At 71.0% G+C, this 55899-nt stretch carries 57 protein-coding genes; 21 read left to right on the plus strand and 36 right to left on the minus strand.

Annotated features, from left to right (window positions below; genetic code table 11):
- From CUT44_RS22340 to CUT44_RS22355, 4 genes are all read left to right on the plus strand, one after another.
- Window positions 1–622: sensor histidine kinase (locus tag CUT44_RS22340; protein ID WP_233221573.1), on the plus strand; the 622-nt coding region annotated here is incomplete at its 5' end.
- A 157-nt stretch (window positions 623–779) separates the two neighbouring features.
- Window positions 780–1439, plus strand: coding sequence for a response regulator transcription factor (locus CUT44_RS22345; protein WP_100203803.1), 660 nt, complete (start codon window positions 780–782; stop codon window positions 1437–1439).
- A gap of 192 nt (window positions 1440–1631) precedes the next feature.
- Window positions 1632–3542: a 2-oxoacid:acceptor oxidoreductase subunit alpha gene (locus tag CUT44_RS22350; protein WP_233221574.1), complete on the plus strand. Its 1911-nt coding sequence runs from the start codon at window positions 1632–1634 to the stop codon at window positions 3540–3542.
- A complete protein-coding gene (locus tag CUT44_RS22355) occupies window positions 3535–4644 on the plus strand; it encodes a 2-oxoacid:ferredoxin oxidoreductase subunit beta (protein WP_100203727.1) in 1110 nt (369 codons plus the stop codon). Before CUT44_RS22350 ends, CUT44_RS22355 begins: the two co-directional genes overlap by 8 nt.
- A gap of 28 nt (window positions 4645–4672) precedes the next feature.
- On the opposite strand, the gene CUT44_RS22360 is transcribed toward CUT44_RS22355, so the two are convergent.
- Window positions 4673–5236, minus strand: a complete 564-nt coding sequence (locus tag CUT44_RS22360; RefSeq protein ID WP_100203728.1) for an ATP-binding protein — start codon at window positions 5234–5236, stop codon at window positions 4673–4675.
- A 275-nt stretch (window positions 5237–5511) separates the two neighbouring features.
- Here CUT44_RS22360 and rarD point away from each other — a divergent pair, with 275 nt between their 5' ends.
- Entirely contained in the window at window positions 5512–6531 is a 1020-nt protein-coding gene (rarD, locus tag CUT44_RS22365; protein WP_100203729.1) for an EamA family transporter RarD, read from the plus strand.
- A 166-nt stretch (window positions 6532–6697) separates the two neighbouring features.
- The gene (locus CUT44_RS22370) at window positions 6698–8101 is read left to right on the plus strand and encodes a M20/M25/M40 family metallo-hydrolase (RefSeq protein ID WP_100203730.1); all 1404 of its coding nucleotides are present in this window, start codon (window positions 6698–6700) and stop codon (window positions 8099–8101) included.
- Between the two features lie 218 nt (window positions 8102–8319).
- Here the strand turns inward: CUT44_RS22370 and CUT44_RS22375 are convergent, their stop codons facing one another.
- Window positions 8320–8949 carry a CGNR zinc finger domain-containing protein gene (locus CUT44_RS22375; protein WP_100203731.1) on the minus strand — a complete coding sequence of 210 codons (630 nt, stop codon included), beginning with the start codon at window positions 8947–8949 and terminating at the stop codon, window positions 8320–8322.
- A gap of 91 nt (window positions 8950–9040) precedes the next feature.
- Here CUT44_RS22375 and CUT44_RS22380 point away from each other — a divergent pair, with 91 nt between their 5' ends.
- A complete protein-coding gene (locus CUT44_RS22380; protein WP_158239647.1) occupies window positions 9041–9562 on the plus strand; it encodes a VOC family protein in 522 nt (173 codons plus the stop codon).
- 58 nt (window positions 9563–9620) lie between these two features.
- Here CUT44_RS22380 and CUT44_RS22385 read toward each other — a convergent pair whose 3' ends face one another.
- The 4 genes from CUT44_RS22385 to CUT44_RS22400 all read right to left on the minus strand — a co-directional run bounded on the left by CUT44_RS22385 (window position 9621) and on the right by CUT44_RS22400 (window position 14344).
- A complete protein-coding gene (locus tag CUT44_RS22385; RefSeq protein ID WP_100203732.1) occupies window positions 9621–10529 on the minus strand; it encodes an ABC transporter permease in 909 nt (302 codons plus the stop codon).
- Window positions 10530–10602: 73 nt separating this feature from the next.
- On the minus strand, window positions 10603–11607 hold the full coding sequence (locus CUT44_RS22390; protein ID WP_100203805.1) for an ABC transporter ATP-binding protein: 1005 nt from the start codon (window positions 11605–11607) through the stop codon (window positions 10603–10605).
- Window positions 11608–11719: 112 nt separating this feature from the next.
- Window positions 11720–12979, minus strand: coding sequence for a LolA family protein (locus tag CUT44_RS22395; RefSeq protein WP_100203733.1), 1260 nt, complete (start codon window positions 12977–12979; stop codon window positions 11720–11722).
- Between the two features lie 354 nt (window positions 12980–13333).
- Entirely contained in the window at window positions 13334–14344 is a 1011-nt protein-coding gene (locus CUT44_RS22400) for a polyprenyl synthetase family protein (protein WP_100203734.1), read from the minus strand.
- 275 nt (window positions 14345–14619) lie between these two features.
- On the opposite strand from CUT44_RS22400, the gene fahA reads away from it, so the two are divergent.
- Both fahA and CUT44_RS22410 read left to right on the plus strand, forming a co-directional pair.
- Window positions 14620–15858: a fumarylacetoacetase gene (gene fahA, locus CUT44_RS22405; RefSeq protein WP_100203735.1), complete on the plus strand. Its 1239-nt coding sequence runs from the start codon at window positions 14620–14622 to the stop codon at window positions 15856–15858.
- Between the two features lie 150 nt (window positions 15859–16008).
- On the plus strand, window positions 16009–16527 hold the full coding sequence (locus CUT44_RS22410) for a hypothetical protein (protein WP_100203736.1): 519 nt from the start codon (window positions 16009–16011) through the stop codon (window positions 16525–16527).
- A gap of 120 nt (window positions 16528–16647) precedes the next feature.
- On the opposite strand, the gene nuoN is transcribed toward CUT44_RS22410, so the two are convergent.
- Genes nuoN through CUT44_RS22480 form a run of 14 tightly spaced genes read right to left on the minus strand, consistent with a single transcriptional unit; the run spans window position 16648 to window position 33034 of the window.
- A complete protein-coding gene (gene nuoN, locus CUT44_RS22415) occupies window positions 16648–18294 on the minus strand; it encodes an NADH-quinone oxidoreductase subunit NuoN (RefSeq protein ID WP_100203737.1) in 1647 nt (548 codons plus the stop codon).
- Window positions 18291–19901 carry an NADH-quinone oxidoreductase subunit M gene (locus CUT44_RS22420; protein WP_100203738.1) on the minus strand — a complete coding sequence of 537 codons (1611 nt, stop codon included), beginning with the start codon at window positions 19899–19901 and terminating at the stop codon, window positions 18291–18293. Before CUT44_RS22420 ends, nuoN begins: the two co-directional genes overlap by 4 nt.
- 4 nt (window positions 19902–19905) lie before the next feature.
- Complete coding sequence (gene nuoL, locus CUT44_RS22425) at window positions 19906–21852, minus strand: NADH-quinone oxidoreductase subunit L (RefSeq protein ID WP_100203739.1); 1947 nt, start codon at window positions 21850–21852, stop codon at window positions 19906–19908.
- A gap of 13 nt (window positions 21853–21865) precedes the next feature.
- Window positions 21866–22165, minus strand: a complete 300-nt coding sequence (nuoK, locus tag CUT44_RS22430) for an NADH-quinone oxidoreductase subunit NuoK (RefSeq protein WP_100203740.1) — start codon at window positions 22163–22165, stop codon at window positions 21866–21868.
- Window positions 22162–23139 carry an NADH-quinone oxidoreductase subunit J gene (locus CUT44_RS22435; RefSeq protein ID WP_408646775.1) on the minus strand — a complete coding sequence of 326 codons (978 nt, stop codon included), beginning with the start codon at window positions 23137–23139 and terminating at the stop codon, window positions 22162–22164. Before CUT44_RS22435 ends, nuoK begins: the two co-directional genes overlap by 4 nt.
- Before the next feature lie 14 nt (window positions 23140–23153).
- Window positions 23154–23786, minus strand: coding sequence for an NADH-quinone oxidoreductase subunit NuoI (gene nuoI, locus CUT44_RS22440; RefSeq protein WP_100203742.1), 633 nt, complete (start codon window positions 23784–23786; stop codon window positions 23154–23156).
- Window positions 23779–25191, minus strand: a complete 1413-nt coding sequence (nuoH, locus tag CUT44_RS22445) for an NADH-quinone oxidoreductase subunit NuoH (RefSeq protein WP_100203743.1) — start codon at window positions 25189–25191, stop codon at window positions 23779–23781. The genes nuoI and nuoH overlap by 8 nt, the downstream gene beginning before the upstream one ends.
- Entirely contained in the window at window positions 25188–27794 is a 2607-nt protein-coding gene (locus CUT44_RS22450) for an NADH-quinone oxidoreductase subunit G (protein ID WP_100203744.1), read from the minus strand. The genes nuoH and CUT44_RS22450 overlap by 4 nt, the downstream gene beginning before the upstream one ends.
- Window positions 27791–29164: an NADH-quinone oxidoreductase subunit NuoF gene (nuoF, locus tag CUT44_RS22455; RefSeq protein WP_100203745.1), complete on the minus strand. Its 1374-nt coding sequence runs from the start codon at window positions 29162–29164 to the stop codon at window positions 27791–27793. The genes CUT44_RS22450 and nuoF overlap by 4 nt, the downstream gene beginning before the upstream one ends.
- Window positions 29161–30051, minus strand: coding sequence for an NADH-quinone oxidoreductase subunit NuoE (gene nuoE / locus CUT44_RS22460; RefSeq protein WP_100203746.1), 891 nt, complete (start codon window positions 30049–30051; stop codon window positions 29161–29163). The genes nuoF and nuoE overlap by 4 nt, the downstream gene beginning before the upstream one ends.
- Window positions 30048–31397 carry an NADH-quinone oxidoreductase subunit D gene (locus CUT44_RS22465; RefSeq protein ID WP_100203747.1) on the minus strand — a complete coding sequence of 450 codons (1350 nt, stop codon included), beginning with the start codon at window positions 31395–31397 and terminating at the stop codon, window positions 30048–30050. Before CUT44_RS22465 ends, nuoE begins: the two co-directional genes overlap by 4 nt.
- The gene (locus tag CUT44_RS22470) at window positions 31397–32113 is read right to left on the minus strand and encodes an NADH-quinone oxidoreductase subunit C (RefSeq protein ID WP_100203748.1); all 717 of its coding nucleotides are present in this window, start codon (window positions 32111–32113) and stop codon (window positions 31397–31399) included. Before CUT44_RS22470 ends, CUT44_RS22465 begins: the two co-directional genes overlap by 1 nt.
- Complete coding sequence (locus CUT44_RS22475; RefSeq protein ID WP_100203749.1) at window positions 32110–32664, minus strand: NuoB/complex I 20 kDa subunit family protein; 555 nt, start codon at window positions 32662–32664, stop codon at window positions 32110–32112. The genes CUT44_RS22470 and CUT44_RS22475 overlap by 4 nt, the downstream gene beginning before the upstream one ends.
- A 10-nt stretch (window positions 32665–32674) precedes the next feature.
- A complete protein-coding gene (locus CUT44_RS22480) occupies window positions 32675–33034 on the minus strand; it encodes an NADH-quinone oxidoreductase subunit A (RefSeq protein ID WP_100203750.1) in 360 nt (119 codons plus the stop codon).
- A 752-nt stretch (window positions 33035–33786) separates the two neighbouring features.
- Here CUT44_RS22480 and CUT44_RS22485 point away from each other — a divergent pair.
- Complete coding sequence (locus CUT44_RS22485) at window positions 33787–34653, plus strand: C40 family peptidase (RefSeq protein ID WP_100203751.1); 867 nt, start codon at window positions 33787–33789, stop codon at window positions 34651–34653.
- Window positions 34654–34984: 331 nt separating this feature from the next.
- On the opposite strand, the gene CUT44_RS22490 is transcribed toward CUT44_RS22485, so the two are convergent.
- Complete coding sequence (locus CUT44_RS22490; protein WP_100203752.1) at window positions 34985–36289, minus strand: geranylgeranyl reductase family protein; 1305 nt, start codon at window positions 36287–36289, stop codon at window positions 34985–34987.
- 106 nt (window positions 36290–36395) lie between these two features.
- Between CUT44_RS22490 and CUT44_RS22495 the strand changes: the two genes are divergently transcribed.
- Window positions 36396–36908 carry a GNAT family N-acetyltransferase gene (locus CUT44_RS22495; RefSeq protein ID WP_100203753.1) on the plus strand — a complete coding sequence of 171 codons (513 nt, stop codon included), beginning with the start codon at window positions 36396–36398 and terminating at the stop codon, window positions 36906–36908.
- Between the two features lie 37 nt (window positions 36909–36945).
- Here the strand turns inward: CUT44_RS22495 and CUT44_RS22500 are convergent, their stop codons facing one another.
- Entirely contained in the window at window positions 36946–37638 is a 693-nt protein-coding gene (locus CUT44_RS22500; protein WP_100203754.1) for a demethylmenaquinone methyltransferase, read from the minus strand.
- A gap of 175 nt (window positions 37639–37813) precedes the next feature.
- Between CUT44_RS22500 and CUT44_RS22505 the strand changes: the two genes are divergently transcribed.
- Window positions 37814–38263: a helix-turn-helix domain-containing protein gene (locus tag CUT44_RS22505; RefSeq protein ID WP_100203755.1), complete on the plus strand. Its 450-nt coding sequence runs from the start codon at window positions 37814–37816 to the stop codon at window positions 38261–38263.
- Between the two features lie 43 nt (window positions 38264–38306).
- Window positions 38307–38873, plus strand: coding sequence for a PIN domain-containing protein (locus tag CUT44_RS22510; RefSeq protein WP_199185799.1), 567 nt, complete (start codon window positions 38307–38309; stop codon window positions 38871–38873).
- A gap of 63 nt (window positions 38874–38936) precedes the next feature.
- On the opposite strand, the gene CUT44_RS22515 is transcribed toward CUT44_RS22510, so the two are convergent.
- The 3 genes from CUT44_RS22515 to CUT44_RS22525 form a co-directional block, all read right to left on the minus strand.
- On the minus strand, window positions 38937–39353 hold the full coding sequence (locus CUT44_RS22515; protein WP_408646776.1) for a GNAT family N-acetyltransferase: 417 nt from the start codon (window positions 39351–39353) through the stop codon (window positions 38937–38939).
- 229 nt (window positions 39354–39582) lie between these two features.
- Window positions 39583–39843: a GntR family transcriptional regulator gene (locus CUT44_RS22520; protein ID WP_100203806.1), complete on the minus strand. Its 261-nt coding sequence runs from the start codon at window positions 39841–39843 to the stop codon at window positions 39583–39585.
- Window positions 39844–39913: 70 nt separating this feature from the next.
- Complete coding sequence (locus tag CUT44_RS22525; RefSeq protein ID WP_100203758.1) at window positions 39914–40678, minus strand: GntR family transcriptional regulator; 765 nt, start codon at window positions 40676–40678, stop codon at window positions 39914–39916.
- A gap of 184 nt (window positions 40679–40862) precedes the next feature.
- Here CUT44_RS22525 and CUT44_RS22530 point away from each other — a divergent pair, with 184 nt between their 5' ends.
- Window positions 40863–41072, plus strand: a complete 210-nt coding sequence (locus tag CUT44_RS22530; protein ID WP_146252283.1) for a hypothetical protein — start codon at window positions 40863–40865, stop codon at window positions 41070–41072.
- Between the two features lie 120 nt (window positions 41073–41192).
- Here CUT44_RS22530 and CUT44_RS22535 read toward each other — a convergent pair whose 3' ends face one another.
- Window positions 41193–41438 (minus strand): GntR family transcriptional regulator, encoded by a 246-nt coding sequence (locus CUT44_RS22535; protein WP_100203760.1) that lies wholly within the window; start codon window positions 41436–41438, stop codon window positions 41193–41195.
- 142 nt (window positions 41439–41580) lie between these two features.
- On the opposite strand from CUT44_RS22535, the gene CUT44_RS22540 reads away from it, so the two are divergent.
- The 6 genes from CUT44_RS22540 to CUT44_RS32850 all read left to right on the plus strand — a co-directional run bounded on the left by CUT44_RS22540 (window position 41581) and on the right by CUT44_RS32850 (window position 46820).
- A complete protein-coding gene (locus CUT44_RS22540; RefSeq protein ID WP_100203761.1) occupies window positions 41581–41925 on the plus strand; it encodes a hypothetical protein in 345 nt (114 codons plus the stop codon).
- Between the two features lie 200 nt (window positions 41926–42125).
- Window positions 42126–42317: a hypothetical protein gene (locus CUT44_RS32840; protein ID WP_146252284.1), complete on the plus strand. Its 192-nt coding sequence runs from the start codon at window positions 42126–42128 to the stop codon at window positions 42315–42317.
- A gap of 422 nt (window positions 42318–42739) precedes the next feature.
- On the plus strand, window positions 42740–43198 hold the full coding sequence (locus CUT44_RS22550; RefSeq protein ID WP_233221575.1) for a type VII secretion target: 459 nt from the start codon (window positions 42740–42742) through the stop codon (window positions 43196–43198).
- Window positions 43195–45462 carry a PPE domain-containing protein gene (locus CUT44_RS22555; RefSeq protein ID WP_100203764.1) on the plus strand — a complete coding sequence of 756 codons (2268 nt, stop codon included), beginning with the start codon at window positions 43195–43197 and terminating at the stop codon, window positions 45460–45462. Before CUT44_RS22550 ends, CUT44_RS22555 begins: the two co-directional genes overlap by 4 nt.
- A gap of 9 nt (window positions 45463–45471) precedes the next feature.
- Window positions 45472–46149 carry a hypothetical protein gene (locus tag CUT44_RS32845; protein WP_146252285.1) on the plus strand — a complete coding sequence of 226 codons (678 nt, stop codon included), beginning with the start codon at window positions 45472–45474 and terminating at the stop codon, window positions 46147–46149.
- Between the two features lie 26 nt (window positions 46150–46175).
- On the plus strand, window positions 46176–46820 hold the full coding sequence (locus CUT44_RS32850) for a hypothetical protein (RefSeq protein ID WP_146252286.1): 645 nt from the start codon (window positions 46176–46178) through the stop codon (window positions 46818–46820).
- Between the two features lies 1 nt (window position 46821).
- On the opposite strand, the gene CUT44_RS22560 is transcribed toward CUT44_RS32850, so the two are convergent.
- The 3 genes from CUT44_RS22560 to CUT44_RS22570 form a co-directional block, all read right to left on the minus strand.
- Entirely contained in the window at window positions 46822–47382 is a 561-nt protein-coding gene (locus CUT44_RS22560; RefSeq protein WP_100203765.1) for an imidazolonepropionase-like domain-containing protein, read from the minus strand.
- Between the two features lie 40 nt (window positions 47383–47422).
- Window positions 47423–48622 (minus strand): cyclic dehypoxanthinyl futalosine synthase, encoded by a 1200-nt coding sequence (mqnC, locus tag CUT44_RS22565; RefSeq protein WP_100203766.1) that lies wholly within the window; start codon window positions 48620–48622, stop codon window positions 47423–47425.
- Window positions 48623–48741: 119 nt separating this feature from the next.
- Window positions 48742–49617, minus strand: a complete 876-nt coding sequence (locus CUT44_RS22570; RefSeq protein ID WP_100203767.1) for a menaquinone biosynthetic enzyme MqnA/MqnD family protein — start codon at window positions 49615–49617, stop codon at window positions 48742–48744.
- A gap of 267 nt (window positions 49618–49884) precedes the next feature.
- On the opposite strand from CUT44_RS22570, the gene CUT44_RS22575 reads away from it, so the two are divergent.
- Complete coding sequence (locus CUT44_RS22575) at window positions 49885–50088, plus strand: cold-shock protein (RefSeq protein WP_100203768.1); 204 nt, start codon at window positions 49885–49887, stop codon at window positions 50086–50088.
- Between the two features lie 158 nt (window positions 50089–50246).
- On the opposite strand, the gene CUT44_RS22580 is transcribed toward CUT44_RS22575, so the two are convergent.
- The 7 genes from CUT44_RS22580 to CUT44_RS22605 form a co-directional block, all read right to left on the minus strand.
- The gene (locus tag CUT44_RS22580) at window positions 50247–51584 is read right to left on the minus strand and encodes a dicarboxylate/amino acid:cation symporter (RefSeq protein WP_233221580.1); all 1338 of its coding nucleotides are present in this window, start codon (window positions 51582–51584) and stop codon (window positions 50247–50249) included.
- A gap of 306 nt (window positions 51585–51890) precedes the next feature.
- Window positions 51891–52028 (minus strand): putative leader peptide, encoded by a 138-nt coding sequence (locus tag CUT44_RS33605; protein ID WP_199185800.1) that lies wholly within the window; start codon window positions 52026–52028, stop codon window positions 51891–51893.
- A gap of 141 nt (window positions 52029–52169) precedes the next feature.
- On the minus strand, window positions 52170–52547 hold the full coding sequence (locus CUT44_RS22585; protein ID WP_233221576.1) for a DUF4229 domain-containing protein: 378 nt from the start codon (window positions 52545–52547) through the stop codon (window positions 52170–52172).
- Between the two features lie 28 nt (window positions 52548–52575).
- The gene (locus CUT44_RS22590) at window positions 52576–53100 is read right to left on the minus strand and encodes a GNAT family N-acetyltransferase (RefSeq protein ID WP_100203770.1); all 525 of its coding nucleotides are present in this window, start codon (window positions 53098–53100) and stop codon (window positions 52576–52578) included.
- A gap of 78 nt (window positions 53101–53178) precedes the next feature.
- The gene (gene mqnE, locus CUT44_RS22595) at window positions 53179–54342 is read right to left on the minus strand and encodes an aminofutalosine synthase MqnE (protein ID WP_100203771.1); all 1164 of its coding nucleotides are present in this window, start codon (window positions 54340–54342) and stop codon (window positions 53179–53181) included.
- 135 nt (window positions 54343–54477) lie between these two features.
- Window positions 54478–54933 carry an Lrp/AsnC family transcriptional regulator gene (locus CUT44_RS22600; RefSeq protein WP_100203772.1) on the minus strand — a complete coding sequence of 152 codons (456 nt, stop codon included), beginning with the start codon at window positions 54931–54933 and terminating at the stop codon, window positions 54478–54480.
- Between the two features lie 174 nt (window positions 54934–55107).
- Window positions 55108–55875 (minus strand): UbiX family flavin prenyltransferase, encoded by a 768-nt coding sequence (locus CUT44_RS22605; protein ID WP_100203808.1) that lies wholly within the window; start codon window positions 55873–55875, stop codon window positions 55108–55110.
- Between the last annotated feature and the right edge of the window lie 24 nt (window positions 55876–55899).

Here is a 55899-nt window from a genome sequence, read left to right on the forward strand (position 1 = left end):
GGAGCTGGAGTCGGACCGGCGGACGGTGACCGACACCGCCTCCGCCGACCTGCGCCGCATCGAACGCGACCTCCACGACGGCGCCCAGGCCCGCCTCGTCGCCCTCGCCATGGGCCTCGGCCTCGCCAAGGAAAAACTCCCCGCAGACCCCGAAACAGCCGCCAAAATGGTCGACGAGGCCCACGGCGAAGTGAAACTCGCCCTCGCCGAACTCCGCGACCTCGCCCGCGGCATCCACCCCGCCATCCTCACCGACCGCGGCCTGGGCCCCGCCCTGTCCAACCTCGCCGCCCGCTGCACCGTCCCCACCACCATCACCACCGACCTGCCCACCCGCCCCGCCCCCGCCATCGAAGGCATCGCCTACTTCACCGTCTCCGAACTCCTCCAGAACATCAGCAAACACAGCCACGCCACCCACGCCACCGTCGACCTCTGGCGCACCGACGACCGCCTCCTCATCCAGATCACCGACAACGGCCACGGCGGCGCCACCACCGAAGGCGGCACCGGACTGTCCGGACTCACCGAACGCCTCGACTCCGTCGACGGACTCCTCCTCCTCGACTCCCCCACCGGCGGACCCACCACCATCACCGCCGAACTCCCCTGGCGGACCTGACCGCCCCGCGGCACGCCGCGTCCCCACCCGTCCGCGCAACCCGTTCACACGACCCGTCCGCACGACCCGCCCCCCACCGGAGCCCGGACCCTGGGATGCTGGGGCCGGAACTCCGGACTGTTGGGGGCAGGGGACCGTGGTGGACAGGGAGAACAAGGTGCGGGTGGTCATCGCCGAGGACTCGGTGCTGCTCCGGGAGGGCCTGACCCGCCTCCTGAGCGACCGGGGTCACGAGGTCGTCGCGGGTGTCGGCGACGGTGAGGCGCTGGTGAAGGTCGTCGGTGAACTGGCCGACGCCGGGGAGCTGCCGGACGTGGTGGTGGCGGACGTACGGATGCCGCCGACGCACACCGACGAGGGGCTGCGGGCGGCCATCCGGCTGCGCGCCGGCCACCCGGACCTGGCGGTGCTGGTGTTGTCGCAGTACGTCGAGGAGCAGTACGCCACCGAGCTGCTGGCCGGGTCCAGCCGGGGCGTGGGCTATCTGCTGAAGGACCGGGTGGCCGAGGTGCGCGAGTTCGTCGACGCGGTGGTCCGGGTGGCCCGGGGCGGCACCGCGCTCGACCCGGAGGTGGTCGCGCAGCTGCTGGGCCGCAGCCGCAAGCAGGACGTGCTGGCGGGGCTCACCCCGCGGGAGCGCGAGGTGCTGGGGCTGATGGCGGAGGGCCGTACGAACTCCGCGATCGCCCGGCAGCTCGTGGTCAGCGACGGCGCGGTGGAGAAGCACATCAGCAACATCTTCATGAAGCTGGGGCTCGCGCAGAGCGACGGCGACCACCGCCGGGTGCTGGCGGTGCTGACCTACCTCAGGTCGTAGGGCGCCGCCCGGCGGCGCCGGGGACGCCGCCGGGCGGCGGGAGGGCGCCCTTCACGGCCGGGTGGCCGGAACAGAACGCCCGCTGTGGGTGTCGTCTCATTTGACCGTCCAGCATGCGATCGGCGGCAGGAAGGTCACCCTTACCCACGTACGATGGCTGACGAGCCGACGCCTCAAGGGAGGTCCCGTCCAGTGACCAGCCAGGTCAGCAACCCCACCGACCAGCAGCGCCCGCCCGGCTCGACGGCCAAGGAGGTCCGGCGCCTGGAGCGGGTCGTCATCCGCTTCGCCGGCGACTCCGGCGACGGCATGCAGCTGACCGGTGACCGGTTCACCTCCGAGACGGCGTCGTTCGGCAACGACCTGTCCACGCTGCCGAACTTCCCGGCCGAGATCCGGGCCCCGGCCGGCACCCTGCCGGGCGTCTCCTCGTTCCAGCTGCACTTCGCCGACCACGACATCCTCACCCCCGGCGACGCGCCGAACGTGCTGGTGGCGATGAACCCGGCCGCGCTGAAGGCGAACCTCGCCGACCTGCCGCGGGGCGCGGAGCTCATCGTCAACACCGACGAGTTCTCCAAGCGGGCCATGGCCAAGGTCGGCTACACGGCCAACCCGCTGGAGGACGGCTCGCTGGAGGCGTACCGGGTCCACCCGGTGCCGCTGACCACGCTGACGCTGGAGGCGCTGAAGGAGTCCGGGCTGGCCCGCCGGGACGCCGAGCGGGCGAAGAACATGTTCGCGCTGGGCCTGCTGAGCTGGATGTACCACCGGCCCACCCAGAGCACCGAATCCTTCCTGCGGAAGAAGTTCGCCAAGAAGCCGGAGGTGGCCGAGGCGAACGTCACCGCCTTCCGGGCGGGCTGGAACTTCGGCGAGACCACCGAGGACTTCGCCGTCTCCTACGAGGTGGCCCCCGCCTCGGCGGCCTTCCCCGCGGGCACCTACCGCAACATCTCCGGCAACCTGGCGCTGTCCTACGGACTGGTCGCCGCGTCTCAGCAGGCGGACCTGCCGCTGTTCCTCGGCTCGTACCCGATCACCCCGGCCTCGGACATCCTGCACGAGCTGAGCAAGCACAAGAACTTCGGCGTGCGCACCTTCCAGGCCGAGGACGAGATCGCCGGCATCGGCGCCGCGCTGGGCGCCGCCTTCGGCGGATCGCTGGCCGTGACCACCACCTCCGGTCCCGGCGTCGCGCTGAAGAGCGAGACCATCGGCCTGGCCGTCTCCCTGGAACTGCCGCTGCTGATCGTGGACATCCAGCGCGGCGGCCCCTCCACCGGGCTGCCCACCAAGACCGAGCAGGCCGACCTGCTGCAGGCGATGTACGGGCGCAACGGCGAGGCCCCGGTGCCGATCGTGGCCCCGGCCACCCCCGGCGACTGCTTCACCGCCGCCCTGGACGCCGCCCGGATCGCGCTGGCCTACCGCACCCCGGTGTTCCTGCTCTCCGACGGCTACCTGGCCAACGGCTCCGAGCCCTGGCGCGTCCCGGAACCGGACGAGCTGCCCGACCTGGCGGTGCGCTTCGCCTCCGGGCCCAACCACACCACCGCCGACGGCACCGAGGTCTTCTGGCCGTACAAGCGCGACCCGCAGACCCTGGCCCGCCCCTGGGCGGTGCCGGGCACCCCGGGCCTGGAGCACCGCATCGGCGGCATCGAGAAGCAGGACGGCACGGGCAACATCTCCTACGACCCGGCCAACCACGACTTCATGGTCCGCACCCGCCAGGCCAAGGTGGACGGCATCGAGGTACCGGACGCCGTCGTGGACGACCCGGACGGGGACGCCCGGCTGCTGGTGCTGGGCTGGGGCTCGACGTACGGGCCGATCACCGCGGCGGTGCGCCGGCTGCGCGCCGCCGGGGAGAAGGTCGCCCAGACCCATCTGCGCCATCTCAACCCGTTCCCCGGGAATCTCGGCGAGGTGCTGAAGCGCTACGACAAGGTGGTCGTGCCCGAGATGAACCTCGGGCAGCTCGCCACCCTGCTGCGTGCCAGGTACCTGGTCGACGCCCGGTCCCACACGCAGGTGACCGGCCTGCCGTTCAAGGCCGAGCAACTCGCCACCGTTCTGAAGGAGGCCCTCGATGGCTGAGACCGCGGCGGAGGCGCCCGCGTCCGCGCCGAACCCGGCGTACCAGGCGCTCTCCCTGGTCCCCAAGGCCGACGGCAAGCAGACCATGAAGGACTTCAAGTCCGACCAGGAGGTCCGCTGGTGCCCCGGCTGCGGCGACTACGCCGTCCTGGCCGCCGTGCAGGGCTTCATGCCCGAGCTCGGGCTGGCGAAGGAGAACATCGTCTTCGTCTCCGGCATCGGCTGCTCCTCCCGCTTCCCGTACTACATGAACACCTACGGGATGCACTCCATCCACGGGCGCGCCCCGGCCATCGCCACCGGGTTGGCCGCCTCCCGGCAGGACCTGAGCGTGTGGGTCGTCACCGGCGACGGCGACGCGCTGTCCATCGGCGGCAACCACCTCATCCACGCCCTGCGCCGCAACGTCAACCTGAAGATCCTGCTGTTCAACAACCGGATCTACGGGCTCACCAAGGGCCAGTACAGCCCCACCTCCGAGGTCGGCAAGATCACCAAGTCGACGCCGATGGGCTCCCTGGACGCGCCCTTCAACCCCGTCTCCCTCGCCCTGGGCGCGGAGGCGTCCTTCGTGGCCCGCACCGTGGACTCCGACCGCAAGCACCTCACGAGCGTGCTGCGGGCCGCCGCCGACCACCCGGGCACCGCCCTGGTGGAGATCTACCAGAACTGCAACATCTTCAACGACGGCGCCTTCGACGCGCTGAAGGACAAGGAGCGGGCGCAGGAGGCGGTGATCCGGCTGGAGCACGGGCAGCCCATCCGCTTCGGCGCGCCCGCGGAGGACGGGCTGGGCTCCAAGGGCGTCGTCCGCGACCCGGCCACCGGCGACCTGCGGGTCGTGGACGTGACGGCGGAGGGGACCGGCGGCGTGCTGGTGCACGACGCCCACGCCGCCTCCCCGACCACCGCCTTCGCCCTCTCCCGGCTCGCCGACGCCGACACCCTGCACCACACACCGATCGGGGTACTGCGCGACGTGGACCGCCCGGTCTACGACACCCTGATGTCGGACCAGCTGGAGAAGGCCGTGGAGCAGCGGGGCAAGGGCGACCTCGGCGCACTGCTCGCCGGCAACGACACCTGGACGGTCCTGGGCTGATCCGGCGGCCGGGCGCACCGCCCGGCGTTCACGTCCGGCGTTCACGGGGAGGGCCGGTCCCGCCGAACGGGACCGGCCCTCCCCGTGCCGTGTCCGGCGGACCGGCGCCGGCCCGGGGCCCGGGTTCGAGTCCGGGACCGGGCCCGGACTCGGGCTCGGGCTCCCCGGCCGGCTTGAGCTCGAACTCGCACCACACGGTCTTCCCCGGCTCCCCGGGCGCCCGTCCGCCGACGCCCCAGGCGTCGGCGAGCGCGCCCACCAGCAGCAGCCCGCGCCCGCCCTCCTCGTGCAGTCCCGGCCGGCGGACGCACGGGCGCCCCACGCCCCGGTCCCGGACCTCCATCCGCAGGACGCCCCGCCTCGGCACCGTCAGCCGTACGCGGAAGCAGTCACCGGACGGCATGCCGTGACGCACGGCGTTCGTGGCCAGTTCCGACACGCACAGCCGTACATCCTCCTCGCGCTCCGTCACACCCCAGTCGTCCAGCACCTCCCCGACGAACTCCCGCGCGGCATGGACGGAACGGCCGCTGAGCTGGAACACCTTCTCCCGGGGAGAAGGTGGTGAAGCCATCCGGCTGGTATCACCCATGGTCGCTCTCCGTCATGAGGAATGACCACAACGTCCGTCCGCACGCGGGCGTACGGATGCGCTCACGAACGGATACGGGCGGAAGCCGGAAGGTGTTCAGTTGCGGGCGCACACAATTCTCAGGGGGCGCGGGTTTTACGGACGTACGCCGGGGAGGCGGGCGACGCATCAAACGTCAGGACCGTATGGCGAAACGGAAATGACAGCAGCGGCGCGGAGCGTTACCTTCATCGGGTCGGCCCACCGGGGCCGGCCGCCAGTCCGGAGGAGGAGCCTTGGAGTCGCACGGCGAGCACCGCACAGGTCTGTTGTTCGGCTTCGCCGCCTACGGAATGTGGGGGCTGCTCCCGCTGTACTGGCACGTGCTGGAGCCCGCCGGCGCCCTGGAGGTCCTGGCCCACCGGATGGCGTGGTCGCTGCCCACCGCCCTGGTCATCCTGGTCCTGCTGCGCCGCTGGTCGTGGGTGGGGCCGCTGCTGCGCGAACCGCGCAGGCTCGCCCTGGTCGTCCTGGCGGCCACCCTGATCTCGGTCAACTGGGGCCTGTTCATCTGGGCGGTCACGGTCGACAAGGTCCTCGAGGCCTCGCTCGGGTACTTCATCAACCCGCTCATATCCATCGCCTTCGGCGTCCTGCTGCTGCGCGAGCGGCTGCGTCCGGCCCAGTGGGGGGCCGTGGGCATCGGAGTGGCGGCGGTGGCGGTGATGGCCTTCGCCTATGGCCGGGTGCCCTGGGTGTCGCTCACCCTGGCCGTCAGTTTCGCCCTCTACGGACTGCTCAAGAAGCGCATCGGGCTGGACGGCGTGGCGGGCTTCGGCGCCGAGACGGCCGTGCAGTTCCTGCCCGCCGTCGGAGTGCTGGTCTTCCTGGGCGCCCGGGGAGAGGCCACCTTCGCCGCCGAGGGCCCCGGTCACACGCTGCTGCTCTCCTTCGCCGGACTGGCCACCGCGCTGCCGCTGATCTTCTTCGGCGCGGCGGCCGTACGGCTGCCGCTGTCCACGATCGGACTGCTGCAGTACCTGGCGCCCGTCTCGATGTTCCTGCTGGGGCTGCTGGCCTTCGACGAGGCGATGCCGCCCGAGCGGTGGGCGGGCTTCGTCCTCGTCTGGGCGGCGCTGTGCCTGCTGACCTGGGACGCCCTGCACACCGCGCGCCGCTCGCGGGTACGGCTGCGCGCCGCCGCCGCGGCGGCCGCCGCGACCCCGTCGGTCCCGGCGGCCACAGCCGGGAAGCAGCCGGGCCCCGCGTCGGCCCGGCCGGACGGAACGGCCGGGGAGCTCACCCGAAAGGCGTAACGGACGCCCCGCCGCACCCGGGTGCGGCGGGCCACCGCCCGGGCCCGGGTGGCATCCCGTCCCACCTTGCCCGATATTCGGTGAGGAACGTCCGGGCCGCGCCCTTGACGGTGTGTCGGCGTCCCCTCAACATCATGCCCACCTCGTCCCCCCACAGGAGGCATCGATGTTCATCCGCTCCGCCCGGCGGCTTCCCCCGAGAACCCCTCCGCGCCGCCCCGGCCGCCGGGCCGCCGCGGCCGGCGTGCTGGCGGCCGGGCTGCTCGTCACGTCAGCCCCGGCCGCCACGGCCGGCGTGCTCACGGCCGGGCCCCCCACCGCGTCCACCGCTCTCGCCTCGGCCGGATCCACCTCCTCCGGCGCCGCACCGGCCACCGAGGCGCCGGACATCGCGCTCTCCGCCGTCAAGGACCGGCTGTCGCGGCTCCAGTCGATCGCCACGGCCAACGGCGGCAACCGCGCCCACGGCACCCCCGGCTACCGCGCCGCACTCGACCACCTCAGGAGCGAACTGGACGCCGCCGGCTACACCACCTCCGTACAGCCGTTCACCGCCGGCGGCACCACCGGCTACAACCTGATCGCCGACTGGCCCGGCGGCAGTCCCGACGAGGTCCTCATGGCCGGAGCCCATCTGGACTCGGTCGCCGGAGGCGCGGGCCTCAACGACAACGGCTCCGGCTCCGCCGCCGTCCTGGAGACCGCGCTGGCCGTGGCCCGCACCGGGTTCCAGCCGGACAAGCACCTGCGGTTCGTCTGGTGGGGAGCCGAGGAACTGGGCATGCTCGGCTCGCGGCACTACGTCGGCGGCCTCTCCGCCGCGGAACGGTCGAGGATCAGCGGCTATCTCAACTTCGACATGATCGGCTCGCCCAACGCGGGCTACTTCGTCTACGACGACGATCCGCGGATCGAGGGGGTCTTCCAGGACTGGTTCGCGGCGGCGGGCGTGCCCACCGAGATCTCGACCGAGGCCGACGGACGCTCGGACCACGCTCCGTTCGCCGACGCGGGCATACCCGTCGGCGGTCTGTTCACCGGTGCCGGACGGACCAAGACCGCCGCCCAGGCACAGAAGTGGGGCGGCACCGCGGGGCAGGCGTTCGACCCCTGCTACCACTCCGCCTGCGATACCGAGGCCAACATCGACGACACCGCGCTGGACCGCAACAGCGACGCCCTGGCCCATGCGGTGTGGACGCTCGGCACCGGCGTCAACGAACCCGGCCGGGTGTTCGAGAACACCGAGGACCTGGCCATACCCGACGGCGGCCCCGCCGTGGAGTCCCCGATCTCCGTCACCGGCCTGACCGGCAAGGCCCCGGACGAACTGCGGGTCGGTGTCGACATCAGGCACAGCTACCGCGGCGACCTCGTCGTCGACCTGGTGGCTCCGAACGGCGGCATCACACGGCTGAGGAGCGCGGACTTCGACTCGGGCGACGACCTGACCACCACCTACACGGTCGACGCCTCCGCCGGGCCGGCCGCGGGCGTCTGGAAGCTCCGGGTCCGGGACGCCTACCGGCAGGACACCGGCCACCTCGCCGGCTGGTGGCTCGACTTCTGACCGTTCCGGCCGTTCGCCCCGCCGGTGCGGTGGGCGCCCGCGGGCGCCCACCGCACCGGCTCGCGCGACTCACCGGGCCCGTCCCGTCCGAACCGTCCCGTCCGGCCCCGAGCGGACCGGACCCCCTCCGCCGGTGTCCGCTCCGGCAGCGCGTGCTCGCCGGTGCCGGCCGACCGCTCCCCCGCCGTCCCGTGCGGTGCGTCCCGCGGACGCGTTCCTCACTCCTCTTCGCCCTCCCGCCGGGCGCGCAGGGCCCGGACCTTGTGGCGGTTGCCGCAGCGCTCCATCGAGCACCACCGGCGGCGGCCGGGTCGTGAGGTGTCCACGAAGACCAGGTGGCAGCCGTCGGCGGCACACTCCCGTATCCGGTGGGCGTACGGGCCGCCGAACAGGTCGACCGCGTCGCGTGCCACCGTCGAGAGCAGCCGTGCGCCCGTCGCGGCCGGCCCCCAGTCCCGGCTCCAGCCCGCGCCGCCACCCCGCCGTCCGTCCGCGCGCAGCAGTCTCGGGGGCAGCGGAGGGCCTGCGGCGGTGGCGTTGACCACCGCCACGTCGGCCTCGCGCGGCACCCGGCCGTGCGCCTGGTCCACGGCCATCCGCCACAGCGCGGCCCGCAGCTCCCTGGCCGCGGCCAGCTCCGCCTCCGTCACCGCGACCGAGGGCGAGGGGCGCAGCCGGGACCGGGCGGCCCAGACCGCCAGGTTCGCCGGCTCGCGCAGCACCTCGTGGCGGGGGTACCTCGCCGATCCGCCCGTGGGCAGCAGCTCCAGGCACAGCGCTCCGGGGTCGAAGCGGTAGGGCACTCCTTCGGGTGAGTGCAGCACCAGACCCGTTGCGGGCTCTCTCATGTAACCACTATAAACAGTTACAGGAGATCGGGGGCCGACGGAGCCGTGATTCCGGCGGAAGCTCCGGGACGGTACGGGAGAGGGGCAGGACATGGCAGACACGGCAGTCACGGTGGACGAGGCAGGCGCGGTGGACGAGGCGGGCACAGCGGACGGAGCACGGGAGGTGCTCGGCTGGAAGCTCGTGGTCGACTGCGCGGATCCGCACCGGCAGGCCGACTTCTGGGGGGCGGCCCTGGGCTACGAGGTGGAGGACCACGGCGTCCTGATCGAGCGACTGCTCGGCTCCGGCGCGATCGGGGAGGACTTCCTCATGGAGCACCACGGACGCCGGGTCTGGCGCCACGCGGCGGCCGCACGTCACCCGCAGGATCCGGTCGAGGAGTCGAGCGGCACGGGGCTGGGCCGGCGGCTGCTCTTCCTTCGGGTGCCGGAGCCCAAGGAGGGCAAGAACCGCCTGCACATCGACGTCCATGCCGGCCCCGGGCGGCGTACGGAGACGGTGGCACGGCTCACGGAGCTGGGAGCGGCCGTCATACGGCGGGTGAAGGAGCCCGGCGGGGAGTGGACCGTCATGGCGGATCCGGAGGGGAACGAGTTCTGCGTGGCATGACTCCCGCCGCTTCTCCCGTCCCCCGACCACCGGCTGTTCCCTCCGGGGCGGCCCCTGATCAGACCGTGATGTCCCGGTTGGCGAAGCGGGCCCAGGCGGCGGAGCCGAAGACGGCCACGTACAGCCCCTGGAGGCCGAGGTTGTCCAGCAGGTCGTCCCAGTAGACGGGATCCCTCAGAAGGTCCGCGAAGGACATCCAGTGGTGGGGAAAGAGATAGGGGTGGACCATGTCGAGTTGCGGGATCGCGTCGACGATCTGCACGGCGATCAGCAGACCGACGGTGGTGGCCATGGCGGCGACCCCGCTGTTGGTGAGGGTGGAGACGAACAGCCCCAGGGCCGCCAGACCGGCCAGTGAGGCGGCCACCGCGACCGCTATGGCCAGCGCCCTCAGCAGCCCCTCGGTGAAGGGGACGGCCGTTCCGGACAGCAGGGTCACGTCCCCCAGAGGGAAGAGGAGGGCGCCCACGGCCAGCGCGGAGAGCGCCACGGTCAGTGTCGCCGCCAGACAGAAGACCAGCACGGCGGTGAACTTGGCGAGCAGCAGCCGGGTGCGTCCGGCGGGGGCGACCAGCAGATAGCGCAGGGTGCCCGCGCCCGCCTCCCCCGCCACCGAGTCGCCCGCGACGACTCCGACCGCCATGGGGAGGAAGAACGGCAGGGTGGCGGCGAGGGCGGTGAAGACCAGGAACAGGCCGTTGTTGGTGATCTGGCCGATGAACGCCGGCCCTTCACCGCCGCCGTCACCGACCGCTCCGCCGTCGCCGGTCTCGATCCTGACGGCGATGCCGACCAACAGCGGGATACCCGCCAGCACGGCGAGCAGTACCAGGGTCCGCCAGCGGCGGAAGGTGATGCCCAGCTCGCTGCGGAACAGGCCGAGTGACCAGAGCGGCCCGGGGCGGCACGGAGCGGCGGGTGTCCCGTCCTCCACCGTCCCGGCCCCTGCCGCCCCGGTTCCCGGCATCCCGGCCCCTGACATCCCGGCCCCTGACATCCCTGCTCCCGTCGCCCCGGACCGCGGCGGTTCCGTCCCCGGCTCAGCCCGCGACATCGAAACCCTCTCCGGTCAGTGCCACGAAAGCGTCCTCCAGCGAGGCACGCTCGGTTCCGAAGGCCCGCACCCGCACTCCGGCACGCACCAGGGCGGCGTTGAGGTCGGCCGGATCGGGCGGGTCGGCGGTCGGCAGCTCACCGGTGATCCGGTCGTCGGCGACGATCAGCTCGGTGAGGCCGTGCTCCTTCAGAACACGGGCGGCGTCCGCGGTGTCGGGGGTGGTGACCGCGAGCCGGCCTCGCACACCCGCCCCCAGCTCGGTCGCCCGTCCCTGGGTGACCAGCCGCCCGCCGGCCATCACCGCCACATGCGTACAGACCTGTTCGACCTCGTCCAGCAGATGAGAGGAGAGGAAGACCGTGGTGCCGTCCGCCGCGAGTTCCCGTACGAGGGCACGGATCTCCCGCATGCCCTGGGGGTCCAGTCCGTTGGTCGGTTCGTCCAGCACCAGCAGCTCACGCGGCTGCAGCAGCGCGGCGGCGAGTCCGAGACGCTGCTTCATGCCCAGCGAGTACGCCCGGGCCTTCTTGCGGGCGGCGGCCGTGAGCCCCACCCGCTCCAGGGCCCGCCCCACCCGGGCGGCCCGGGTGCGGGGGTCGGCGGTCGGGTCGGCCGCGTCGAAGCGCAGCAGGTTGTCGCGCCCGGAGAGGAAGCCGTACAGCGCCGGGCCCTCGATCAGCGCCCCCACCTTCGGCAGCACCTGCCGGGCCGCGCCGGGCATCGGCGCGCCGAGCAGTCGTGCGCTGCCGGCGCTGGGCTCGATCAGACCGAGCAGCATCCGGATCGTCGTCGTCTTCCCCGAGCCGTTGGGACCCAGGAAACCGAAGACGCTGCCCCGCGGCACGGACAGGTCGAGACCGTCCACGGCGGGCCGGCCGCCGCCGTACCGCTTGGTGAGCCCGCGGGTCTCGACGACCGGGGCCGCTCCGGACGGCGCCGCTCCGGACTGTGCCGGTACGGACGTGTCCGGTACGGGCGGTGGCTGCATGGTGCTCCCCGGGATCGGACGGGTGTTTCGGTGCGCCGGTGCGCCGCCGACCCCGGTGCTGCCGCCGGACCGGCGGCGCACCGGTGGCCGGCGGCGCCGGGCGAGGGTCCGGTCAGTCGGCCGGGCCCGCGGTCTCGGCGGCCCTGACCAGGCCGTCACGGGTGACGGCGCCGGCGTACACGGTGCCGTCGTCGGTGATCAGTACGTTGACGAGACGGGTACTGAAGATCCGGCCGGTACCGAAGTCGCCCTTCACCTCGTCGGTGAAACGGTCGAGGAGTTCACCGGCCTCGGCGGAGTCCGCGCCGCCGGTGCCCGCCCGCGGGCCGTCGCCCGGCAGCTCGGCCCGGACGACCGTGCCCCAGCCCTCGCCGATGAGGTCCAGCCCGGAGGGCAGACCCCGGCCCTCTTCTCCGTGCTTCCCCTCCCGGTGCTCCGGCCGGGGCTCCCCGCGGCGTTCGGCCCCGGCACCGCCCCGCGCCCCGTCGAGCCTCTCCTCGGTGACCTCCGCGCCCTTGGGCGGCTTGAAGTCGAAGGTGTCGGCGTCCGGCTTGGCGAAGTCGACGTCGGCGAAGCCCACGTCGAACACGGCCTTGCCCCCGCTCTTCGGAGTGAGGGTGAACTTCAGCGGCACCCCGGTGTCCGCGTCCACCGCGATCCGCACCGACCCGACCGTGCTCTCCGAGGCCCTGGGCTTGATCAGCAGCCGGTAGGCGTCCTGTCCGGCGACCTTCGCCGTGCCGTCCACGGTGACCGAGGTGGTGCCGTCGACCGCCTTGAGTGCCTCCCGGGCGGCCTGCTGCGGGGTGATCCCGTCCAGCCCGGAGGCGTCCCCGGCCCGCTTCCCGTCCTCGTCCGCACCGCTCTCCCCGTCCCCGTGCGGGCTCTTCTCGGGGAGAACGGTGTGGTGGACGGCGTTGGCGGCACTGTCGTACGCCCAGACGTCCCTGCCGTTGTGGACGATGCTGTACTCGGCGGCCTTCTCCACGACCGAGATCCGCTGTCTGTCCGGTCCGTCGACGGCGACCCGCAGGGTGTGGGTGCCCGAGGCCAGCTCCATGAGCTTGGCCCGCGGATCGGCGTCCGACCCGTCCTCCGCACCGCTCCCACCGCGTGGGCCACCGCCCATGGCCTGACCGGCCAGACCCGGAAGTCCCAGGTCGGTGCTGATCCGTACCGTGCCGGACAGCTGCTCGGTCTCCGATGCGGCGATTTTCGCCACCAGTTCCTCGGCGGTGACCTCCGGCAGGTCGGGGTCGCCGGCGGAGTTCGCCAGCGCCGGTACGAGTCCGACGGTCACCGCCGCCGCTCCGGCCACCGTGACCGGCACGGCATAGCTCAGCGCCTTCTTGATGGATCGGGTCTGTGCCATGTGTGCCCATACCTCCGTGATCGACGGCGGTTCGCCCGTGTGTCGCACTCGTCCACCCCTGGCCGCCATTCTCACCCATTCCGGTGCGGGGTGACGGTTTCCATCCCATCAGATTGCTCCGGACAGGGCGTCAACCGACGGGATCGAGTCGGTGTGATACCGCGGGATGAGAAGAGGGCGCTTCTCTCGTCCCGGCGGGCGGGGGACCGGGCCGCCCGGCGCCACCACGGGCGTACGGGGTCGGCCGGGGTCCGGTCGGCTCACCGCCGTGAACGGTCCGGACCTGGGAGAACTCCCGGGCACCGGGGTCTGGTGCCGGGCCCGGCGCCGGGGCCGGGGCATGCCCCGGGCGGCTCAGCCCGCGCGGTGGACCACCGCGTCGCACAGGGAGGAGAGCGCCGTCTTGGCCGCGCAGTCCGGCAGCGGCCCGAGAGTGGCACGGGCTTCGTCCGCATAGCGGACCGTGTCGCGGCGCGCCTCCGCCAGCGCCGGGTGGGCGCGGAGCGCCGCCAGCGCCTCCGCGTGGCGCGCGTCGTCGGTCAGATCGCCGTCCAGCAGGGCGCACAGGGCCAGGTCCTCCGGCCGGCCGTCCCGGGTCGCACGGGCCCGCAGATGGAGGACCGGCAGGGTCGCGATGCCCTCGCGCAGATCCGTGCCCGGCGTCTTGCCGGACTCGTGGGAGTCACTGGCGATGTCGAGGACGTCGTCCGCCAGCTGGAAGGCGGTGCCGATCCGCTCCCCGTACTGGGTGAGGATGTCGACGACGTCCTCACCCGCACCGGCCATCAGCGAACCGAGTCGGCCGGCCACCGCGATCAGCGAACCGGTCTTGCCCGCGATCACCTCCAGGTAGTGGGCGACCGGATCGTCGCCCTCGCGCGGCCCGGCCGTCTCCAGGATCTGCCCGGTCACCAGCCGCTCGAAGGCCTCGGCCTGGATGCGGACGGCCTCCGGTCCCAGATCGGCCAGGATGCGCGAGGCCCGGGAGAAGAGGAAGTCCCCGGTGAGGACGGCCACCGAGTTGTCCCAGCGCGCGTTCGCGCTGGGCACGCCCCGCCGTACGTCGGCCTCGTCCATCACGTCGTCGTGGTAGAGGGTCGCCAGATGCGTCAGCTCCACCACCACCGCCGCGGGCACCACCCCCGGGGCGTGCGGGTCGCCGAAACGCGACGCCAGCATCACCAGCAGCGGCCGGAAGCGCTTCCCGCCGGCCTGCACCAGATGACGCGCGGCTTCCGTTATGAAGGGCACGCCGCTCTTGGTGGCATCGATGAGGCCTTCCTCGACAGCCGCCAACCCCGCCTGGACATGGGCTTCCAGAGCCTTGTCCCGCACGCTCAGCCCGAAGGGCCCGACGACGGTCACGAGGAGTACTCCTGTCTGCGTACGATCAGCGACCGATCACGCGGCTCGTCGCGGTCGTCCCGGTGTGTCCCCGCACCGTCCGGCCGCTGTCCCCAGCATCATCCCTGGCAGCGTAACCGGTCCCGGGGCGATCACCGCCGCCGCGTACCCCGGTATCGCCGCCCCTTGGAACCGCGGCCGCGCCGTACCGCGGGCCGCTTCTTCCGGAGATCACCACCGCGTAGCCTGATCGCGCCCCTGACCGGCGACAACCTCGAAGGCGAGGCACCTCACCCATGTCCGAAGCACACTCCGAGCCGCACCCGCTCACGCTGCCCGAGGACGACCTCTTCGGTCCGGACAACCTGCCCTACGGCGTCTTCACCACCGAGGACGACCAGGACCTGCGCCGGATCGGCGTCCGCTACGGCGGGTACGTCCTGGACGCGGGCGCGGTGGCGGACGCCGCCGGCTCGCCCCACGCCGGGCTGCTCCAGCGGCCGAACCTGAACCCGCTGATGGCGGCGGGCCGCCCGGTCTGGCAGGCGGTACGGGCCGAGCTGCGCTCGTGGCTGACCGACCCGGCGCACGCCGACGTCCTGACCCACAACCTGATCCGGATCGAGGACGTCACCCTCCACCTGCCCTTCGAGGTGGCCGACTACGTCGACTTCTACGCCAGCGAGCACCACGCCTCCAACGTCGGGCGGATGTTCCGCCCGGACGGCGAGCCGCTCACCCCGAACTGGAAGCACCTGCCGATCGGCTACCACGGCCGCGCCGGCACGGTCGTGGTCTCCGGCACCCCCGTCGTCCGCCCGCGGGGCCAGCGCAGGGCCCCCGGCGAGACCTCCCCCGTCTTCGGCCCGACCCGCCGGCTGGACATCGAGGCCGAGGTCGGCTTCGTCGTCGGTACGCCCTCCCGGCTCGGCGAACCGGTGCCGCAGTCCGCCCTGCGGGAGCATGTCTTCGGCGTCTGCCTGCTCAACGACTGGTCGGCGCGCGACATCCAGGCCTGGGAGTACGTTCCGCTGGGCCCCTTCCTGGGGAAGTCCTTCGCGACCTCCGTCTCCGCCTGGATCACCCCGCTCGACGCCCTCGACGCCGCCCGCACCGAGCCGCCCGGGCGCTCCCACCCGCTGCTGGACTACCTGGACGACTCCGCCGCCGCTGAGCCCTGCGGGCTGGATCTGCGGCTCTCCGTCGCCCTCAACGGGCACACCGTCGCCGAGCCCCCGTTCTCCGCCATGTACTGGACGGCCGCCCAGCAGCTCGCCCATCTGACCGTGGGCGGCGCCTCGCTGCGCACCGGCGACCTCTTCGCCTCCGGCACGGTCAGCGGCCCCGAGCCCCACCAGCGCGGCTGTCTGCTGGAGCTGACCTGGTCCGGCCGCGACCCGCTCGGTCTGCCCGGCGGAGAGCGCACCTTCCTGGCGGACGGCGACGAGGTGGTCATCACCGCCTGGGCGCCGGGTCCCGGGGGCTCCCGCATCGGTCTGGGCGAGGTGTCCGGCCGCGTCCACCCGGCGCGCTGACCGGCTCGCACCGGCCCGGCCGCCGCCGTTCCGGCCACCGCCTGACGGGCCGCGGCGGCGGGACACCCGTACGGCGTGGGCCCCGGCCGCCGCGGCCCGACCCCCTGCTAGCTTGGCGTGTACTTGTATGCCGCATGGAGGGGGGACGAGGTGCGGACATCGGCACGGTGCGCGGGAGCGGCCGCCGTCCTGGCCGCGGCGCTGCTGGCCGGGGGCTGCTCGGGCGGTGGCGACAGCGGCTCCGGCGAGCCGGAGAGGAGCCCGACGGCCCGGGAGTCCACCGGCCCCACCGCGGACGGCGGCGAGCCGACGGCGGACAGCGGCGGGGTGAACGGCAACTGGACCACCACCAGCGGCTCGGACGCCCTGGTGCTGAGCGTCGGCGACGGTCAGGCCGCCCTGCTCGGCCGGTCGACCTGCACGGGTCCGGTGGACACCGGAGCCGACCCGGTGACCTTCACGCTCACCTGCGCCGACGGCGACGAGGAGCGCACCAGGGGAACGGTGGAGAGCGCCGACGGCCGGAAGCTGGAGATCGCCTGGGAGTCGGGCACCACCGACACCTTCACCAGGGTCGAGATCCCCACCGAACTCCCCACCGGCACCGGCGACCTGCCGAGCACCCTGCCGTCCGACCTCGGCGAGCTCGGCGGCCTCCCCACGGAGTGACCCGCGTACCGCGGGCGGCACCACGAACGGCACCACGAACGGCGGCGGCCGCCCGGCGATGTGCCGGGCGGCCGCCGCCGTCCACACGTGTCCGCGCGGCGGTACGCCGCACGGACACGCTCAGCGCACGAACACCCCCGCCTGGGAGGCCAGGTCCAGGAAGTACTGCGGAGCCACCCCCAGGATCAGCGTGACCAGCACCCCGACGGCGATCGCCGTGGAGGTCAGCGCGCTGGGCACGGCCACCGACGGCCCGCCCACCTGCGGTTCGCTGAAGAACATCAGGACGATGACGCGGATGTAGAAGAAGGCCGCGATGGCCGAGGCGATCACACCGATGACCACCAGCGCCCCCGCGCCGCCCTCCGCCGCCGCCTTGAAGACCGCGAACTTGCCCGTGAAGCCGGAGGTCATCGGGATGCCCGCGAAGGCCAGCAGGAAGACCGCGAAGACCGCGGCCACCAGCGGCGAACGCCGCCCCAGTCCCGCCCACTTGGACAGGTGCGTGGCCTCGCCGCCCGCGTCCCGCACCAGCGTCACCACGGCGAAGGCGCCGAGCGTGACGAAGGAGTAGGCCCCCAGGTAGAACAGCACCGAGGAGATCCCCTCGGGCGTCGCCGCGATCACACCGGCGAGGATGAAACCCGCGTGCGCGATCGAGGAGTACGCCAGCAGCCGCTTGACGTCGGTCTGGGTGATGGCGATGACCGCGCCGGCCAGCATCGACACGATCGCCACCCCCCACAGCACCGGCCGCCAGTCCCAGGTGAGGCCCGGCAGGACGACGTACAGCAGCCGCAGCAGGGCGCCGAAGGCGGCGACCTTGGTGGCGGCGGCCATGAAGCCCGTGACGGGGGTGGGGGCGCCCTGGTAGACGTCCGGCGTCCACATGTGGAACGGCACGGCGCCGACCTTGAACAGCAGCCCCATCAGCAGCAGCGCCCCGCCCAGCAGGAGCAGCACGTCGTTGCCGGAGGTGGCGGCCAGCGCCTCGGTCGTCTCGGTATTGGTGTTGGCGACGACCTCGGCGATGCCCGCGTACTTCACGGTGCCCGCGTAGCCGTACAGCAGCGCGACGCCGAACAGCAGGAAGGCGGAGGAGAAGGCACCGAGCAGGAAGTACTTCAGCGCGGCCTCCTGCGACATCAGCCGCTTGCGGCGGGCCAGCGCGCACAGCACGTACAGCGGCAGCGAGAAGACCTCGAGGGCGATGAAGAGGGTCAGCAGGTCGTTGGCCGCCGGGAAGACCAGCATGCCGCCGACCGCGAAGAGCAGCAGCGGGTAGACCTCGGTGGTGGTGAACCCGGCCTGCACCGCCGCCCGCTCGCCCGCGCCGCCGGGTACGGCGGCGCCCTCGGCCGCGAAGGAGTCCACGTGCCGGCCGTGGGCCCGCGGGTCGAGCCGCCGCTCGGCGAAGACGAACAGCGACACCAGCGACACCAGCAGGATCACGCCCTGCAGGAAGAGCGCCGGGCCGTCCACGGCGAGGGCGCCCATCGCGACCAGGCCCGCCTCGGTGGTGGCGTGTCCGGTGGCGGCCAGTGCGACCACCGCCGCGAAGGCCGACGCCAGGGCCAGCCCGGCCAGCAGGGCCTGGGCGGCGTACCGGCCGCGGCGCGGCACGAACGCCTCGAACAGGACGCCCACGACGGCGGCGCCCAGGACGATCAGCACCGGCGCGAGCTGCCCGTACTCGATGTCGGGCGCCGGAACGGGCGTCACTTCCTGCGCCCGCAGGGTGAGTTCCGTGAGTTGTGTGGTGCTCACTTCGCGGCCTCCACCTCGGGTACGGACACATCGGGCTCGGGATCGGTCTGCCGCACGTCGGAGAGCGTGTGCTCGACCGCCGGGTTGACGATGTCGGTCAGCGGCTTCGGGAAGATCCCGAGGAAGAGCAGCAGGGCGATCAGCGGCGCCACCACCGCCAGTTCACGCTTGCGCAGGTCGGGCAGGTGCTCGACCCCGGCCTTCACCGGTCCGGTCATCGTCCGCTGGTACAGCACCAGGACGTACAGCGCCGCCAGGACGATGCCGGAGGTGGCCACGATGCCGGCGGCCGGATAGCGGGTGTAGGTGCCCACCAGCACCAGGAACTCACTGACGAACGGCGCCAGGCCGGGCAGCGACAGGGTGGCCAGTCCGCCGACCAGGAAGGTGCCGGCCAGCACCGGGGCGACCTTCTGCACCCCGCCGTAGTCGGCGATCAGGCGCGAGCCGCGGCGCGAGATCAGGAAGCCGGCCACCAGCATCAGGGCGGCCGTGGCGATCCCGTGGTTGACCATGTAGAGCGTCGCCCCGCTCTGGCCCTGGCTGGTCATCGCGAAGATGCCCAGCACGATGAAGCCGAAGTGGGAGATCGACGCGTAGGCGATCAGCCGCTTGATGTCGCGCTGGCCGATGGCCAGCAGCGCACCGTAGACGATGCTGACCAGCGCCAGCACGATGACCACCGGGGTGGCCCACTCACTGGCCCCGGGGAAGAGCCCCAGGCAGAAGCGGAGCATCGCGAAAGTGCCCACCTTGTCGACGATCGCCGTGATGAGGACGGCGACCGGGGCGGTGGACTCGCCCATGGCGTTCGGCAGCCAGGTGTGCAGCGGCCACAGCGGCGCCTTGACCGCGAAGGCGAGGAAGAAGCCGAGGAAGAGCAGCCGCTCGGTGTTCTCGGCCATCGTCAGCTCACCGGAGGCGCGGGCCTCGGTGATCGCCTGGAGCGAGAAGGTGCCCTCGCCGAGCTGGTCGGCGGTGACGGCGTAGAGGCCGATCACCGCGGCGAGCATGACCAGGCCGCCGGCCAGGTTGTAGAGCAGGAACTTCACGGCGGCGTAGGAGCGCTGCTTGGCCGTCTCCTCCTCGCCGTGCTGCCCGGCCCGGTCCCCGAAGCCGCCGATGAGGAAGTACATCGGGATGAGCATGGCTTCGAAGAAGATGTAGAAGAGGAAGACGTCGGTGGCCTCGAAGGAGATGATCACCATCGCCTCGACGGCCAGGATCAGCGCGAAGAAGCCCTGGGTGGGCCGCCACCGGCGGTTGCCCTTCTCACCTTCGGGGAGGTCGGCGTCGTGCCAGCCGGCCAGGATCACGAACGGGACGAGCACGGCGGTCAGCGCGATCAGGGCGACCGCGATGCCGTCCACGCCCAGTTCGTAGCGGACGCCGAAGTCCGGGATCCAGGAGTGCGACTCGGTGAGCTGGTAGCGGTCGCCGCCGGGGTCGAAGCGGAAGGCCACGGTCCCGGCGAGGACCAGGGTCGCCAGGGAGACGGCCAGCGCCAGCCACTTGGCCGCGGTCCGCCGGGTGGCGGGTACGGCGGCGGTGGCGATCGCGCCGATGGCGGGCAGCGCGGCCGTTGCCGTCAGCAGGGGAAATGACATGGGATCAGACCGCCCTCATCAGCAGGGTCGCGGCGAGGAGGACCGCCGCACCGCCGAACATCGAGACCGCGTAACTGCGGGCGTAGCCGTTCTGGAGCCGCCGGGTGCGGCCGGACAGCCCGCCGAACGCGGCGGCGGTGCCGTTGACGACACCGTCGACCACCTTGTGGTCGAGGTAGACCAGCCCACGGGTGAGGTACTCGCCGGGCTTGACCAGCGCCACATGGTTGAAGTCGTCCTGGAGCAGGTCGCGGCGGGCGGCCCGGGTGAGCAGGGAGCCGCGCGGCGCGACGGCGGGGACGGACCGGCGGCCGTACTGCAGCCAGGCCAGTCCGGCGCCGGCGAGCAGGGCGACGACCGTGGCGGTGGTGACCGCCAGGGCGCTGATCGGCGGGTGGCCGTGCTCGTAGGCGGTGACCGGCTCCAGCCAGTGGGCGAAGGACTCGCCCCAGCTGAACAGGCCGCCCGCGAAGACCGAGCCGAAGGCCAGGACGATCATCGGGATCGTCATCGACCTCGGCGACTCGTGCGGGTGCGGCGGCTCGTACGTGCCGCCGGTCTGCGCGGCGGGCTCGACGTCCGGCTCCCTGGGCGAGGGGGTGGGCGCGTTGCGCCAGCGCTCCTCGCCGAAGAAGGTCATCAGCATGATGCGCGTCATGTAGAACGCGGTGATGGCCGCGCCCAGCAGGGCCGCGCCGCCGAGGATCCAGCCCTCGGTGCCGCCCTTGGCGAAGGCCGCCTCGATGATCTTGTCCTTGGAGAAGAAGCCGGACAGTCCGGGGAAGCCGATGATCGCCAGGTAGCCCAGGCCGAAGGTGACGAACGTGACCGGCATGTACTTGCGCAGCCCGCCGTAGCGGCGCATGTCGACCTCGTCGTTCATGCCGTGCATCACCGAGCCGGCCCCGAGGAAGAGCCCGGCCTTGAAGAAGCCGTGGGTGACCAGGTGCATGATCGCGAAGACGTAGCCGATGGGGCCGAGCCCGGCGGCCAGGACCATGTAGCCGATCTGCGACATCGTCGAGCCGGCCAGGGCCTTCTTGATGTCGTCCTTGGCGCAACCGACGATCGCACCGAACAGCAGCGTGACCGTGCCGACGACGACCACGGTGGTCTGCGCGGCGGGCGCCGCCTCGAAGACCGCGCCGGAGCGGACGATGAGGTAGACGCCGGCGGTGACCATCGTCGCGGCGTGGATGAGGGCGGAGACCGGGGTCGGGCCCTCCATCGCGTCACCGAGCCAGGACTGCAGCGGCACCTGCGCCGACTTGCCGCAGGCGGCCAGCAGCAGCATCAGGCCGATGGCGGTGGCCGTGCCCTCGCCCGCCGCCTCCACCGACCCCAGGACCGGGCCGAAGGCGAAGGTCCCGAAGGTGGCGAACATGATCATGATGGCGATCGACAGGCCGAGGTCGCCGACCCGGTTGACGATGAACGCCTTCTTCGCCGCCGTCGCCGCGCTGGGCTTGTGCTGCCAGAAGCCGATCAGCAGGTAGGAGGCCAGGCCCACGCCCTCCCAGCCGGCGTACAGCAGCAGGTAGTTGTCGGCGAGCACCAGCAGGAGCATCGCCGCGAGGAACAGGTTGAGGTAGCCGAAGAAGCGGCGCCGCCGCTCGTCGTGCTCCATGTAGCCGATCGAGTAGACGTGGATCAGGGTGCCCACGCCGGTGATCAGCAGGACGAACGTCATGGACAGCTGGTCGAGCTGGAAGGCGACGTCCGCCTGGAAGCCGCCGACCGGTACCCAGCTGAACAGGTGCTGGTGCATGGCCCGCTCGTCGGTCTCGCGGCCGAGCATGTCGGCGAAGAGCACCGCGCCGACCACGAAGGAGGCCGCGGCGAGCGCCGTGCCGATCCAGTGGCCGGCGCGGTCCAGCCGCCGGCCGCCGCACAGCAGCACGGCCGCGCCCAGCAGTGGCGCCGCGACGAGCAGTCCGATCAAAGTCTCCACTGTTCGCTACCCCTTACAGCTTCATCAGGCTGGCGTCGTCGACCGAGGCCGAGTGACGGGAGCGGAAGATCGTCACGATGATCGCCAGCCCGACCACGACCTCGGCGGCCGCGACGACCATCGTGAAGAACGCGATGATCTGGCCGTCGAGGTTGCCGTGGATGCGGGAGAAGGCGACGAGCACGAGGTTCGCCGCGTTCAGCATCAGCTCGACGCTCATGAACACGACGATCGCGTTCCGCCGCAGCAGCACTCCGGAGGCCCCGATGGTGAACAGCAGGGCGGCCAGGTAGAGGTAGTTGACCGGGTTCACTTGGCGGCCTCCCTGTCTCCGTCGCGGTCTCCGTCGCGGTCTCCGCCGCCGGTGCTGCCGGCACTGCCGCCACTGTCGGCCTTGCCGGTGCTGTCGGCCAGGTCCGCGTCGCCGGCCGCCTCGGCGGTGTCCGGGGAGTCGTCCGAGACGTCCTCGCGCACATCGGCCGCCGGCCGTACGGCCTGCCGCGGCCGGCGTCCCAGGTGCTCCTCGGTGCGCCGCTCCAGCGCCGCCAGGTCGGCCAGCGCCTGCCGGGAGACGTCCCGGACCTGGCCGCGGCCGCGCAGCGTCGGGTTGACGGTCAGCTCGGACGGGGTGCCGTCCGGCAGCAGGCCGGGGATGTCCACGGCGTTGTGCCGGGCGTACACGCCGGGCGCGGGCAGCGGCGGCAGGTGCTCGCCCTCGCGGACGCGCTGCTCGGCCAGCTCGCGCTGGGTCATCCGGCGCTCGGTGCGCTCGCGGTGGGTGAGCACCATGGCGGCGACGGCCGCGGTGACCAGGAGCGCGCCGGTGATCTCGAAGGCGAACACGTAGTCGCTGAACAGCAGCCGGGCCAGGCCCTGGACGTTGCCGCCGGAGTTGGCGGCGGCCAGGCCCTCGAAGGAGCCGACCGTGGCGTTGCCGATCCCGCCGACCAGCAGCAGGCCGAAGCCGAGGCCGCACAGGACCACCAGCCAGCGCTGCCCCTTGATCGTCTCGCGCCGGGTGTCGGCGGCGGTGACGCCGACGAGCATCAGCACGAACAGGAAGAGCATCATGACCGCGCCGGTGTAGACGACGATCTGCACGATGCCCAGGAAGTACGCGCCGTTGGCCAGGTAGAACACCGCAAGGATGATCATGGTCCCGGCCAGGCAGAGCGCCGAGTGCACCGCCCGGCGCATCAGGACCGTCCCGAGCGCGCCCAGTACCGCGACGGTGCCCAGGATCCAGAACTGCACCGCCTCGCCGGTGGAGGTGGTGGTGGCGGCCAGCAGGGTGTCGGGGGTCACTTCTCGGTCACCGCCTCGGATGCCGGTTCCTGCGCCCCGAACGTCCTGGCGGCGGCCTGCGGGGGCTCGTTGCCGGTGTTCCCCGAGCTCGAGCGGGCCTCCTGCCGGACCGTGCCGGGTGCCGCCTCGGTCACCAGGCCGCGGTAGTAGTCCTTCTCCGTGGTGCCCGGGTGGATCGGGTGCGGGGTGTCGACCATCCCGTCCTGCAGCCCCACGAGCAGCTCCTCCTTGGTGTAGATGAGCGACTCGCGGGACCGGTCGGCCAGTTCGTACTCGTTGGTCATGGTCAGCGCCCGGGTGGGGCACGCCTCGACGCACAGGCCGCACAGGATGCAGCGCAGGTAGTTGATCTGGTAGACGCGGCCGTAGCGCTCGCCAGGCGAGTAGCGCTCCTCGTCGGTGTTGTCCGCGCCCTCCACGTAGATCGCGTCCGCCGGGCAGGCCCAGGCGCACAGCTCGCAGCCGATGCACTTCTCCAGCCCGTCCGGGTGCCGGTTGAGCTGGTGGCGGCCGTGGAAGCGCGGCGCGGTGGGCTTCTTCTCCTCGGGGTACTGCTCGGTGAGCCGCTTCTTGAACATGGCCTTGAAGGTCACGCCGAAGCCGGCCACCGGGTTGTCGAACTCAGGCATCGTCGGCCTCCCTGGCCTTGCCGGTCTCGCTGGACTCGCCGTCCCCACCGGCCGCCACCGAAGCGGTCTCCCGCTCGTGGCGCGACCGCCGGCGCGGTACGGGCGGCAGGGTCTGGCCCGGCAGCGGCGGCACGGGGTAGCCGCCCGCCGTCGGGTCGAAGACGGGTTCGGACTCGGCCGCCGTGCGGCTCTCCTCCGCCCGGCGTTCCTTCCGCTCGCGGAGCGCGTCGTAGAGGAACGACAGCACCACCAGCACCAGGCCCACGCCGGCGACCCAGATCAGGATGTCGGCGAAGTCGTGGCCCTCGTTGCGCAGCGCCCGCACGGTCGCCACCAGCATCAGCCAGACCATCGCGACCGGGATGAGGACCTTCCAGCCCAGCCGCATGAACTGGTCGTAGCGCACCCGCGGGAGCGTGCCGCGCAGCCAGACGAAGAGGAACAGCAGCAGGTTGATCTTGATGATGAACCACAGCAGCGGCCACCAGCCGTGGTTGGCGCCCTCCCAGTAGGTGCTGATCGGCGCCGGGGCGCGCCAGCCGCCCAGGAAGAGGGTGACCGCCAGGGCCGAGACGGTGACCATGTGGACGTACTCGGCGAGCATGAACAGCGCGAACTTGATCGACGAGTACTCGGTGTTGAAGCCGCCGACCAGGTCGCCCTCGGACTCGGGCATGTCGAAGGGCGCGCGGTGCGCCTCACCGACCATCGAGACCATGTAGATGATGAACGAGACCGGCAGCAGCACCGCGAACCAGGTGTCGGCCTGCGCCCCGACGATCGTCGAGGTGGACATCGAGCCGGAGTACAGGAAGACCGCGGCGAAGCTGAGGCCCATCGCGACCTCGTAGGAGATCACCTGCGCGGTCGCCCGCACCCCGCCGAGCAGCGGGTAGGTCGAGCCCGAGGACCAGCCGGCCAGCACCGTGCCGTAGGCGGCGATGGAGGCGGTGGCCAGGATGTACAGGATCGCCACCGGCAGGTCGGTGAGCTGCATGGCGGTACGGGTGCCGAAGATCGACACCTCGTTGCCGGGCGGGCCGAAGGGGATCACCGCGATGGCCATGAAGGCCGGGATGATGCCGACGATGGGCGCCAGGATGTAGACGGCCTTGTCGGCGGCGGTGACGTTGACGTCCTCCTTGAGCATCAGCTTCACACCGTCGGCCAGCGACTGGAGCATGCCCCAGGGGCCGTGCCGGTTGGGACCGACGCGCAGCTGCATCCAGGCGACGACCTTGCGCTCCATCACGATGGAGATCAGCACGGTCAGCATCAGGAACGCGAAGCAGAAGACCGCCTTGATCCCGATCAGCCACCAGGGATCGGTGCCGAACATCGACAGGTCCTCCTGGGCGAGGACCGTGTCGGCGGCCGACACGACGGCGACGGACGAGCCCGTCATGCCTGCACCCCCTTCGTCTCGTCGCCGGCCTCCGGGGCCGCCGAAGCCGTTCCGTCGGCCACCACTGTCCGGTCGGCCGTTCCACCGGCCGCCGACAGCCGCACCAGCCGGCCGGGCACGGTGCCCAGGTCACGGTAGGCGCCCCGGCCCACCGAGTTGAGCGGCAGCCACACCACCCGGTCGGGCATCGGCGTGACCGCCAGCGGCAGGGTCACCGTCCCGGCGGGGCCGGTGACGGTCAGCGGCTCGCCGTCGGCGACCCCCACCTCGGCGGCCGTGGCGGCCGACAGCCGGGCGACGGCGGCGTGCCGGGTGCCGGCGAGCGCCTCGTCGCCGTCCTGGAGCCGTCCCCGGTCGAGCAGCAGCCGGTGTCCGGCGAGGACCGCCTCCCCGGCGGCGGGCCGCGGGGTCTGCCGCGCCGTCTCCCGGACGGTCTCCTCCGGTGCGGCGGCGCGCGGGCCGTCCCACACGCCCAGCCGCTCCAGCTCGGCGCGGACGGTCCGCACGTCGGGCAGGCCGAGGTGGACGTCGAGGGCGTCGGCCAGCATGTGCAGGACGCGGGCGTCGGCCGGGACGCTGCGGCGGGTGAGCTGGTCGGGCTTGATCGCGGCCTCGAACGGCCGGCCGCGGCCCTCCCAGTTGAGGAAGGTGCCCGCCTTCTCCACCACCGCGGCGACGGGGAGGACCACGTCGGCCCGCTCGGTGACCTCGGAGGGCCGCTGCTCCAGGCTGACCAGGAAGCCCACCTTCGCCAGCGCCTCGGCGGCCCGGGCCGGGTCGGGCAGGTCGGCGGGTTCCACCCCGGCGACCAGCAGGGCGCCGAGTTCGCCGGTGGCGGCGGCCTCGACGATCTGCCCGGTGTCGCGGCCGGTCCCGTCCGGCAGGTCGGCCACGCCCCAGACGGCGGCGGTCTCGGCGCGGGCCCGCGGGTCGGCGGCCGGCCGGCCGCCGGGCAGCAGCGTGGGCAGCGCGCCGGCCTCGACCGCGCCACGCTCACCGGCCCGGCGCGGGATCCACACCAGCCGCGCGCCGACGGCGGTGGCGGCCCGCAGCGCGGCGGTGAACCCGCCGGGCACGGCGGCCAGCCGCTCGCCGACGACGATCACCGAGCCCTCGGCGCGCAGCGCCTCGGCGGCCGTACGGCCCCGCTCGTCGAGCCCGACGCCACCGGCCAGCGCGTCCAGCCACTCGGTCTCGGTGTGCGGCGCGGCGGGCAGCAGGGTGCCACCGGCCTTCTCCAGGCCGCGGGTGGCGTGGGTGGCCAGCGAGAAGACCCGCTGGCCGTGCCCGCGGTGCGCCTTGCGCAGCCGCAGGAAGACGCCGGGGGCCTCCTCCTCGGCCTCGAAGCCGACCAGCAGCACCGCCGGGGCCTGCTCCAGCGCGGTGTACGTGACGCCGGTGCCGTCCAGGTCCCGGCCGCGTCCGGCGACGTGGGCGGCGAGGAAGGCGGCCTCCTCCGGGCTGTGCACCCGGGCCCGGAAGTCGATGTCGTTGGTGCGCAGGGCGACCCGCGCGAACTTGGCGTACGCGTAGGCGTCCTCCACCGTCAGCCGCCCGCCGGTGAGCACCCCGACCCGTCCCCGGGCCGCGGCCAGCCCCTTCGCGGCGGCCTCCAGTGCCTCCGGCCAGCTCGCGGGCGCCAGCTCACCGGTGTCCGCGTCGCGCACCAGCGGGTGGGTGAGCCGGTCGCGCTGCTGGGCGTAGCGGAAGGCGAAGCGGCCCTTGTCGCACATCCACTCCTCGTTGACCTCGGGGTCGTCGGCGGCCAGCCGCCGCATGACCTTGCCGCGCCGGTGGTCGGTGCGGGTGGCGCAGCCGCCGGCGCAGTGCTCGCACACGCTCGGCGAGGAGACCAGGTCGAAGGGGCGGGAGCGGAACCGGTAGGCGGCCGAGGTGAGCGCGCCGACCGGGCAGATCTGGATGGTGTTGCCGGAGAAGTACGACTCGAAGGGCGGTCCCTCCCCGGTGCCGACCTGCTGGAGGGCGCCGCGCTCCAGCATCTCGATCATCGGGTCGCCCGCGATCTGGTTGGAGAAGCGGGTGCAGCGGGCGCACAGCACGCAGCGCTCGCGGTCCAGCAGCACCTGCGCGGACAGCGCCACGGGCTTCTCGAAGGTGCGCTTGCGGCCCTCGAAGCGGCCGTCGGGCTGCTCGTGGGAGAAGCGGCTGTCGCCCTGCCCGTGGGACATGGCCTGGTTCTGCAGGGGGCACTCGCCGCCCTTGTCGCAGACCGGGCAGTCCAGCGGGTGGTTGATCAGCAGCAGCTCCATCACGCCGCGCTGGGCCTTCTCGGCCACCGGCGAGGTCAGGTGCGTCTTCACGACCATGCCGTCGGTGCAGGTGATCGTGCAGGAGGCCATGGGCTTGCGCTGGCCCTCGACCTCGACGATGCACTGGCGGCAGGCGCCGGCCGGGTCCAGCAGCGGGTGGTCGCAGAAGCGCGGGATCTCGATGCCGAGCAGTTCGGCGGCGCGGATGACCAGGGTGCCCTTGGGCACGCTGATCTCGATGCCGTCGATCGTCAGCGAGACCAGGTCCTCGGCGTTCTCGGGCGGCTTGGCCTCCCCGCCGCCGGAGGTCCTGGCGTCAGTGGTGACGGTCACGCGTTCACCTCCAGGTGTGCGGTGGTGTCATCGGCCCACAGGGTCGACTTGGCCGGGTCGAAGGGACAGCCGCGCCCGGTGACGTGCTGCTCGTACTCCTCGCGGAAGTACTTCAGGGAGGAGAAGATCGGGCTGGCCGCGCCGTCGCCGAGGGCGCAGAACGCCTTGCCGTTGATGTTGTCGGCGATGTCGTTGATCTTGTCCAGGTCGGACATCACCGCCTTGCCGCCCTCGATGTCGCGCATGAGCTGGACCAGCCAGTACGTGCCCTCGCGGCAGGGAGTGCACTTGCCGCAGGACTCGTGGGCGTAGAACTCCGTCCAGCGGGTCACCGCGCGGACCACGCAGGTGGTCTCGTCGAAGCACTGGAGCGCCTTGGTGCCCAGCATCGAGCCGGCGGCGCCCACGCCCTCGTAGTCCAGCGGGACGTCGAGGTGCTCGTCGGTCAGCAGCGGGGTGGAGGAGCCGCCCGGGGTCCAGAACTTCAGCCGGTGGCCGGGCCGCATGCCGCCGCTCATGTCGAGCAGCTGGCGCAGCGTGATGCCCAGCGGGGCCTCGTACTGGCCGGGGTTGGCGACATGGCCGCTGAGCGAGTACAGCGTGAAGCCCGGGGACTTCTCGCTGCCCATCGAGCGGAACCACTCCTTGCCCTTGTTGAGGATCGCGGGAACCGAGGCGATGGACTCGACGTTGTTGACGACGGTGGGGCTGGCGTACAGACCGGCGACGGCCGGGAAGGGCGGGCGCAGCCGCGGCTGGCCGCGCCGCCCCTCCAGCGAGTCCAGGAGGGCGGTCTCCTCGCCGCAGATGTACGCGCCCGCGCCCGCGTGCACGGTCAGCTCCACGTCCAGGCCGGAGCCGAGGACGTCCTTGCCGAGGTAGCCCGCCGCGTACGCCTCGCGCACGGCCTCGTGGAGGCGCCGCAGCACGGGGACGACCTCGCCGCGCAGGTAGACGAAGGCGTGGTTCGAGCGGATCGCGTGGCAGGCGATCACGATGCCCTCGATCAGCGAGTGCGGGTTGGAGTACAGCAGGGGGATGTCCTTGCAGGTGCCCGGCTCGGACTCGTCGGCGTTGACCACCAGGTAGTGGGGCTTGCCGTCGCCCTGCGGGATGAACTGCCACTTCATGCCCGTGGGGAAGCCCGCGCCGCCGCGGCCGCGCAGCCCGGAGTCCTTGACGTACGCGATGACGTCGTCGGGCGGCATGGCCAGGGCCTTGCGCAGCCCCTCGTAGCCCTCGTGGGCCAGATAGGCGTCCAGCGTCCAGGAGTCCGGCCGGTCCCAGAAGGCCGAGAGCACCGGTGACAGCAGCTTCTCCGCCGAGGTCTCCGCCGAGGCGTCCGCCTGCCGTGCGGCTTGTTCGGTCATCGGTCGCCCTCCTTGCTCACCGGACCGGTCGGGTTCTCGGGGTCCGAGGCGGCGGTCTTCCGCGGCGCGTCGTGGGAGCTGGGGTGCGGGTCGGGCGCCTCGCCGGTCTCGGTCGTGGGCTGCCCCTGCTCCGCGGCGGCCGGAAGGCCCTCGCCGCCGCGCGGCGAGACGACCTTCCGTCCGGTCGCCGCCGGGCCCGTCCCGGACCGCGCCGCCTCGCCCCTGGCCAGCCTCAGCCCGATCAGCGAGGCCTCCCCGGCCTCGCCCTCGGCCGCGCCGGGGCGCTCGTCAGGGAAGCCGGCGAGGATGCGCGCGGTCTCCTTGAAGGTGCACAGCGGGGCGCCGCGGGTGGGCCGCACCTCGCGTCCGGCGCGCAGGTCGTCCACCATCTTCTTCGCGCTGTCGGGTGTCTGGTTGTCGAAGAACTCCCAGTTGACCATCACCACGGGCGCGAAGTCGCAGGCCGCGTTGCACTCGATGTGCTCCAGGGTGATCTTTCCGTCCCCGGTGGTCTCCTGGTTGCCGACGCCCAGGTGCTCCTGGAGCGCCTCGAAGATGGCGTCGCCGCCCATCACCGCGCACAGGGTGTTGGTGCACACCCCGACCTGGTAGTCGCCCGACGGCTTGCGCCGGTACATGCTGTAGAAGGTGGCCACCGCGCTGACCTCGGCCGTGTTCAGGTCGAGCACCTCGGCGCAGAACCGCACTCCGGTGGGGGTGACGTGCCCCTCCTCCGACTGCACCAGGTGCAGCAGCGGCAGCAGCGCGGAGCGGCTGCCGGGGTAGCGGGCGATGATCTCCTTGGCGTCCGCCTCCAGCCGGGCGCGCACCTCGGCCGGGTAGTCGGGGGCGGGCAGCTGGGGCATCCCGAGCGATACGTCTGTCACCGGTCGACGCCTCCCATCACGGGGTCGATGGACGCGACGGCGACGATGACGTCGGCGACCTGGCCGCCCTCGCACATCGCCGCCATCGTCTGCAGGTTGGTGAAGGACGGGTCGCGGAAGTGGACCCGGAACGGCCGGGTCCCGCCGTCGCTGACCGCGTGCACGCCCAGCTCGCCCTTGGCGGACTCCACGGCGGTGTACACCTGGCCGGGCGGCACCCGGAATCCCTCGGTCACCAGCTTGAAGTGGTGGATCAGGGCCTCCATCGAGGTGCCCATGATGTTCTTGATGTGGTCCAGCGAGTTGCCGAGCCCGTCCTGGCCGATCGCGAGCTGCGCGGGCCAGGCGATCTTCCGGTCCTCGACCATCACCGGGCCGGGTTCGGCGAGCCGGTCGATGCACTGCTCGACGATCCGCAGCGACTGGCGCATCTCCTCCAGCCGGATCAGGAAGCGGCCGTAGGAGTCGCAGGTGGTCTCGGTGGGGACCTCGAAGTCGTAGGTCTCGTAGCCGCAGTACGGCTGCGCCTTGCGCAGGTCGTACGGGAGCCCGGTGGAGCGCAGGATGGGGCCGGTGGCGCCCAGCGCCATGCAGCCCGCCAGGTCGAGGTAGCCGACGTCCTTGAGCCGGGCCTGGAAGACGGGGTTGCCGGTGCAGAGCTTGTCGTACTCCGGCAGGTTCTTCCGCATCTTCTTCACGAACTCGCGCAGCGCGTCCAGCGAGCCGGCCGGCAGGTCCTGGGAGAGGCCGCCGGGGCGGATGTAGGCGTGGTTCATCCGCAGGCCGGTGATGAGCTCGAAGAGGTCCAGGACCAGTTCGCGGTCCCGGAAGCCGTAGATCATCACCGTGGTGGCGCCCAGCTCCATGCCGCCGGTGGCGATGGCCACCATGTGGGAGGAGATCCGGTTGAGCTCCATCATCAGCACGCGGATGACGTTGGCCCGGTCGGGCACCTGGTCCTCGATGCCCAGCAGCCGCTCCACCGCCATGCAGTACGCCGTCTCGTTGAAGAACGGCGTGAGGTAGTCCATGCGCGTCACGAAGGTCGTGCCCTGCGTCCAGTTGCGGTACTCGAGGTTCTTCTCGATACCGGTGTGCAGGTAGCCGATGCCGCAGCGGGCCTCGGTGACCGTCTCGCCGTCGATCTCCAGGATGAGCCGGAGCACGCCGTGCGTGGACGGGTGCTGCGGGCCCATGTTGACGATGATCTTCTCGTCGTCGCCGCCGGAGACCGCGGCGGCGACCTCGTCCCAGTCTCCGCCGGTGACGGTGTAGACGGTGCCCTCGGTGGTCTCGCGGGTGTCCGCGGCCGCGGTGGCGTGCGGGGTGGTGTGCGAGGTGCTCATCAGCTGTACGACCTCCGCTGGTCGGGAGCCGGGATCTGGGCGCCCTTGTACTCGACGGGGATGCCACCCAGGGGGTAGTCCTTGCGCTGCGGGAAGCCCTGCCAGTCGTCGGGCATCATGATCCGCGTGAGCGCCGGGTGGCCGTCGAAGACCAGGCCGAAGAAGTCGTAGGTCTCGCGCTCGTGCCAGTCGTTGGTGGGGTAGACCGAGACGATCGACGGGATGTGCGGATCGCTGTCCGGAGCGCTGACGTCCAGCCGGACGAGCCGGTTGTGGGTGAGCGAGCGCAGGTGGTAGACGGCGTGCAGCTCCCGGCCCTCGTCGCCGGGGTAGTGGACGCCGCTGACGCCGGTGCACATCTCGAAGCGCAGCGCGGGGTCGTCGCGCAGGATGCGGGCGGTGGCCGGCAGGTGCTCGCGGGCGATGTGGAAGGTGAGTTCGCCGCGGTCCACGACCGTCTTCTCGATCACCTCCTCCGGCACCAGGCCCTGCTCCTCCAGGGCGCCCTCCAGCTCGTCGGCCACCTCGTCGAACCAACCGCCGTACGGTCGGCTCGACGCGCCCGGCAGCCGCACGGTGCGCACCAGGCCGCCGTAGCCGGAGGTGTCGCCGCCCTCCTTGGCGCCGAACATGCCCCGGCGTACGTCGATGACCTCGCCGGAGTCGTCGCGCGGCGCGGGGACGGCGCCGCTGCCGCCTGCCTGTGCGTCGCTCATCGCAGCAGCCCCTTCATCTCGATCGTCGGAAGCGCCTTGAGCGCGGCCTCCTCCGCCTCGCGGGCGGCCTGCTCCCGGTTGACCCCGAGCTTCTCCTCGCGGATCTTCTCGTGGAGCTTGAGGATCGCGTCCAGCAGCATCTCGGGACGCGGCGGGCAGCCGGGCAGGTAGATGTCGACCGGCACGATGTGGTCGACGCCCTGCACGATCGCGTAGTTGTTGAACATGCCGCCCGAGGAGGCGCACACGCCCATGGAGATGACCCACTTCGGATTCGGCATCTGGTCGTAGACCTGCCGCAGCACCGGCGCCATCTTCTGGCTGACCCGGCCGGCCACGATCATCAGGTCGGCCTGGCGCGGCGAGCCGCGGAAGACCTCCATGCCGAAGCGCGCCAGGTCGTAGCGGCCGGCGCCGGTGGTCATCATCTCGATGGCGCAGCAGGCCAGTCCGAAGGTCGCCGGGAAGACGGACGACTTGCGGACCCAGCCCGCGGCCTGCTCGACGGTGGTCAGCAGGAAGCCGCTCGGCAGTTTCTCTTCGATACCCATGTGTACGCCCCTAGTCCCATTCCAGTCCGCCGCGCCGCCACACGTAGGCGTAGGCGACGAAGACGGTCAGCACGAAGAGCAGCATCTCCACGAGCCCGAACAGCCCCAGGGCGTCGAAGGTGACGGCCCAGGGGTAGAGGAAGACGATCTCGATGTCGAAGACGATGAAGAGCATCGCCGTCAGGTAGTACTTGATCGGGAATCGCCCGCCGCCCGCGGCCTGCGGGGTGGGCTCGACACCGCACTCGTACGCCTCGAGCTTGGCTCGGTTGTAGCGCCTGGGGCCGATGATCGATGCCATCACCACGGAGAAGACCGCGAAGCCTGCCCCGAGCGCTCCCAGTACGAGGATGGGCGTATAGACGTTCACCGCTCCTCGCTCCTTCCAGTCGACGATCGCTTCCGGCGGGCGGCCGCTGCGGGCCGTTTTCGGACCGGTGTGCCGTTCACGAAGATCGTGTGTATGTGAGGCAGTTCACAAGCCCGAGTCGAGTGCATCCTATGCCTGCCCCTCTGTGATCTGCGACACGGGGTACGGCAGGGAGTTTGTGATCTCCACCACCTGACGAACGATCATGATCGAAGCCGGACGGACACCTTCACACTCGAAGCTCCGGACTGATCACAAAGCGTCATCGAGCATCGCGTCCATGCTGGTGAAAGGGGATGCGTGGTACCAAGACGCACCCGCCGTGCGCAAGTTTGCGCTGGACGTCCGATCCTTGTTAAGGGGCCGACCGACCCCGTCGCGCACCCGTCGCACACCAGTCGCCCGGCCCTCCAGGCGCCCTCCCGGCACCTCCGGACGGACACCGAAAGAGCACGAAACGAGTCGCGGACGTTACAAGATCGTGAATCCGTGCTCAATCTGTGACCTGTGCCACGCCCGAGTCCCATGCGGAATCCGGGCCTTGCGCCGGCACGACCCCGTGTGCCACCCCTCCGAAAGGAAACGGACCAATCGGACAACACCATGGTCACGACCGCACAGCGGGACAATGATCAATTACCGGAATAACCTCCGGCGGTCCGTGAAAGGCGCTCAAGCGGAGGCGTGTGTGCCGAATGTGACGCAGGACACCTTTGTTGAACCGGAGCCCCATGGCTGATAGCCGTGGTGTCATGTCCCAGACCGCGCACAAACCCAGCCACCGGAAACCCCGCCGCAGCACCGGGCACCCCCTGCTGCGCCCGGGCGTTGCCGGTGGCGTCCTCAGCACCATCGCGGTGACCGCCGCGGCCGCCCCCTCCTCCGCCGAGGAGAAGGACCGGACCACCGGCACCATCGAGATGCACACGCTCACCGCCGATCTCACGGCCGGCGCCCAGCAGGCCGGTGACGCGACGCAGGCGGTCGCGGTCCGGTACGAGGCCGAGGCGGCCCGCGTCCTGGCCGCCGAGACGGCCATGAAGAAGGCCGAGGCCAGGGCCGAGGCCGAGGCCGAGCGGAAGAAGGCCGCCGCCAAGGCCGCCCGGGAACGGGCCGAACGCGAGGCCGAGGCCCGGGCACGCGCCGCCCGCGACGCCGAGCGCACCGCCCTGGCCACCCAGGGCACCCAGAGCACCCAGAGCACCCAGACCGCCGAGAACACGGACAGCAGCGGCAGCACCGCCACCCGGTCCCGGGCGGGCAGCGGCAACACGGCCACCCTCATCAGCTTCCTGAAGGGCCAGGTCGGCAAGTCCTACGTGCTCGGCGCCACCGGCCCCAGCGCCTACGACTGCTCCGGTCTGACACAGGCCGCCTTCCGCCAGCTCGGCATCAGCCTGCCGCGCACCTCGCAGAGCCAGTCCACCGCGGGCACCCAGGTCTCCCTGGGCAACCTCCAGCCGGGCGACATCCTCTACTGGGGCGGCGCCGGCAGCGCCTACCACGTCGGCGTCTACATCGGCGACGGCCGCTTCATCGGCGCCCAGAACTCCTCCACCGGCATCGTGGAGCGCGACCTGAGCTACGACCCGCCCTCGGGCGCGGTGCGCGTCCTCTGACGCCTCCGGCGTCCCCGTGACGACCGGGTGGGGCCCGTCCGGAGATCCGGACGGGCCCCACCCGCGTCCACCCCGCACCACCGGCCGACGGCCCCGGGCCGCCCGGCTCCGCGCTCCCCCGCCCGCTCGCGCCCGCCGTCAGCGAGCGTTTCCAGGCCCCCCGCGGCAGTCCGCGAGCCGCGGCCGAGCCGGGCGTACCGGCGGCAGCGCGGCCCGGCGGAGCCGGAAAGACGCCGCCCACCCGGGCACACCCGGCCGACAGGCGCGAAGCGCCCCCGCACGGTCCGGGCCCGTCGGCCCGGACCGTGCGGGGGCGCCCCGCGTACCCGCGCTACGCGCGCGGCGCCACCTTCGTCAGCCCGTTGATGATCCGGTCCATCGCGTCGCCGCCCGTCGGATCGGTCAGGTTCGCCAGCAGCTTCAGCGTGAAGCGCATCAGCATCGGGTGCGTCAGCCCGCGCTCCGCCGCCAGCCGCATGACCTTCGGGTTGCCGATCAGCTTCACGAAGGCGCGGCCCAGCGTGTAGTAGCCGCCGTAGGTGTCCTTCAGGATCCGCGGGTAGCGGCGCAGCACCAGCTCCCGCTGGGCCGGGGTCTGCCGGGCGTGGGCCTGGACGACGACGTCGGCCGCGATCTGCCCCGACTCCATGGCGTACGCGATGCCCTCGCCGTTGAACGGGTTGACCATGCCGCCCGCGTCACCGACCAGCAGCAGCCCCCGGGTGTAGTGCGGCTGCCGGTTGAACGCCATCGGCAGGGCCGCGCCGCGGATCGGGCCCGTCATGTTCTCCGGCGTGTAGCCCCACTCCTCGGGCATCGAGGCGCACCACGCCTTGAGCACCTCCCGCCAGTCCAGCTCCTGGAAGGAGGACGAGGTGTTGAGCACGCCCAGCCCCACGTTGGAGGTGCCGTCGCCCATGCCGAAGACCCAGCCGTAGCCGGGCAGCAGCCGGTCCTCCGCGCCCCGGCGGTCCCACAGCTCCAGCCAGGACTCCAGGTAGTCGTCCTCGTGACGCGGGGAATTGAAGTACGTGCGCACGGCCACGCCCATCGGCCGGTCCTCGCGCCGGTGCAGGCCCATCGCCAGCGACAGCCGGGAGGAGTTGCCGTCCGCGGCGACCACCAGCGGCGCGCGGAAGACCACCGGCGTCTTCTCCTCGCCGAGCTTCGCCTCCACACCGGTGATCCGGCCGGTGCGCCCGTCGCGGACCGGTGCCCCGACGTTGCACCGCTCGTACAGCCGCGCCCCGGCCTTCTCGGCCTGCCGGGCGAGCTGCTCGTCGAAGTCGTCGCGCCGGCGGACCAGTCCGTAGTCCGGGTAGCTCGCCAGCTCCGGCCAGTCGAGCTGGAGCCGCACCCCGCCGGCGATGATCCGCAGCCCCTTGTTGCGCAGCCAGCCCGCCTCCTCGGAGACGTCTATCCCCATCGCGACGAGCTGCTTGACCGCCCGCGGCGTCAGCCCGTCGCCGCAGACCTTCTCCCGGGGGAAGGCCGTCTTCTCCAGCAGCAGGACGTCGAGCCCGGAGCGCGCCAGGTGGTACGCGGTGGTGGACCCGGCGGGCCCGGCCCCGACCACGATCACATCGGCGCTGTGCTCGGAGCTTGCCTTCGAGGGGGACTCGGGGGACTCGGCCACGACGGACTCCCACAGAACTCGGTGTTCAACGTGCCGGTCGCGCCGGGCACTGGACAGGTTGCAGTCTATGGGGGTGCTCCGACGCCCCCGGGAGAAGGGATGCCCCATGCCGTCCGCACCGCCGGCGCCGCCGTTCTCGCTGCGCGTACCGACCGCCCGGGACGCCGCCGCCTGGCACCGCCTCTTCGACGACCCGGCGGTGATGGAGTTCTTCGCGGAACCGCACCCGGACCTGGCCGGATACCGGGAACTCGCCGCGCGGCAGCGCCGGTACGCCGCCGAACTGGGCTTCTGCCTGTGGACGGTGCTGGACGGCGCCGCCGGACCGGTCGGCTTCGCCGGCGCCCAGCCCTGGCGGAAGGAGTGGGGGCCGGCCGGCGAGATCGAGATCGGCTGGCGGCTGGGCCGCACGCACTGGGGGAAGGGCTACGCCACGGCGGCGGCCCGCGAGACGCTGGAGCGCCTGCGGGCGGCCGGGGTGCGGCACGTCGTCGCCGTGGTGAAGGAGGGCAACGAGCGCTCCGTGGCCGTCACCCGGCGGCTGGGGATGCGTCCGGCCGAGAGCTACGTCTCGACGGTCTCGGGCGCGACGGCGGTCTGCCACCGCCTCGACCTGTGAGCCCGGTGCGCCCGGCGGCCCCCATGTCCTGCACGTCCTACGCGGCGAAGCCCCGGTGCAGGGCGACGATCCCGCCGCTCAGATCGCGCCAGGCGACCTTCGTCCAGCCCGCGTCCTGGAGACGGCGGGCCAGGGCGGGCTGGTCCGGCCAGGCGCGGATGGACTCGGCGAGGTAGACGTACGCGTCCGGGTTGCTGGAGACGGCCTCCGCCACCGACGGCAGGGCCCGCATCAGGTACTCGGTGTAGACCTTGCGGAAGGGCTCCCGGGTGGGGTGGCTGAACTCGCAGATGACGACCCGGCCACCCGGCTTCGTCACCCGCAGCAGCTCGCGCAGGGCGGCGTCGGTGTCGTGGACGTTGCGCAGTCCGAAGGAGATGGTGACGGCGTCGAAGACCCCGTCCGCGAACGGCAGCTTCGTCGCGTCCCCGGCCGTGAACGGCATCCACGGCTCGCGCTTCTTCCCCTCGCGCAGCATCCCGAGGGAGAAGTCGCACGGCACGGTGAACGCCCCGGCGGACACGAAGGGCAGCGACGACGTCCCCGTACCGGCCGCCAGGTCGAGCACCCGCTCCCCCGGCCGCGCGTCCACGGCGCGGGCGACCGCCTTCCGCCACACCCGGTCCTGCCCGAGGGACAGCACGTCGTTGGTGAGGTCGTACCGGGCCGCCACCTTGTCGAACATCGCGGCGACTTCACGGGGCTGCTTGTCCAGGGATGCGCGCGTCATGCGCTCATCCTCGCAGCCCCGCGCCCTCCCCTCCGGCCCGCCCTCCACCGACCGGCACCCCCGGACGGCACACCCACCGGCGGGACGCACCTGCTCCGGGTTGTCCGCGCCCCGACCCCGGGTTACAGTTGTTTCAGATGAGCTGGCCGCCGAGGCGGCGGAACAGGAGGCGGAGATGGCTCGGACGAGCGTCCTGGCGCATGCCACGAAGGTGGACCCCCTCCCCTCCCACCGGGAGGAGCTCGCCGAGGCCGGGCGGATGGCACCCGACCAGGTCGAGGTGATACTGCGCAGGTCCGACGGCGGTGAGCTGGCCCTGCCGCCCGAGCTGGCCCGAGTCCTCATCGCCTCGGCCGGTGAGCTGGCGAGCGGGCACGCCGTCACCGTCCTGGCGTCCGAGACCCAGCTCTCACCCGCCGAGGCCGCCGAACTGCTGGGGCTGTCCCGACCCTTCGTTGTCCGCCTGCTGGACTCGGGCGAGATCCCCTCGTCACATCTGCCGGGCAGCAGTCACCGGGTGGTGCGCCTCGCCGATGTGCTGGCGTTCCAGCGGAAGCGGCAGCAGCGCAGGGAGGGCCGCCGACGGATCGCCGACGCCGTCGACGAAGCCGGGCTGCCGTACTGACGCGGGGCGAGGGCCCGCCGAACGACCAGGGGGAAACACCACCGTGCGGGTCTTCGTGGACACCAATGTCCTGTTCCCGTTCTCCGTCATGGACCTGATGCTCGCTCTCACCGAGGACGCCGTACACGAGGTCGTGCGGTCCGAGCAGCTCCTCCTGGAGTGGGAGCGCGTCATCGTCCGGGAACAGCGACGCTCTCCGCACTCGGCTGCGGCGGTCACCCAAGCCGTCCGCCGTTTCTTCGCCGACTGCGAGATCCGCGCGTCGGCCTACGCCCACCTTGTCGACGAGATGCCCGGGGAAGATCCGGACGACCGGCACCATGCGGCGGCTGCCGTGGCCGCCGGTGCCGGTGCGCTGATCACCTGGAACCTTGCCGACTTCCCCGCAGAGGATCTGTCCGAACACGGCGTACGGGTCCTCGACCCGGACAGCTATCTCTGTGAGCTGTACGCCGAGGTGCCGCACGAGGTCCGCGAGACGGTGGTCAGGCTGGCGGAGGAGAAGCGGAACCCGCCTGTGACGGCCCTGGACGCCGTTGCCCGGCTTGCGAAGGCGGGAGTCCCCCGCTTCGCCGACCTCCTGACGCATGACCCAGAGCTGCGCTGCTGAAACCGCCGCCGTCTCTTCGGTCCGTGCCCCCGTGCGCCGTGGGTGGCCTCCCGCTTTCAGCGACTACCCGGCCCACTTCCGAGGCCGCCAGACGTAGCGGACGTCCGGCTCGCGTTCCTCGTTGCGCAGTCCGTCGGTCCGCCCGGCCTCGACGAAGCCGTGCCGCTCGTAGAACCGCCGCGCCGGTCCGTTGACCTGGAACGTCCACAGGCCGAGCCCCTGCGGCCGCCGCCGCTTGGCCAGTTCCACGAACCGGTCCCCCAAGCCCCGGCCGCGCCACGGCGGATCGAGGTAGAGCTGTTCCAGTTCCGCGCCGTCGAGCACCAGGAGACCGGCCACACCGTCCCCGGCGACCGCCACCCAGCTCTCGCACCGGGGCACCACCACATGCGAGAACCAGTCCCGCACCTCGTCGTCACCGTGCGCGCGGCGCACGGTCGGCAGCGCGGCGGCGAAGGACCGCAGCCACACCTCGGCCATCCCGTCCGCGTCACGCTCACCGGCCCGCCGGAGCAGGAGATCGTCACCGTCCACAACACGCGACTGTCCCAGACGGACGCCCCGGACGCACTCGATTTCAAGGCCGCCGTTCAGCCCCGGCCGCACTTTCAGGCCGGCGGAGTCGATCTCCCCGTCACCCCGCCCTCACCGGGGCAGGCGACGAAGGACCCCAGCGTCGGCCCGTACGCACAAGGCCGACTTCACGGCCTCACCCTCCTCCGCCCTCACGGGCCTCTCGCTCCTCCGGCCGCAGGACGAACGTCCCCATGCCCTTCTCGGACCTGGTGACTCCCTGCGCCCGTACGTGCTCCATGGCGCGCTGTGCCGTCGAGTTCACCACACCGAACTCGTTCGCGATCTGTACGACGCTGGGCACCTTGCTGCCGGGCGGGTACTCACCGGAGTGGATGCGCCGGAGGATCTCCTCGGCGATCTGAGGCCACATGGCGCGCGTACGGTCGATCCGCATTTCGCGATCCCCCATCAGGAGAATGCCCCGGCGCAAGCAGACCTCCGGGACTCGGGCACAAGGTCGTCGGTCAGATGGATGCCCGGTCGACGCCGAACTCGTAGGCGACTTCCCAGCGGGCGTCGGGGACGGTGATGTCTGCGGTTTCCACCGGGCGGCCGTCGGTGTCGTAGTAGGTGCGCTCGATGTGGAGGACCAAATCGCCCAGGGCGATGCCGAGCAGGTTGGCCTGCTCCTGATCAGCCCGCCCGGGCCGGGGGATCTCGACGGCCGTTTCGATGGTGACGCCGATGGAACGCATCCGTTCGACGACTCCGGTGCCCGCCAGCGGACCCGCCTCGGGCAGCACGATCGGAGTGCCGTCGGTGACGGCCATGGGCTCCCAAGACTCGGAGAGCTGCACGGGCCGGCCGTCGGCGAGGAACTCGTAGCGGGTGAGGACGCACGGGTCGCCGGGGCTGAGGGCGAGACGTTCGGCGATGCGCTCGGGAGCGGGAACACGGGCCTGGCTGTGGGATTCCCAGGTGCCCGCCCGGTCGTGCTCGGTCATGTCGGCGCGAAACGGGGAGCCGCCGCGACGTTCGCGGTGGCGGGAGCGGACCATGCGGGAGCGCTCGCGCGGTTTGCGCACATAGGTGCCCGATCCGGCGCGTCCCTCCAGGAGGCCTTCGACGATGAGCCGGTCCATGGCGCGCTGGGTGACGTTGCGGCCGACGCCGTACTCCTCGGCGAGTTGGGCGCGGGAGGGCAGCTTCTCTCCGACAGCCCACTCGCCTGCCTTGATGCGGGCGCGCAGGGCGTCTGCGATCTGGAGGTAGGGCGCCTCTCGTGGCATGGGCTCTCCGTGTCGCCCGGAGGGGCGGGGTGGTGGACGGCTGTTGGCGACATTGACAAGCTACTGCATCAGGTGGAAGCTACTGAAGTAGGAATACTCTCCGCGCTGACACGCTCACCGGGGGACACCTGTGCGCTCTCGCAGTTTCACGGCTCGGACCATCGCGGTCACTACCGGCCTGTCGGTGGCCACGGGCAATGAACCACGCAACAGCAAGGCCTCCACGGGTGTCCGCGTCGAGATCGACCTCCCCGATGGACTCAACGGCGTCCGCTGGCGCGCCATCCTGGCTGCCTTGACCCAAGCCGACCGCTATGGGCACACCCGGGCCGACCACGGGGCCACCGTATGGGCCGAGATCGACCAGGACGACCAGAAGGAAGGCGTGCCGTGAACACCAATGCCTCTGCCACCACAGCGCCGCCCCCAGTCGAGCAACCGGCAAATCGCCCCAGCGACCGACACCGTGGACGGTTCGCGATGCACTCAGACGGCTCTTACGCTCCGAGCAGATTCAACTGCTTTTGCCATTGGGGCCGATGACAAATGAGCCCAGCCCTGGTTCGGTACGCGTGAGCCCGGCTTCCCTCAGCCCTCTCAGAGCCTTCTGCGCAGTGGCCACCGCCACTCCGAACTCCTCCGTGAGGGCCACAACGGACGGTACACGGCTGTTGGGAGGGTAGGCCCCGTCTTCGATCCGGGCAGCGAGGATGTCCCGGACCTGGATCCACTTGGCTCGCGTCTCGTCCAGTTCCGTCATACGCCCGACCGTAGATCGGTGTAGTACTCACCGCGATCTATAGAATCCAATAGAGCACCCTAGTACGCTTGACAAAAGAGAACCCCCGCGACGGCGGCAACCGTCCGGGGGCAATGGCCGATCACTGACAAGGAGTGACGACATGGCAAGGGTACTCACCGCCCTTCTCCTCCGGCTGTTTCCACCGTCCGGACGGCACCGCCGGACCACCGAGCTCGAGCCCTGTGTCCGGTGCAAGAAGCCCGGGCACTACGGCGCCGTGCACTGGCATCTGTGCCCGCCGTGCCGCCGGCCCGACCTCCAGCGCCGCACGCTCCTCCGCACCAACCGCGCCGTCCTGGCCGTGCCCGGCGGCCACGCCCCGCCCCCTCGGCCGTACCTCCACCCGCACCAGGTGCAGGAACAGCGGCGGCGGGCCCTGGAACTCGCCCTGGACGGCATCGACGTCGGCCCGGAGATCATCCACGGCATGCGGGTGGCGGTGTGAACACCGTCCGGGCGGCCTTCTGCCGACACCGTGATGCCCGCCCGGCAACCGTCGAGGTCGCCTTCATCGCCCAGAACTCCGGCCCCGGCGTCTCCGTCATCGCATGCCGGGAGTGCGCCACACCGGTACTGGACCGCCGCGCGCTCTCCGAGCGGCGCACCCGTTCCGCCCCGGGCACGGACGGCCCCGGAGGAACAGGTGTGAGGCCCCGGACAGCGGAGAACTACCACTCCGCGTACTGCCGCTTCGGCGGCTGCGAACGGTGCAGGGAGGACAAGCCGTCGGCCCGCCCCGTCGAAGGCCTGATCTACCTCGTCTGCACGTGCCCGTGCCACACCGCCCTGGAACGACGAGAAGCGGCCATAAGGGCCGCCGAACAGAAGCGGAAGTAACCCGGGAGAGCCCGAGACGCCCCTGTGTCTACCGCCCCTCAGACAGGTGGTCGGCACGGGGGCGGCCGCTGTTGCGGCTGCTGTTCTCCGGCTCTCAGATCTGCTCCAGCCACCGCACGCGCTGCCGCAGGGACAAGGCACCGAGGTTCGCTGAAGAGACGCAGTCGATGAACACATGACCTGCGCCGAGACGGCGTGATCATGACGCGATGCCGGGCCGGCAGACGATGTCCTGAAACCCCAGGCGTTCTCACTGTCCCAGTCCCGACGGTGCCGACCGTGCCCGTCCCGTCAGGTCGCGCGGCGGGGTGCACCGCCCGGCACACAGGCTCTCTGGCCCCTCCTCGACACGTACCGTGTCCGAATCCTTTGCCTCACCGTCAGCAGGCCCGGTACACAGGTCACTTACAGGTGTCCGCGCTGTGACCAGAGGAAGCATCATGTCGTTCGACGAGGAGTGGGCCCAGCTCGTGGCCAAGGCCACACGGGAGCAGGAGACCCGTATGCGGCTCAACGGAGACAACGGCGGAGGCAAGGGTGGCGGTGGCGGGAAGAAGCTCCAAGTCACTCCAAGCGAACTCACCAAGCGTGCGGGCAGGACCGACACCGTCCGCGGCGACCTCGGCAAGGCCGACGACGCCACGATGCGGGAGACGAAGCAGGTCGCGGCCGGATTGAAGGGCTTCAAGTCCGCCGGAGCATTCGCGATCTTCCAGGAGCGCTGGGAGGAGCAGATGAAGTATCTGCAGGGCCTGCTGAACGACGGCGTCGCGAAGCCGTTGCGCTCAGCGGCAAACGAACTCCAGCGTGAGGACGGCGACCGGGCCAAGGTGATCGACGGGCTGAGGATCGAAGAGGACGAGAAGGCGGAGAAGAAGTGACGCTGGACTACAGCACCGTCAAGGACGCCGATCTCGCTCCGCTGTCCGAGGCGGTCACCAAGTGGCGGAACCTGCCCGGCCAGTTCGACACCATCGCCACCTCCTTCCAGAACGAGGTGTCCAAGGCCCTTCGCACCTCCGATTGGGAAGGAGAGGCTGCGGAGGCGGCCTTCAAGAAGTTCGACGGGGTGGAGAAGCAACTCAAGAACGCCTCCGAGGAAGCCAAGGACGTTCACCGGCTGCTCGACAACGCGCTGGACAGCTTCCGTTCCGCCCAGAAGCGCCTCCGGGACGTCGCCTCCGAGGTGGCCGAGGACAGGAACCTGAAAATGTCCCCGGCCGGCCTGGTGTATCTGGACCCTGACGACAAGAAGGAGCCCAGCCGACTCGCCGTCCTCAAGCAGGCGTACGAGGACGTGGTCCGTGGCTACAACAACCGGATCAGCACGGCTCTCGCCGACGCCACCGAGGCCGACACCGCACTGCACTGGGCCCTCTCCCAGGATCCCAACGGGCGCTCCCCGGGCTTCCACCCGGACATGTTCAACAGCATCAAGGACGCTCAGCGGGGGCGCCGCGAAGCGCGCAAGGACGCCGACACCCTCGTCAAGCTCACCGCGCTCGGCAAAGACATGACCGACGAACAGCTCGCGCAGTTCAACCGCCTGGCCAGGAAGCACGAGGGCGACCCCTACTTCGCCGAACGTTACGCGACCAAGGTCGGCCCCGAGGGAACCCTGCGGTTCTGGCAGGGCGTCGCCGACCAGCGGCGTCACTCCGACAAGGACGCGGTGAAGACTCTGGCGGACATCCAGAAGTCCCTGTCCCACACCCTCGCCACCGCCTCGCACTCCGGGAGCGACGCCATGCGGGAGTGGAAGAAGGAGATGATCAGGCTCGGTGACGAGCGCATCCACTTCACCCACTCGGGCGCGGCAGCGAATCTCCCGAGCCAGGGATCCTACGGTTTCTCGATCATGAGCAGCCTGATGCGCCACGGAGAGTACGACACCGAGTTCCTGAAGAGCTACGGCAAGGAGCTCATCAGCTTCGAGAAAAAGCACGACGGCGACCCCGAAGACCTGTGGTATGTGGACGACCACAAGGCCCGACTCAGCTTCGGCTCCGACTCCGGCAACGATCCCATGGCCGGCTACTTGGAGGCACTGGGCCACAATCCGGAGGCGTCCAAGGAGATGTTCTACTCCTCTCCGTGGGAAAAGAGCCCGGGTGACGCTAAAAACCTGGACCCCGATTTGAGGTATCTACTGCTTGAGCGCGAGTGGATAAAGGACTCAGCATCGGGAGAGAAGGCTCATTTGGGATATGGATATGACGAACTGGGGCACGCCTTGGAGGCTGCCACTCTCGGCATGCCGTACGACCGTCCCGAGCTCGGCCTGGAGCGAGATAATTCCTCAGCGAACGTCATGCACCAGGTTGTAGCCGTTGCAGGGAGGGATAAGGACTACGCCGTCGACAGGCCTGGCATCGGGGACAGTCTGGCGAGAATGGGAGCAGGATATATCGACGATCTGAACTGGGCAATTTCAGACTTCGGAGGAGCGGATTACGACCAGAAGACGCGCGATGCCGCCTTCCAGAGTAGCGAAGGGCTGAGCCACTTCAAGGTCGGGCCGAACCTCGCAACCGGGTTCCTTGTTGCCACTGGACGAAACGAAGGAGGCTACGAGGTACTTGCGGCGGCCCAGCAAGAGTACACCGCAACTCTAATGAGGGCACAGTCCGGCCCGAACGCCGAGGCAGGGCTAATCCTCGAAACAAGCGCCAAGGCCAACGGAATAATTGACCATGCGCGGGTGCACGACATTAAGGAATCCTACAATGACAATAAAGACGAAATGGAGCGGAAACTAGCCGAATCGGCGGAATGGGAAAAGTTTGCCGTGAGTCAGGGGGTCGGACTCGGCGCAGGCCTCCTCACCCTGCCCTTCGGGGGCCCCACTACATCCGCAGCAGTCGCTTTCGTAGTGCCTACCGTGATCGAGGGAGTGGCAAGCGCAACAGAAACAAAGTACGAAGTGGAATTGAATCAGCAACTAGAAAAGAAGATGGATAAATTCGAGGAAGAGAACAGGGTGAGCCCCGCAGAGTTCACCTCCCGCGGGAAAGTGAGGTCAGTCGACCCTCTCGACGCCTTTATCTCCGCCCATAATATCTCAAGAGAAGGTGACTGGCTTAACCGTTTGGACGTCCAGGGCCGTTACTACGACGGCGGCGATGAAGCTAAATTGCTTTTCTAAGGGTTGGTGATGATGGGGAGAACCGGGGCAACCAGGGCCGCAGCCTTCGCAATGTTGATCACTCTCACTGCGCCAGGAGTTTCCTCGTGCAGTTCAGGAGGAGATGAGCGCGCTTCAGAGGAACCTTCGACGGATTACCCAACCGTCCCGTTGATTCGCGCATGCGACAGCATTCTACCCAAGGAAGCCGCAGTTGAAATAAGGTCATCCCTTGGCATTGATGAGGTTCGCGTGGAAAAGACAGAAGGAAGCATTGAAGAGAAGGCCAGAGAAGCCTTCGACGAGGGACACGATTCCGACTTCACTCTTGTCTGCCGCTTCTACACCGAGATAGAAGACGAAGAGGTGGGAATGAGCGTTGACTTCCGCCGAGAGAATGGGGCTCCACCAACCTTGCACAATAGTGAGCCCTCCTGGACTTTTTACCGGATCGGCAAAAATGCTCTACTTAGAGAGAATGAGAACATCACACACTTGGACACCTTGTGCCTAACTCCCGGATCGCCTGGAGACTCAGACAGGGAGAACACGATAAGTCTTTCCCTGACAGAAGATATGGGAATCAGCAGCAAGGCAAAGGCCAGCATTCTTGCTGCAACGGCAGAAAAGGTCGCCTCTGGCCTGCGGTGCACCAATAATGTCAGCTTTCCTAGTGAACCAAAAATCACTCCACTTCCCCAGAAGTGAGGAAGGAGACGGGGATTGGAAGGTAGATGAGAAGAAGTATCCCTCTCGGCTCGGCGGCAGCGACGGCCTTGTTCGCTGTGACAATTCTTGTCATAGCCCCGGGGTGCACGGGAGAGGGCGGAGAGGAGAAAGTAAGCGCGGAGTCAACCTGTGGCGGCCTTTCTGACGTTGCAGCCGCCGCGCTGACCGCTATTACAGGAGCGGACCGCTTCCGCCCTTCCTCCCAGGTCGATGTCAAACATTTCTCCGAAAGAGCAACCAAAGCCGCGGAAGAGGAAAGTAAGGATTCCCTGGCTTTCTGCAGGATACCTTACCGGGACAGCGAGGAATCATCCAGCCCGGAAGTGCGCTTCACCCTGTCCGACAGGTCCGAAGTTCCGCCCCCCACGGAAGAAAAAGTAGTCGGAGAAAAAGTTTTCCCTGTCGCCCTGCGGGCCGTAAGCGACACCAAGGGGGCCGACATATACTTTGAATGTAACGCGCCATGGACAAAAGACAAGAGCAGTTCCACCGTTATACACGCAGAGCTCGATTACGAGGAATCCAGCAAAGCTGGGATGAGCACCCTTCGGAGGAACATGGACATACTCCAGCATGTGGCGCGCAATGTCGCCGGGGAGTTGGGGTGTGAGAACCACGGGGACATTCCCGAGCGGGACGAGCCCTGGTAGGTCAGGTGCGGCGGTGGAGGAGGCGGCCGGCGAGGATCGTGGCCAGGCAGGAGCCGTCGGGCTCGTCGTGGACGGCGAGGTCGGCGCGGGCGCCTACCGTCAACGTGCCGGGCCGGGGCGCGGGGAGCACGGTCAGGCCCGAGCGCCGGACCGCCGTGCGGACCGCGGGGCGGGTGAACGGGCCGACCAGTGAGGTGACGCCCTCGCGCAGCAGGCGTTGCAGGCCGCGGCGGGCGCTGTGGCCCCAGCGCACCTCGTCCATCGCGAGGGCGGCCAGGGCAGAGCCGGTCAGGGGTTCGGTGCTCGGGATGTCGGGGAGCCCCACTTCGCGCGGGTCCGGGTGGTAGGCGGCCTCCAGCCGGGCCGCCGCGTCGGCCGCGCAGCGGCCGGGGCCGAGAGTGCCGGACCAGCGGCGGACGCGGGCTGTCGGGTACGCCGCGGCCAGTTCGTCCAGCGGGCCGAGTGCCGCGATCCGGTCGCCCTCGACGGCCACCGCGTACCCGGGCAGCGGCTCGCCGTCCGCGGTGGTGCGGACGGCGAGCGGGGCGTGGATCGTCAGCAAGGCATCACGGGATCAAACGGGATCAGGGGACGAGGGCGGGTCAGGACGCGTCGATCAGCTTGAGTTCGGGGTGGGCCGTGCCGCCGTCGATCGCCGTGGAGGACAGGTGGGAGACGACCCGGTCGTCCACCGGGTCGTTCGCCGGGTCGTCGTGGACGACGAGGTGCTCGTACGTCGTGGCGCGCTGCGCCGGGACGCGGCCGGCCTTGCGGATCAGGTCGATCAGCTCCATGCGGTTGGAGCGGTGCTTCGCCCCGGCCGAGGAGACCACGTTCTCCTCCAGCATCACCGAGCCCAGGTCGTCCGCGCCGTAGTGCAGGGAGAGCTGGCCGATCTCCTTGCCCGTCGTCAGCCAGGAGCCCTGGATGTGGGCGACGTTGTCCAGGAAGAGCCGGGCGACGGCCAGAATGCGCAGGTACTCGAAGAGCGTGGCCTGGGTGCGGCCCTTCAGGTGGTTGTTCTCCGGCTGGTAGGTGTACGGGATGAAGGCGCGGAAGCCGCCGGTGCGGTCCTGCACGTCGCGGATCATCCGCAGGTGCTCGATGCGTTCGGCGTTGGTCTCGCCGGTGCCCATCAGCATCGTGGAGGTGGACTCCACGCCCAGCCGGTGTGCGATCTCCATGATCTCCAGCCAGCGCTCGCCGGACTCCTTCAGCGGCGCGATGGCCTTGCGGGGCCGCTCCGGCAGCAGTTCGGCGCCGGCGCCCGCGAAGGAGTCGAGGCCGGCGTCCCGGATGCGGGTGATCGCCTCCTCCACCGGCACGCCCGAGATCTTCGCCATGTGCGCGACCTCGGAGGCGCCCAGCGAGTGGATCACCAGCTCGGGGAAGCGCGCCTTGATGGCGGAGAAGTGCTCCTCGTAGTACTCGACGCCGAAGTCGGGGTGGTGGCCGCCCTGGAACATGATCTGGGTGCCGCCCAGCGCCACCGTCTCCGCGCAGCGGCGCAGGATGTCGTCCAGGTCGCGCGTCCAGCCCTTGGCCGTGTCCTTGGGGGCGGCGTAGAAGGCGCAGAACTTGCAGGCGGTCACGCAGACGTTGGTGTAGTTGATGTTCCGCTCGATGATGTACGTCGCGATGTGCTCGGTGCCCGCGTACCGGCGGCGGCGCGCCGCGTCGGCGGCCTGCCCCAGCGCGTGCAGCGGGGCGTGCCGGTAGAGTTCCAGCGCCTCCCCGGCGCTGATCCGTCCGCCCTCCGCGGCACGGTCGAGTACGGACGTCAGGTCGGCGTTCTCGGTCACCGGGCGGTCCTTTCGGGTCGTGCTGCGCTGTCCGGGCGTCCTGGCGCGGGATCCGATCCAGCCTACGGCAGCGTTCCGGGGGTGTTCCGGCCGGTCGGGGCGCGGGCCCGGGCCGGGAGTCAGGCCAGGAGTTCGACGCGTACGTCGGCGGGGAAGCCGGTGGTGGGCCCGGTACGGCGGGCGAACTCGGCGATGCCCGCGAGCTGCCCGGCGCCCAGCCGGAAGTCCAGCGTGGTGAAGTAGCGTTCCAGCAGCTCGGCGTCGAACGCCTCCCAGCGGGCCGCCTGTTCGGCCACCTTGCCGACCTCCGCCAGGGACAGGTCCCGGGAGGCCAGGAAGGCCCGGTGGACCTCGCGTACGTTCTCCGGCTCGCGCGCCAGGTAGTCGCGGCGGGCCGCCCAGAGGGCGAAGACGAAGGGCAGCCCCGTCCACTCCTTCCACATCGCCCCCAGATCGTGGACGTGCAGGCCGAGGCGGGGCGCGTCGTGCAGGGAGGCGCGCAGCGCGGCGTCGCCGATCAGCACGGCGGCCTGCGCCTCCTGCATCATCAGGCCCAGGTCGGGCGGGCAGGTGTAGTAGCGGGGGGTCAGGCCGTACCGCTCGGCCAGCAGCAGTTGCGCCAGCCGCACCGAGGTGCGGGAGGTGGAGCCGAGGGCGACGCGCTCGCCGTCGAGGTGCTCCAGCGGCACCTTGGAGACGATCACACAGGACATGACAGGTCCGTCGCAGCCCACCGCTATGTCGGGCAGGGCGACCAGCCGGTCGGTGTGGCGGAGGAATTCCACGAGGGTGACGGGACCGATGTCGAGATTCCCGTCCACCAGCTGTTCGCTCAGCTTCTCCGGGGTGTCCTTCGTCAGCTCCACGTCCAGCAGGGTGCCGGTGTGGACCAGGCCCCAGTAGAGGGGGAGACAGTTGAGGAACTGGATGTGCCCGACGCGGGGCCGCCTCCGGAGGGGCTCGGCGGCGGGCTGGTCAGCGGCAGAACTTTCCACCTGGTGAGACTACCGCCGGGTCACCTGCCGGACGGGCGGGGGTGGGCCCGGGAGCGTGCCGGAAGGGTGTGACACGCGGCACGACGCGCCCGGGAAAGATCACTCTTTCCCTCCCCGGGGCACCGTGCTAGGCTCGCAGCAAGTTGCAGTTTGGTTTCCCTTGCAGTACAGAGCCTGCGGAGCATGTAACCGCGGGCTCTCGTCGTTTTCAGACTTCTTCCATGGGGTTCTGGAGCAGGGCAACCCTTATAGGCCCAAGGAGGGCTTATGGCTACCGGAACCGTCAAGTGGTTCAACGCTGAAAAGGGCTTTGGCTTCATCGCCCAGGACGGCGGCGGTCCCGATGTGTTCGTTCACTACTCCGCGATCAACGCCAACGGGTTCCGCTCCCTGGAGGAGAACCAGGCGGTCACCTTCGACGTGACACAGGGCCCGAAGGGCCCGCAGGCGGAGAACGTCAGCGCGGCCTGAGTTGCCCCGGCTCGGCCAGGACCCTGGCCGTGTCGGCGTGATCAGCCCACTCCCACGTGGCTGAGGCGTCGGCAGACGACCGGAAAGCAGTACCAAGGAGCCCCCGCCGAAGGCGGGGGCTCCTGCCTTTCGCCGTACGCGGCGTGCGGCGTGCGGCGTCAGGCCGGTACGGGGGCCGGGTCGGCCGGGCGGCGGGCGCCGGAGCCCTCCGCGGCGTCACCGGTGCCGGTACCGGTACCGGTGTCCTCGTCGAGGTCGGTGATGTCGAAGCCGCGGGCGCTGTCGAACGCCTCCCGGTCCAGGATCCGCTCCCGGGCCGCGACCAGCACCGGGATCACCGCCTGGCCGGCGACGTTGGTGGCGGTCCGCATCATGTCCAGGATCGGGTCGATCGCCAGCAGCAGACCCACGCCCTCCAGCGGCAGGCCGAGGGTGGAGAGGGTCAGCGTGGTCATCACCACGGCGCCGGTGAGACCGGCGGTGGCGGCCGAGCCGACCACCGAGACGAAGGCGATCAGCAGGTAGTCGCCGACGCCGAGGGAGATGCCGAAGATCTCCGCGACGAAGATCGCGGCGAGCGCCGGGTAGACCGCGGCGCAGCCGTCCATCTTCGTCGTCGCGCCCAGCGGCACCGCGAAGGACGCGTACTCCCTCGGCACGCCCAGGCGCTCGGTGACCTTCTGGGTCAGCGGCATGGTGCCGACCGAGGAGCGCGAGACGAAGCCCAGCTGGATGGCGGGCCAGGCACCGCGGAAGAACCGCAGCGGGCTGACCCGGGCGACCGTCGCCAGCAGCAGCGGGTAGACGCCGAAGAGGACCAGCAGGCAGCCGATGTAGACGTCGGCGGTGAAGGTGGCGTACTGGCCGAGCAGGCCCCAGCCGTACTCGTTGATCGCGTTGCCGATCAGCCCGAGGGTGCCCAGCGGGGCCAGCCGGATCACCCACCACAGCGCCTTCTGCAGCAGCGCGAGGGCGGCTTCGCCGAAGGAGAGCAGCGCCTCGGCCCGCGCGCCCAGGCGCAGGGCGGCGATACCGGTGACGGCGGCCAGGAAGACGATCTGCAGGACGTTCAGCTCGGTGAACGGGGTGACGACGTCGTTCGGGATGATCCCGGTCAGGAAGTCCAGCCAGGAACCGGTGTCCTCGGGGCGTGAGCCGTCCTCGGGGGTCAGGCCGGTGCCCGCGCCGGGGTTGGTGAGCAGGCCGATGGCCAGGCCGATCGAGACGGCGATCAGCGAGGTGGCCGCGAACCACAGCAGGGTGCGGGCGGCCAGCCGGGCGGCGTTGGAGACGTTGCGCAGATTGGTGACCGAGACGGCGATCGCGAAGAAGACCAGCGGGCCGACGGCCAGCTTCAGCAACTGGACGAAGGTGCCGCCGATCCGGTCCAGGGTGGCGCCGAGCCACTCGGCGCCGGTGGCGCGGGCGGCCCAGCCCAGCAGCACGCCGAGGACGAGGCCGAGGAGGACCTGGGCCCAGAAGGGCACCCGGGGCAGCCGCGCACGTCGGGGTTCGGGTGCCGCGGGTGGCCCGGAGGACGGTTCGGGAGCCGGCTCGGGGGAGGTTCCGGCGGCTTCGTGGGGGGACGTGTTCGAGGACACGGACACACTCCGGTGATACGTCGGGTACGGGAACGACGGAGTTCACACAGGTCTGGGAAGGCCGCACCGCGAGGAACTCGGAGAACGCGGTGAAGCGCGGAGGCGGAGAACTCGACGGTCCCGGAAAAGCGGACGGAGGGGAAGGGCGCGCGGCGCGGGCGGACCGTACCGGGCCCGGCCGGGCCGCGCGGCCGCGGTCGCTCAGCGGCCGGTGCGACAGGCCGCCGTCGAAAGGCGGCAGAGGTCGACGTACAGCCGGGCCACGAGCAGCGCGCTCTCCCCCAGGGGCAGGGGGCCGGGAGGCGCCGCCGGCGGCGGGACGCGGTCCGCGGTCGTCATGGCTCCCCTCTCGTCCGGTGCCGGTTCCACGTGGTCGTGGCCTGCCCGGGAGCGGGCGGGCCACGATGCGCAACACCCCGCCGGGAACGGGTATTCCCGGCGGGGTGCGGTACGGGCGGTGTACGGGCGAGCGGCGGCCGGCTACGCGGCCTCGTCCTCCCGGCTCTGGTCGGCGGCGAGCTTCTGCCGGACGCTCTGCCTGGTCCGCTCCACCCGCGGCGCGATCCGCTCGGACATCTCGTCGCGCTGCCTGCGCAGCAGCACCAGGCTGAGCGGCGCGGAGACGATCAGGGCGAGCATGACGAGCCACAGCGGGTTGGCCCGGCCGACGGCCTCGGGGATGATCCCGGCGTAGGCGAGCGCCGCGAGGACCACGAAGCAGGCGGCGAAGATGCCCAGCCGCATGGCCGTGTAGCGGAGCACCGCGCGCGACATGCGGCCCCCGGTCCCGGTGGCGGCCCCGGTGACGGCCGGGGTGTCCTTCGGTGTGTTCTCCGGCTTCTCCGGCGTGCTGGTCACGGTTGTGGTCCTTTCGGCGCGGCCCGGCTCAGCGGAGCTGGAGCCACATGGTGATGTCGTCCCGGAAGTCGTCGTCCGCGACCTTGATCGCGTCGGGGACGCGGCCGACCTCCTTGTAGCCGCACGAGCCGTAGAAGCCCTCCAGCCCGAGCCCGCCCCGGCAGGTGAGCCGGATGCCCCGCATGCCGTCCATGCCGCGGACGGCCTCGGCCACCGCGTCCAGCAGGGCGCGGCCCTCGCCGCGGCCCTGGCGGTCGGGGTGCAGCATCACGGTGTACAGCCACACCCAGTGTCGCATCAGCCGGTGGGTGTTGAAGGTGACGAAGGCGGTGCCCGCCGGCCGGTCCTCCTCGTCGTACGCCACCAGCAGCCGCATCCGGCCCTCGGCCATCGCGTTCAGGTGCCGGAACAGCTCGGGCCGTACGTCGTCGGCGGTGACGGGCGGCACGTAGCCGACGGCGCCGCCCGCGTTGGTCACCGCCGCCCACAGCTCGCAGATGCCCTGGGTGAGCCGTGCGTCGGTGGGCGGGTCCAGGACGTGTCTCAGTGCCATGTGCCGTCTTCCCCCTGCTGCCTTTCCCTCGCTCTTCCCCGGGCCGCCGTCCCCGGCCGCCGTACCGCTCGGACCCGCTCAGACCCGCATCGGCTGCGGGGACTCGCGCCGCGCCGGGTCCGGACCGTCGTACTCGCGGATGATCTCGTAGCGGGTGTTGCGCTCGACCGGGCGGAAGCCGGCGTCCCGGATCAGCTCCAGCAGGTCCTCGCGGGTGAGCTTGTCGGGGGTGCCGTAGTTGTCCGCGTCGTGGGTGATCTTGTACTCGACGACCGAGCCGTCCATGTCGTCCGCGCCGTGCTGGAGGGCGAGCTGGGCGGTCTGCACACCGTGCATCACCCAGAACACCTTCACGTGCGGCACGTTGTCGAACAGCAGCCGGGAGACGGCGAACGTCCTGAGCGCCTCCGCGCCGGTGGCCATCGTGGTGCGGGCCTGGAGCCGGTTGCGGATCTTGCCGTCCTTCATGTCCACGAAGTCGTGCTGGTAGCGCAGCGGGATGAAGACCTGGAAGCCGCCGGTCTCGTCCTGCAGCTCGCGCAGCCGCAGCACGTGGTCGACGCGGTGCCGGGGCTCCTCGATGTGGCCGTACAGCATCGTGCACGGCGTCTTCAGGCCCTTGGAGTGCGCCAGCCGGTGGATGCGCGACCAGTCCTCCCAGTGGGTGCGGTGGTCGACGATGTGCTGCCGCACCTCCCAGTCGAAGATCTCCGCGCCGCCGCCGGTCAGCGACTCCAGTCCGGCGTCGATCAGCTCGTCGAGGATCTCGGAGGCCGACAGGCCGGAGATCGTCTCGAAGTGGTGGATCTCGGTGGCGGTGAACGCCTTCAGCGAGACGTCCGGCAGGGCCTTCTTCAGCTCCCGCAGCGAGCGCGGGTAGTAGCGCCACGGCAGGGTGGGGTGCAGGCCGTTGACGATGTGGAGCTCGGTGAGGTTCTCGCCCTCCATCGCCTTCGCCAGCCGCACGGCCTCCTCGATGCGCATGGTGTACGCGTCCTTCTCCCCCGGCTTGCGCTGGAAGGAGCAGTACGCGCAGGAGGCGGTGCACACGTTGGTCATGTTCAGGTGGCGGTTGACGTTGAAGTGGACCACGTCGCCGTTGAGCCGGGTGCGCACCTCGTGGGCGAGCCCGCCCAGCCAGGCCAGGTCGTCGGACTCGTACAGGGCGATGCCGTCCTCGCGGCTCAGCCGCTCACCGGCGCGTACCTTCTCCTCCAGCTCACGCTTGAGCCCAGCGTCCATGCGTCGCCGCCTCCTCGTTCCTGTGTACGGGGACCTGCGGGGTCCTGCGGGGCCGTCCGTTGCGGGCAGCCCTTCGAGCCTACGCCTGCCCCGGCGCAGGCCCACGGGCCGGGTGCTGGACGCGGTGTGCGGTGGTCAGCCGCCCTCGGGCAGCTCGCCGACCCGGTTCTCCCACTTGGTGGAGAGCACGACGGTGGTGCGGGTGCGCGAGACGCCCTTGGTGGTCGACAGCCTGCGGATCGTCCGCTCCAGGCCGTCCACGTCGGTGGCGCGCACCTTGAGCATGTAGGAGTCGTCGCCGGCGATGAACCAGCAGTCCTCGATCTCCGGCAGCTCCCGCAGCCGGCCGGCCACGTCCTCGTGGTCCACGGAGTCGGAGAGCTGGATGCCGATCAGCGCGGTGACCCCCAGGCCGAGGGAGGAGGCGTCCACGGTCGCGCGGTAGCCGGTGATGACCCCGGCGGCCTCCAGCCGGTTGATGCGGTCGGTGACGCTGGGCCCGGAGAGACCGACGAGCCGGCCGAGTTCGGCGTACGAGGCCCTGCCGTTCTCGCGCAGCGCCTGGATGAGCTGTCTGTCCACCGCGTCCATGCGTCCTGCTGCCTTCCGTCGTGTCAGCGCCGTGGGGTGGTGCGGGGCGCTGTCCGGTGCCCCCTGACCGCCGGCGGCGTCCTCTCCGGTCTTCCCCGGTCTTCCCGGATCTTTCCCGGCCCGCCGGCCCCCTGACTGTTCCTGCTCGAATCTAAGGCATACGGTCGTGGGGCCCTACGACTGGCCCTGTGCGGCCCCCAGCTCGCCTTCCCATCGGCGGTAGAGCCGGTGCGGGACGCCCACCGCGTCCAGCACCCGGCCCGCCACGAAGTCGACCAGGTCCTGGACGCGGGCCGCGCCCGCGTAGAAGGCCGGGGAGGCGGGCAGCACCACGGCCCCGGCCTCGTCGAGGGTGACGAGGTGTTTCAGCGTCTGGCCGCTCAGCGGGGTCTCGCGCACGGCGACGACCAGCGGGCGCCGTTCCTTCAGCGTCACGCTCGCGGTGCGCTGGAGCAGGTCCTTGGAGAGCCCCAGCGCGATCCCCGCGACGGACTCGGTGGAGGCCGGGACGACGAGCATGCCCCTGGCCGGGTACGAGCCGGACGACGGGCCCGCCGCGAGGTCCCCGGCCGGCCAGTACCGCACGGTGCCGGAGCCGGGCTCGGAGTCGGGCTCGGAGTCGGGCTCGGAGTCGGGCTCGGAGCCGGAGCCGGACGCGCCGCCGGAGACTGCCCCGGAGTCCGGCTCGGCTATCCGCACCCGGTGGGCCTCCGGGGTGCCGTCCGCGTCCCTGGCCAGCCAGCGCCGCAGGTCCTCGCGCCAGTGGGCGTCCCGGAAGGGGTACCCCGTCTCGTCCAGCAGCGTCAGCCGGGCGGCCCGGCTGACCACCAGGTCCACGTCCTCGCCGGCCGCCAGCAGGGCGCGCAGCACCGACGCGGCGTACGGCGTCCCGGACGCCCCGGAAACACCGACGACCCACGGCCGTCGCAGACTGTCACTCACGGCACCGAGCCTAAACCGGGCCCG

Source organism: Streptomyces carminius (assembly GCF_002794255.1).
GTDB lineage: Bacteria > Actinomycetota > Actinomycetes > Streptomycetales > Streptomycetaceae > Streptomyces > Streptomyces carminius.

Coding starts and splice junctions, on each gene's coding strand:
- CUT44_RS22525 (WP_100203758.1), bottom strand. CDS start 40,678: ATGCCACGAGAGGCGCCCTACCTCCAGATCGCAGACGCCCTGCGCGCC.
- CUT44_RS22370 (WP_100203730.1), top strand. CDS start 6,698: ATGTTCATCCGCTCCGCCCGGCGGCTTCCCCCGAGAACCCCTCCGCGC.
- CUT44_RS22385 (WP_100203732.1), bottom strand. CDS start 10,529: ATGCCGGGAACCGGGGCGGCAGGGGCCGGGACGGTGGAGGACGGGACA.
- mqnE (WP_100203771.1), bottom strand. CDS start 54,342: ATGGACGCTGGGCTCAAGCGTGAGCTGGAGGAGAAGGTACGCGCCGGT.
- CUT44_RS22535 (WP_100203760.1), bottom strand. CDS start 41,438: ATGACGGAACTGGACGAGACGCGAGCCAAGTGGATCCAGGTCCGGGAC.
- CUT44_RS22540 (WP_100203761.1), top strand. CDS start 41,581: ATGGCAAGGGTACTCACCGCCCTTCTCCTCCGGCTGTTTCCACCGTCC.
- CUT44_RS22485 (WP_100203751.1), top strand. CDS start 33,787: ATGTCCCAGACCGCGCACAAACCCAGCCACCGGAAACCCCGCCGCAGC.
- CUT44_RS22515 (WP_408646776.1), bottom strand. CDS start 39,353: ATGGCCGAGGTGTGGCTGCGGTCCTTCGCCGCCGCGCTGCCGACCGTG.
- CUT44_RS22390 (WP_100203805.1), bottom strand. CDS start 11,607: ATGCAGCCACCGCCCGTACCGGACACGTCCGTACCGGCACAGTCCGGA.
- CUT44_RS33605 (WP_199185800.1), bottom strand. CDS start 52,028: ATGACGACCGCGGACCGCGTCCCGCCGCCGGCGGCGCCTCCCGGCCCC.
- CUT44_RS22470 (WP_100203748.1), bottom strand. CDS start 32,113: ATGAGCGACGCACAGGCAGGCGGCAGCGGCGCCGTCCCCGCGCCGCGC.
- CUT44_RS32850 (WP_146252286.1), top strand. CDS start 46,176: ATGAGAAGAAGTATCCCTCTCGGCTCGGCGGCAGCGACGGCCTTGTTC.
- CUT44_RS22600 (WP_100203772.1), bottom strand. CDS start 54,933: ATGGACGCGGTGGACAGACAGCTCATCCAGGCGCTGCGCGAGAACGGC.
- CUT44_RS22360 (WP_100203728.1), bottom strand. CDS start 5,236: ATGGGTGATACCAGCCGGATGGCTTCACCACCTTCTCCCCGGGAGAAG.
- CUT44_RS22495 (WP_100203753.1), top strand. CDS start 36,396: ATGCCGTCCGCACCGCCGGCGCCGCCGTTCTCGCTGCGCGTACCGACC.
- CUT44_RS22395 (WP_100203733.1), bottom strand. CDS start 12,979: ATGGCACAGACCCGATCCATCAAGAAGGCGCTGAGCTATGCCGTGCCG.
- CUT44_RS32845 (WP_146252285.1), top strand. CDS start 45,472: ATGATGGGGAGAACCGGGGCAACCAGGGCCGCAGCCTTCGCAATGTTG.
- CUT44_RS22590 (WP_100203770.1), bottom strand. CDS start 53,100: ATGGCACTGAGACACGTCCTGGACCCGCCCACCGACGCACGGCTCACC.
- nuoI (WP_100203742.1), bottom strand. CDS start 23,786: ATGCCTGAGTTCGACAACCCGGTGGCCGGCTTCGGCGTGACCTTCAAG.
- CUT44_RS22505 (WP_100203755.1), top strand. CDS start 37,814: ATGGCTCGGACGAGCGTCCTGGCGCATGCCACGAAGGTGGACCCCCTC.
- CUT44_RS22475 (WP_100203749.1), bottom strand. CDS start 32,664: ATGGGTATCGAAGAGAAACTGCCGAGCGGCTTCCTGCTGACCACCGTC.
- CUT44_RS22420 (WP_100203738.1), bottom strand. CDS start 19,901: ATGTCATTTCCCCTGCTGACGGCAACGGCCGCGCTGCCCGCCATCGGC.
- CUT44_RS22375 (WP_100203731.1), bottom strand. CDS start 8,949: ATGAGAGAGCCCGCAACGGGTCTGGTGCTGCACTCACCCGAAGGAGTG.
- CUT44_RS22355 (WP_100203727.1), top strand. CDS start 3,535: ATGGCTGAGACCGCGGCGGAGGCGCCCGCGTCCGCGCCGAACCCGGCG.
- CUT44_RS22380 (WP_158239647.1), top strand. CDS start 9,041: ATGGCAGACACGGCAGTCACGGTGGACGAGGCAGGCGCGGTGGACGAG.
- CUT44_RS22575 (WP_100203768.1), top strand. CDS start 49,885: ATGGCTACCGGAACCGTCAAGTGGTTCAACGCTGAAAAGGGCTTTGGC.
- CUT44_RS22500 (WP_100203754.1), bottom strand. CDS start 37,638: ATGACGCGCGCATCCCTGGACAAGCAGCCCCGTGAAGTCGCCGCGATG.
- fahA (WP_100203735.1), top strand. CDS start 14,620: ATGTCCGAAGCACACTCCGAGCCGCACCCGCTCACGCTGCCCGAGGAC.
- CUT44_RS22520 (WP_100203806.1), bottom strand. CDS start 39,843: ATGCGGATCGACCGTACGCGCGCCATGTGGCCTCAGATCGCCGAGGAG.
- nuoF (WP_100203745.1), bottom strand. CDS start 29,164: ATGACCGAACAAGCCGCACGGCAGGCGGACGCCTCGGCGGAGACCTCG.
- nuoH (WP_100203743.1), bottom strand. CDS start 25,191: ATGACGGGCTCGTCCGTCGCCGTCGTGTCGGCCGCCGACACGGTCCTC.
- CUT44_RS22465 (WP_100203747.1), bottom strand. CDS start 31,397: ATGAGCACCTCGCACACCACCCCGCACGCCACCGCGGCCGCGGACACC.